This is a genomic window from Cellulosimicrobium sp. 22598 (assembly GCF_052044445.1).
GTDB classification, from domain to species: Bacteria; Actinomycetota; Actinomycetes; order Actinomycetales; family Cellulomonadaceae; genus Cellulosimicrobium; species Cellulosimicrobium cellulans_G.
In genome coordinates this window covers 1-57,187 of record NZ_JBQEMZ010000001.1, presented here as the reverse complement: position 1 = coordinate 57,187, position 57,187 = coordinate 1, and the positions used below count along the sequence as shown (strand labels likewise).

Genomic DNA, 57,187 nt, shown 5'->3' with positions numbered 1-57,187 from the left:
CCGCAGACGCTCGCCGGGTCCACGGGCCCGCTGCTCGAGGTCGTCGACGCCGAGGGGTCCGTGCCTGCGTGGGTGTTCTCGCTCGTGGCCCTGATCGCCGTGGCGAACGGCGCGCTGCTGACGATGATCATGTCGAGCCGGCTCGCCTACGGCATGGCGGAACAGGGCCTGCTCCCGTCGGTCCTCGGCCGGGTGCTCCCGCACCGCCGCACCCCGTGGGTCGCGATCGTCGTGACGACGGCGGTCGCCATGGGGCTCGTCTTCACGGGCGACGTGGCCGGGCTCGCCGAGACCGTCGTGCTGCTCCTGCTGCTCGTCTTCGCCTCGACGAACGTCGCGGTCCTCGTGCTGCGACGCGACCCGGTCGACGCGCCGCACTTCCGCGTCGCGACGGTCGTGCCGGTGCTAGGCGTGGCGTCGTGCGTCCTGCTGCTCACCCAGCAGGACGCCGTGACGTGGCTGCGTGCGGGCATCCTGCTCGCCGTCGGCGCGGTGCTGTACGTCGTCGTGCGCTGGACCCGACGGGCCGCGGACGCGCGCGCGGCATGACGATCCGCACGGAGGGGGAACCGTGGACCCGGTGCGCAGAGAACGGCACCTGGTCCGCGCCGCCTTGCTCCGTGCCGCCCGTGGACCGCTAGCCGCGGGCGCTGCGGTCGTGCTCTTCACTCGCCGCTGGTCGCGACGTGAGGCACGACGGCGGAGAACCCCTCAGCGGTCGGCGGGCCGCGACACCGAGCCCCGCACGACGAGGTGCAGGGGCAGGACGGTGCGGGCGGGCGCCCCGGTCCGACGCTCGCCCGTCATCGACCGCTCGATCGCGTCCATCGCGGCGAGCGCGAGCGCCGCGACGGGCTGCTCGAGCGTCGTGAGCTTGGGGCGCAGCCACTGGCCGACGCGGATGCCGTCGCACCCGACGACCGAGAGGTCGTCGGGGATGGAGATGCCGTGCAGCTCGGCCGCGCCCAGCATCCCGACGGCGACGATGTCGCTGCCGACGAACACGGCCGTCGGCGCGTTCCCGGGCCGCGTGAGGTAGGGGAACGTCGAGGCGCCGAACTGCTCGGTGTACGGGCCGTGGCGCACGAGGTCCGGGTCGACGTCGAGGCCGGCGTCGTGCATCGCGTCGACGTAGCCCCGCAGGCGGTCCTGGGTCGTGGACAGCTCGGCCGGTCCGGCGACGTGCGCGATGCGCCGGTGCCCCTGCTGCACGAGGTAGCTCGTGGCCTGGTAGGCACCGCCGTAGTTGTCGACGGTGATCGTCTCGACGGGCAGGTCGAGGTCGACCTCCTCGTCGATGACGACGACGGGCAGCCCGTCCGCGACGGCGCGCGCGAGCCGGTCGTCGGTGCGCGACATGCCCACGTACACGACGCCGCCGAGCGACCCGTCGCTCGCGAGGAGCTGCCCGAGGCCCGACTCCGCGTCGCCGTGCCGGGTCGACAGCGCGACGACGAGCGGGACCCGGCGGTCGCCCGCGAGGCGTGCGACCTCCTCCGCGAGCGCGGTGAAGAACGGGTTGACGAAGTCGGGCACGACGAGCGCGACGACCCCGGTGCGGCGCTCGTGCTCGCGCGCCGCCGGGCCGGGCGCGGGGACGACGTACCCCACCTCGCGCACCGCGGCGTCGATCCGCGCCGCCGTCTCCGGCTGGACGTTGAGCTGCCCGCGCAGGTAGCGCGACGCCGTCGAGGCCGACACGCCGGCACGTTGCGCAACACGCGTGAGCGTCATGGCTCCCCTCCAACGGCTCGCGTCCGAGAACCCTTGCACCCTACCGGCACCGCGTCGCACAGACGGTGTTGACAGGCCGAGCATCTCCACCCTACGGTCTTGCGCAACGCCACACAACGTTGCGCAACGTCGTCGCCGACGTCGCCGCGCGACCTGATCGCAAGGAGGCCGGGATGAGCCGGGTTCTGCTCGCCGGGGAGTCGTGGATCAACGCGACCACCGACTACAAGGGGTACGACGCGTTCCCCCACGCCCAGCTCGAGGTCGGGTGCGCGCGCCTGCTCGAGGCGCTGGCCGCCGAGGGCCACGAGGTCACGCACCTGCCCTCGCACCTCGTCGCCGAGGACTTCCCCTCCACGCTCGACGAGCTCGACGCCTACGACGTCGTGATCCTGTCCGACATCGGCGCCAACTCGCTCCTGCTCCCGCCGATCGTGTTCTCCCAGGGGCGCCCGTTCCCGAACCGGCTCAAGCTCCTCGCCGAGTGGGTCCGCCGCGGCGGCGGCCTCATGATGGCCGGCGGCTACCTCAGCTTCCAGGGCTTCCAGGCCAAGGCCAACTACCACGGCACCGCCGTCGAGGCCGTCCTGCCCGTCGACATCCTCCCGTACGACGACCGCGAGGAGACCCCCGAGGGCATCGGCGGCACCCTGACCGACGTCGAGCACCCCGTCACCGCGGGCCTCGACCGCGAGTGGCCGATCCTCCTCGGCTACCAGCGCCTCACCGCCAAGGCCGACGCGACCGTCCTGGCCACCATCGAGGGCCGCCCGCTCGTCGCCGTCCGCACCGAGGGCGAGGGGCGCACGCTCGCGTTCGCCTCCGACATCTCCCCGCACTGGGCCCCGCGCGAGTTCATGGACTGGGCCGGCTACGGCCCGCTGTTCGGCCAGGCCGTCACCTGGCTCGCGGGCTGATGACGCCCGAGGTGGTGGTCGTCGGCAGCCTGAACATGGACCTCCGGCTGACCGTCGACCGCCTGCCCCGCTCGGGCGAGACCGTCTCCGCGACGGGCCTCGTCCGCTCCCCCGGCGGCAAGGGCGCCAACCAGGCCGTCGCCGCCGCCCGGCTCGGCCGCCGCGTCGCCATGGTCGGCGCCGTCGGCGACGACGACGACGGCCGCGCGATCCGCCGCCGCCTCGCCGCCGAGGGCCTCGTCCTCGACGGCCTCGCGACGGCGGACCGCCCCACCGGCGTCGCCGTCGTGCTGTGGGAGCAGCCCGAGTCGACGATCGTCATCGAGCCCGGCGCGAACGCCGTCGTCGACGAGGCGTTCGTCGCCGAGCGCGACGACCTCGTCCGCGACGCGGCCGCCGTCCTGTGCCAGTGCGAGACGCCGCTCGGCGCGCTGCGCGCCGTCGCCGCCACCGCGACGGGCACCACGGTCCTCAACCCGGCGCCCGCCGTCCCGCTGCCGGCCGACGTGCGCGCCGCGTTCCGCGTGCTCGTGCCCAACCGGTTCGAGCTTGCGACCCTCGTCGGCGCGACCACCGAGCCGGCCGGCGAGGACGAGGTGCTCGCCATGGTGCGCGCGCTCGACCACCCCGGGGACGTCGTCGTCACCCTCGGGGCCGACGGCGCGCTCGTCGTCCCCGCGGGAGGCGCACCCGTCACCGTCCCGGCGGAGCGCGTCGACGCCGTCGACACGACCGCCGCCGGCGACTCGTTCTGCGCGGCGCTCGCGGACGGCCTCCTCCACGGCGGCGACCTCGTCGAGTCCGCCCGCTGGGCGGCGCACGTCGCCGCCTCCACCACCACCCGCCACGGCGCCGTCGACTCCCTGCCGCGCGCCGCCGACCTGGCCCCCGAGGGCACCAGGATTCCGCTCCACAGCTAAGTCCGACGTACCGTCGGAGGAAGGCACGGTCACGCAATGAAGCACACCACGCCGGCGACCACCGGTTCCCCGTCCGGCACTCAGGGAGGTGCTCTGAACTCGTCAGCCCGCCGCAGCAGGGTCAAGGACACCGCGACCGCCCTGCTCGTCGTCGCGACCGTCCTCGCGGGGGCCCTCGGCCCGATGCAGGCGGCCGTCAACGGCCAGCTCGGCAAGACGATCGGCGACGGGCACGCCGCCGCCCTCATCTCGTTCGGGACCGGCCTGGTCCTCATGTTCGTCGTCGTGTTCGCGCGCCCCGCCACCCGGCGCGAGGCGCTCGCGATCCCCGGCCTGATCCGCTCGCGCACCATCCCGTGGTGGAACTACCTCGCGGGCCTGTGCGGCGCCGTCATCGTCCTCTCCGAGGGCGTCACCGTCGGCGTCCTCGGTGTGGCCACGTTCCAGATCTCGCTCATCTCCGGCCTCGTGATCTCCGGCGTCATCTGCGACCGCCTCGGCGTCACGGCGTCGGTCAAGCAGCCGCTCACCGCGACGCGACTCCTGGGCGCCGCGCTCGCCATCGCGGCGACCGTCGTCGTCATCTCGCCGAGCTTCTCCGTGCCGCACACGATCGTCCTGGCGATCATGCCGTTCGTGGGCGGCCTGCTCGCGGGCTGGCAGCCGGCCGGGAACGCGGCCGTCGCCGACGTCACCGGGTCGATGCTCGTCTCGATCGGCTGGAACTTCCTCGTGGGCTTCACGGCCCTGCTGATCGCCTACCTGGTGCGGGCAGCCACGGGCGGCGTCGACTTCCAGCTCCCGGGCGAGTGGTGGATGTACCTGGGCGGTCCGCTCGGCCTGCTGTCCATCGCGCTCATGGCGCTCCTCGTGCGCGGCCTCGGCCTGCTGCTGCTGGGCCTCGCGTCGGTCGCGGGCCAGCTCGTCGGCTCGCTCGTCCTCGACGCCGCGATCCCGGCGCTCGGGCACACCGTGCACGTCGCGACCGTGATCGGCACGGTCATCGCGCTCGTGGCCGCGGGGATCGGCATGATCCCGTCGGGCAAGGCGGCCCATCCCGACGAGCCGGGCGACGGAGCGCACGAGGACGCCGTGGCCGCGGCGGTCGCGGGCGGCGAGGCGGGCGAGGCGAGCGGGCGATGAGCGTCACGCCCGCCGGCCACGTCCAGACGGTCACCGGCCGCGCCGCGGCCGCCGACCTCGGCCTCACGCTCCCGCACGAGCACCTCTTCAACGACCTGTCGGGCGTGCTCGACCCGCCGAGCTACCGCTTCTCCGCGGCGGTCGTCGAGGCCCCGGTCTCCGCGTCGGTCGCGTGGGCGCTGCGCCAGGACCCGTACTGCTGCGCGGACAACATCGCCGACAAGCCGGTCGCCGCGGTCGCCGCGGAGCTCGAGAGCTTCGCCGCGCTGGGCGGGCGCACGATCGTCGACGCGACGTCGAGCGCCGCGATCGGGCGCAACCCCGAGCGCCTCGCGGAGGTGGCCCGCCGGACGGGCCTGCACGTGGTCGCGGGCTGCGGCGCGTACCTCGAGAAGTTCGAGGGCGACCGCATCGCCGCGGCGGCCGTGGACGCGCAGGCGTCGGCGATCGTCGCGGAGCTCGCCGACGGGATCGGCGGGACCGGCGTGCGGCCCGGCATCATCGGCGAGATCGGCGTCTCGCCGTCGTTCACCGCGGGCGAGGCCGCGTCGCTGCGCGCGGCGGCCCTCGCGCAGCGCGAGCACCCGCACGTGGCGCTCCAGGTGCACCTGCCCGGGTGGCAGCGCCGCGCGCACGAGGTGCTCGACCTCGTGCTCGACGAGGTGGGCGTGCGCCCGGAGAAGGTCGTGCTGTGCCACATGGACCCGTCCGCCGACGACCCGGACTACCAGCGGTCCGTGGCCGAGCGCGGCGTCTGGCTCGAGTTCGACATGGTCGGCATGGACATCACCTTCCCGAAGGAGGGCGTGTCCCCCGACCCGCACACGACCGCGACCGCGGTGCAGCGCCTCGTCGAGGCCGGCCACGCGGGCCAGGTGCTGCTCAGCCACGACGTGTTCCTCAAGCAGATGTGGGTGCAGCACGGCGGCAACGGGTTCGCGTACGTCCCGACCGTCTTCACGGAGATGCTCGCGTCGCGCGGCGTGCCGCGCGACGTGCTCGCCCGGCTCACCCACGACAACCCGGTGGCGATGCTCACCGCGTGACGCGACGCCGTCCGCCACCCGCACGGCCGGGACCCGCACGGGTCCCGGCCGTCGGCGCGCCCGGGACCTCCGGCCCTGGTCAGGGCGTCGCGCTCTGAGAGGATCGGCGCATGAGACGACGTGCCCTCCCGACCCTCGTGGCCGCCGTGGCCGCCACCACCCTCGTGCTCGCCGGCTGCTCCGGCGGGTCCGGCGACTCCCCCGAACCCTCCGCGCTGGACGCGCTGCTCGACCGTCACGACCTCGCCGGGCTCAGCGGCCAGGAGGTCGTCGACCGGCTCGAAGGCCTCGAGACGGCCGACCGGCCGACCGACCTCGTCGCCTCGGTCCGCGCGGCGGAGCTCGTGCTCGCGGACGAGACGTACGAGACCACGGTCCCGCTGCCCGAGGACACGTTCTACCTCTCGGTCGCGCCCTTCGTGGACGAGACGCACGAGTGCTTCTACCACTCGCTGACGACGTGCCAGGGCGAGCTCGCGGACGAGCCCGTGTCCGTCACGGTCGTCGACGCGGCGACCGGCGAGGTCCTCGTCGAGGAGGACACGACGCTCGGCGCGAACGGGTTCGTCGGCCTCTGGCTCCCGCGCGACGTGGACGCCGAGCTGCGCGTGGAGCACGAGGGGCGGGTCGGCACGACGACCGTCTCGACGGGCGCCGACGACCCCACCTGCCTCACGTCGTTGCAGCTCGTCTGACTCAGCCGACGACGGTGAAGCGCGTCGTGACGACGGGGCCGTGCTCCCCGGTCGCGGGGTCGACGACGCGCAGCCCGAGCGAGTGCTCGCCGAGCGAGAGCCCGGTCACCTGCCGGACCAGCGGCGCGTCGGCGAGCGTGTGGAGGTTGCCCGTCGGACGGTCGTCGACGAAGGCCTCGACGACCAGCCCGGGGGTCCCGGCGATCTCGGCGTCGACCGCGTAGCCCGTGGGCTCCCACGGCAGGCCGGAAGGCCGTCCCGTGACCGTCGCCCCGGGGCCGGGCGAGAGCAGCACGGGCACGTCGAAGGCGAACGGCCCCAGCGGCACGGACGGCGCGGACGTGACGCCCTCGACCACCTGCACCACCCGGAGCCGGTGCTCGCCCGCGGCGCCGAGACCGTCGGCGACCGCCTCCCACGCGCCGTCGTGCCCGGCCTCTGCCGTCCCGACGACGGCGCCCGCCGCGTCCAGGACCCGGATCGTCGCGCCGGGGGCGCCGGTGCCGCGCAGCACCGGGAACACCGCGAGCGCACCGGGTGCCGGGGCCGACGCGACGACCGGGGCCGCCGGGGGCTGCGGCGCGGGCTCCTCCGTGCCCGGGTCCGTGCCCGGGTCCGGTTCCGAGGGCTCCGGCGCGGGCGGCGGTGCCGGGGTGGGAGGGATCTCGACGGCCGGGATCGACGGCCCCGTGACGGGGGGCGGCGCCGTCCCGGTGCTGGGTACCGGCCCGGGGTCGAGCGGGCCCGTCGTGGGCACGTCGGCGGGGCCCGGGGCGGCGTCCGGTGCGGCGTCGGGCGCCGTGCCGGGCTCGACGGCCGGCCCGTGCGCCTCGTCCTCGGGCGCGGCGGGGGCGCCCGGCACCTCGTCGGCCTGCACGCCCGGGGAGGCGAGCGCGCCCACGGCCTGCCCTGCTGCCGGCGTCGGTTCGCCGCCGCCCCACCACCCGGCGACGGCGCCGACGCCCACGACCGCCGCGACGGCCGTCGCCGCCACGCCCCCGAGGACGAGGCCCGGGAGCGCGCCGGCTGCGCCGCCCGCGCCGGCGGAGGTCGCGACCGGGGTGGCCGCGGCGTGGGACGTGGCGGCCGGGGCGACCGGGGACGCGGCGGCCGTGGCGGCCGTGGGTGCGATGACCGTGCCCGCGGCCCCGAGGGCGGCCGGCACGCCGAGGACGAGCGGCAGCAGCACGAGGCGCAGGCGCGAGGCGACGTCGTCCACCTCCTCGGCGAGGATCGAGCACGCGAGGCACCCCGTCAGGTGGTCCTCGACGCGGTCGCGGGCGCTCGGCGAGAGCGTGCCGCGCGCATGGTCGCCCAGACGCTCGGCCGTCCAGCGGCACTCCGGCGCGACGGCGTCGGTCTCGACGTGGGCCTGCAGCCACTCCCGGCGCAGCCCCTCGCGCGCCCGGTACGCGAGCGCGGCCGTGGCGGGCGCGGACAGGCCCAGGAGCGGCCCCGCCTCGCGCGGCTCCATCCCCTCGACCTCCGTGTACCAGAGCACGGACTGCCAGCGCTCGGGCAGGCGTCGGAACGCCCGCACCGTGACCGACCGCTCGAGCACCTCGGTCGTGGCGTCCCGCGCGTCGGCGACCTCGGGGACCTCGTCGACGGGGAACGGGGCGGGCGTGCGCGACCACGACGCGGCGACCGCGCGCAGCGTCGTGTAGAGGTAGGGGCGGAACGGGCCCGTCGGGCCGGCCCCCGCCTGGAGGGCGTGCAGGATGCGCGCGAACGCCTCCTGGAGGAGGTCGTCGGGGTCGTAGGTCGCGGTGAGACGCCGCGCCGCGGCCCTCCCGGCCCCGGCGTGGCGCCCCCAGAGCTCCGCGTAGGCGTCGACGTCCCCCGCGCGCACGGCGTCGGCGAGCTCGACGTCGTCCCGCGCGGGAGCGGGCTCGACGTCGTGCTCGTCGTGCGGGACCGCGCCGGCCCGGGTGCCGACGGCTGCGGTCTGGTGGTGCGCGTGCATGGTCGCCTCTCGTCCGGGGCAGCGCGGTCGGCGCGACCCCTCTGGTGGAGAGACCGCCCCGGCGCACGATCATGACGCCGGGACGGCCTCGCGGTGACGAACGTCACCCCGCCCAGGTCCCTCAGGCCCGGGCGCGGCGCCGCGCGACGACGACCACCACCCCGGTCGCGACGAGCAGTGCCGCGACGAGGGCCGCGACACCGAGGGTCGTGCCGGTGACCGCCAGGGCCCCGTTCGGGGCCGGCGTGCTGGGCTGCGTCCCGGGTGCCGGGGGCTCGGCGGTCTCCGCGGGGCCGCCGGGCTCGGCGGGCACGTCCGGGACGTCGGCCTCGTTCGTCAGGACGACCTCCGCCGTCGTGCCGTCGCCGACCACGACGCGCGCCGCACCGTCCGCGAGCACCTCGACCCCCTCGCCGGAGAACGACGGCGCCCGCCACGCCACCCCGTCGAGCGCCGCGGGAGCGGCCTCGGCGAGCGTGACGACCGTGCCCGCGGGCAGGTCCGCGAGCGACGCCGTGGACCCGTCGGTGACGACCAGCTCCCCGGTCACCTCGCCCTCGGGACCCTCGTACGCGTAGGCGACGACGAACGTGGTCCCCTCGGCCACGGCGTCGGCGGCGGCCCCCGTCACGCGCTTGGTCACGGCGATCCCCCCGACGTGCGCGTCGAAGGTGTTCGTCGCGACGACGTCGATCGTCGCGGGCGAGGCCGCCGTGACCTCGATCGGGCCGGCGGGGGCGAAGGTCACGCGGTCGGCTCCGCCGTCGTCCGTCTCGGTCAGCCCGCACACGGCACCCACCGGCACGCCCGCGAAGGTCGTCGTGCCCCCGGCGGAGAGCGTGGCGGCACGGGGGAACCCGGCCAGCGTCTCCCCGTCCGCGTCGGTGCAGACCAGCTCGAACCCGAACGGACCGGTCACGCCCTCCGCGGCGTCGCCGTCGAGCTGCTTGGTGAGCCGGATCGAGCGCACGCCCTCGCCCCCGCCGGTCCCGCCGGCGCCCGCGTACTCCGCGGACGCCTCGACGTCGCCGACCGCGAGGCCGGTCACCGTGTTCTCGTACCGGTCGCCGTCGCGCGCGTCGTCGGGGACCGCGGTCGCGTACGTGAGCACGTAGACGTAGTCGGCTCCGTGGGCGTCGGGCACGCTGAACCGGAACTGGTTCGCGGCCGGTCCCGTCTCGACGACGTAGTCCGCAGGATCCATCCAGAAGCCCGCGTCCCAGAAGTCGCCGTCGTCCCAGCGGTCGACGGGCACCGCGAGCGCCCCGACGCTGCCCTCGACCAGGGTGAGGCGCGGGTCGAACGTGTCCGTGAGCACGACCGGGTCGCCGTCCGGGCCCGTGAGGTACTGGCCGGGCACGTACACGTCCCAGCGCACGACGTCGGCCGAGCGGTCGTACCACCCGCCCTTGACGGGGTAGGTGGGCGGCTGCCAGCCTCCGCCGCCCTCGCCCTCGCCGATGCCGCCGGGGACGTCGACGCGGATCTCGACGCCGCCGCCCGTGGTGAACACGAGCACGTCGGCGTCGGTCGTCTCGGTGACCTGGGCCCAGAAGAACAGCGTCCCCGCGACCCCCGTGTGCGTCGCGACGTAGTCGCCGAGCGTGCAGACGAACTGCGACTCGTCCACGGTGCACGATCCGACCACCGCCCCCGAAGGGTCGGCGAGGTCGAACGTGTCGGTGAACCCGACGATGCGGGGGCTCGTGGGGAGCGCGAGGCGGAACGTGTCGCCCGGGCGCGCGCCGTCGGGCACGGCCCAGGTGGCGTCGAGGCGGATCGAGTCCCACTGGTGGATCTCCCCGGTGGGTCGGGTGATCTCGACGCCGGTGATCGCGTCGAGCTCGGTGGCGCTCGCGGCCGTGGGGACGGCGGCGAGGCCCAGCAGGGCGAGCAGCAGCGCGACCGCGCCGGCGAGGGCGCGGCGCGCGGGCGAGGTGCTCGCGCGCGGGGGGCGGGCGGTGGGGGGCACGGCGGTTCTCCTTCACTTCTGGACGGTCGTCCAGGAGTGAGGACGCGACGCGAGGCGGATCATCACGCGACGTGTCGGACGTCACACCGGCTCGACGGCGGAGCGGTGGTCCGTGCAGCCCGGCCCGGGGCGCCGCGACCGTGCCGGGACGCGCGACGGCGCCCGTCGCACGCAGGTGCGACGGGCGCCGTCGGGTGCGCGGAGCGACGCGTCAGGCCGTGCCGGCGTAGGCGAGCACGATCTCCTCGGTGACGGTCTCGCCGTCGCGCTCGACGGTGGCCGTGACGGTCACCTCTCCGGCCGGGGCCTCGACGAGCCGGGTCGCGAACGCCTGGTAGGCGTTCTTCCCGGGCGCCACGTCGGCGTACTCCTTGCTGCCGTACGGCGTCGCGAGGGTGATGTCGACGGGGGCGTCGTCCTCGTTGAGCACGCGCACGGCGACGTACTGCTTGCCGCCCATGGTCCGCAGCTCGGCCTCGGCCGCGAGGTCGATCGCCGGGCCGTCGTCGACGAGCCCGGTCTGCCAGTCGACGAGGTCGTCGATCTTGGACGCGAGCAGGTCCCGGTCTCCCGCGGCCGCGGACAGGTGGTCGACGAGCGACCGCGCGCCGCCGAGCACCTGGACCGCGGTCGCGGGGTCGCCCGCCTCGGCCGCGGCGCGCGCGCTGCCGAGCAGCGAGGTGATCGCGCCCGCGATCACGCTGTCGCCCACCGCGGAGGTGTCCAGGCCGGCCACGACGCCGTCGACCTCGGGGAACGTCACGCAGTTGCCGCCGCCCTCGACGACGCCCGCGGTCCACTCGACGCCCTTGAGCACGTGCTCGCGGAAGAGCGGGTCCGTCCAGGACTCGTCGGTGTGCCCGGCGCCCTCGTACCAGGAGCGGCCGCCCTCGAAGTTCTGGCACCACGAGAGCGGGTGGTCCTCGCCCATCGCGCCGTTGCCGGGCGAGTACGTCGACTCGTCGAGCGTGACGAGCACGTGCACGTCCGCGCGAGGGTTGACCGAGTAGTTGTACCACTCGTCGAACCGCTCCCAGACGGCCGGCAGGTGCGCGGTCGAGGGGTGCGACGGGCTCTCGACGCGCATCGTCGCCGTCTGCTGCTGCGGGTGGCTGACGAACCGCGCGCCGCCGCCCGTCAGCTCGCTGTACCAGGGGACGGTGTGCATCGTGTCCGTCGCGGCGTGCAGCCCGACGAACCCGCCGCCGTCGTGGATGTAGCCCTGGAGCGCCGCGAGCTCGGTGTCGTCGAGCAGGCGCGGCGCCGCCGGGTCGAGCGAGTTGGTGTTGTCGACCGGCGAGACGAAGACCAGGGTCGCGTACTGCGACAGGTCCTCCGCGCTCGTGAACGGCGTCGAGTCGAGCGTGAGGTCGGGCTGGCCCGGCGAGCCGCTCCCCCACCAGCCCGCGGAGTCGTTCGGCGGGTCCCACACGTCGACCGTGAAACCGTTGTCCTCACCGAGCTCGATCAGCGCGCGCGTCGTGTCGTCGATGTGCGAGTGCCGGAACCCGAGCGTCTTGCCGACGACGAGGATCTTGTAGTCCTCCTCGTCGGCGGGCGCCGGCCCCGCGGCCACGAGCGTCGCCCCTCCCGCGAGGGGCAGCGCGACCGCGGCCGCCACCGCCCGCCTGACCGTCGTACCGCTGAACAAATCCATGCGTGCTTCTCCCTCGTCGTCGAGAGCGCTGGCCGGCGCCGGCCCCCGGCCGACCGCCGGTCGATCTCCAGGGGACATCTCCAGGCCCGGCGGCGCGCACTCCTGCGTGCGTGGACGTCGGCTGCTGCCGATGCCGCGAGTTTTGACGGCGACCGATCAAAAGTCAAGGATTCAACGACCGTGGCGCACCGATCTCACCCGCTCCCACCGCATGGACGCGCAGCACCATCCGGGCACAGCGCGCGCCCCCAGGATCTCCACAGGCACGACTACGCCGCTGGACCTTGGAGCCATGGCCGACGGCGCCGACCCCACGGGTGCACCTTCGTCGTCCGCCTCCCCGCGGCACAACGGAAGTGTGGGTGGCTGCTGGAACGATGCGACCCTATGTTCTGGGATGCACGGCGACCCGAGATCGCCTACATCGTGGGTCTGCTTCAGACCGACGGTAGCCATCACGGCGACCCGAACCACAGAGGACGGATCACGCTGGAGCTCTCCGCACGAGACCGCGGCGTGCTGGACGAGATCTCGTCGTTGCTCCCGTGCTACTCGTCCGTCCGGCTCAGGCAACGCACGACGAACTTCAGCGCGGACTACGCCACGGCAGTTCTAGGGATCTTCGACCAGACAGCCCGACAGCAGCTGGCCTCGTTCGGTGTCACACCAGGACGAAAGAGCTCCACCGTCGGTCCGCCATCGGCACCCTTCTCAGCGCCGGACTATGTCCGTGGCGTGCTCGACGGTGACGGGTCTGTGGGGTTCACAGCGACCGGCGTACCCTTCGTCAGCCTGGTCACCGCGAGTCCGTCGCTCGCCACGTACTTCTGCTCGGTGATCGCGGACGTCTGCGGCGTGCGAAGGAGCGCAAAGCCGAACACACGTGACGGTGTCATGAACATCATGGTCGCGAACCTCGCCGCCGCCACCCTCGCTCGATGGGCATGGCATTCGCCTGACGCTCTCGGAATCGACCGTAAGCAACGACTCGCGGAGGCCGTCGCGGCGTGGCGACCGGAACCGGGTCGCGAGAGTCGGTACGGAATCGTGCGCAAACGCTGGACACCAGCCGAGGACGCGATCGTCCTCAAGCTTCCGCAGGACGAAGCCGCCGAAGCGCTCGGACGAACAGTCCAGAGCATCTCGATGCGGCGTTGGCGGCTGCACAAGGCAGAGGCCGCCATCACTCCCAACAGTCCATGACGATGGATCGTCGCGGTCTGGTGCGCGCGGGAGGACTCGAACCCCCGCCGCCCGGCTCCGGAAGCCGGCGCTCTGTCCGCTGAGCTACGCGCGCTGGTGCTCCTTAACGTCGAGCAGACGGGACGCGAGGCGTCCAGGTGCCCTCGGAGGGAGTCGAACCCCCGTCTCCGCTTCCGTAGAGCGGCGTCGTGTCCGTTGGACCACGAAGGCAGCGCTCTTCTCCACCGGCGCACGACAAATGCGCACCGGCGGCGAAAAGATCCGAATGACAGCACGAGAAATGCGCCCCGGCCGGGGCGCGTTCATGCACAAGAAAAAAGCCGTCCCGGCGATGTCCGGGACGGCCTGTCGTGCGACGCTGGGTCAGACGACAGGACCGCCGGAGTCGCCGGCGAGGAACGAGGACACGCCGAGATACACCGCGGGCAGCACGACGCGCGGCTGCTCGCAGGGCAGCACGGGACGTCGCCGGTCCTGCTGGACGGGTTCGCGCACGGCACTGCTCCTCTCGGTCATGTCGGGTGGCCCACGCACCGGAATGTCGTCGACCGAGGAAGACCGTACGCGCCTTTTCGGTTCGACACAACCTCATTTCCAGAATTCATCGGAAATGCGCTGCGAGCTCCGCCGTCCGGGGCCGGTCCGGCGGACACCTCCAGAGCCCGTCGGCGCTTGGCACACTTTTCTCCCGACCGGGACATCCGCGCCCTGACGGCCCTCCGGCGCTGTCGGCGGCACCCGGTAGGGTTCCGGACGTTCCGGACAACACCTCCCGACGCCGACGAACCACCCGGCCGGGGCCGACGACAGGAGACCCACCGCCATGATGGGCGCCCACCACGCCGCGACCGGAGCCGCCGCCTGGGTGGCGGTGACGTCCACCGCGCCGTTCGCGCTCGGGTGGCACCCCGTGTCGTCGGTCGGCGTCATGACGGGCGCCGTCGTGTGCGCCGGGGCCGCCCTCCTCCCGGACGCGGACCACCACAACGGCACGTTCGCGCACTCGCTCCCGCCCGTGAGCGAGTGGGTGTCCGACGCCGTCGAGACGGTCTCCGGCGGCCACCGGCAGGGCACGCACTCGTTCCTCGGCATCGCGGTGTTCACGGCGCTCGCGTGGCTCGTCGGGCTGGTCACGGTCGAGACGGAGAGCTTCGGCACGGTCTACGTGGGCGGCGGCCTCCTCGCGGTCCTGCTCGTCGCCCTCGCGCTCAAGGCGCTCAAGCTCACGCGGCGCGGCAAGCTCATGCCGTGGGTCACGTCGCTCACCGTCGCGGTGCTCGTCGCGCTCTTCTCCCCCGAGGAGTGGAACTGGCTCCCGGTCGCCGTCGGGATCGGCGTGACCGTGCACATCCTGGGCGACGTGCTCACGACCAACGGCGCGCCGCTGCTGTGGCCGGTGAAGATCCGCTCCCCACGCTGGGTGCGTCGGTCCCTCGTCGTCGACGACGTGTGGCGCCCCAGCGGCAGCTTCGCCCTGCCCCTGCTCGGCGACACCGGCTCCGTGCGCGAGTGGATCCTCGCGACGGCCGTCGGCCTCTACGCGACGGTCGGGTTCGTGTGGTCCGCGCTCGACCAGATGGGCTACGACACCTACGGGACGTACGAGCGCGTCGCATCGGCGATCCAGGCGCTGGCCACCGGCGCCGCGTGAGCCGCCCCGCCCGACGACCGACGACCGACGACCGACGGTAATTCGCTTGCCCCGGGCCGCGCCCGGGTGGGACGGTCACGAGACGTCGCCCGCGCCGTCGGGCACCGGAGGAAGGAGGAACGCCATGAGCTGGACGACCCACGCTCGCGTGTCCACCACCCCCGGGAGCACCGACCGCCGCTAGACGGTCCAGGGCCCGTCCCGTGAGACGGCCCGCGCCCGCCGCTCGCCCCCGAGGCGACGGCAGCGCCGTGCGCTCCCCGCCCGAAGGAGCCCACCCGTGCCCGAGCACGACCTGCTGTACCCCGACCCGTACCTCCCGCCGACGTTCGCGGGAGACCCCCGCACTCCCCCTCCCCGCCGCCTGCGGCGCCATGACGACGCCGCCGACCTCGACGACGCCGGTGCCGCCACGGGCGTCCTCGACGCCGCGCTCGGCGACGACCAGCGCTGGTCCACGTGGTCCGCCGTCGAGAAGGGGCAGCGCGGACCCGAGCCGCGCCCCGACTGGGTGGTCACCGCCGACGCGGCCGTCGACACCGAGCTGGGCGTGCTCAAGACCGGCAAGGAGGCGGACGTGTTCCTCGTCGAGCGCGCCGTCCCCGACGACGCCGCCCAGCGCTCGCTGCTCGCCGCCAAGCGCTACCGGGACCTCGACCACCGCGCGTTCCGGCGCGACACCGTCTACACCGAGGACCGCCGCGTGCGCCGCACGCGCGACCGGCGCGCGCTCGATCGCAAGTCTCGCTACGGCCGCCAGGTCGCGGCCGGGCAGTGGGCGGCGGCGGAGTTCGCCGCGCTCGGCGAGCTGTGGTCGGCCGGCGCCCCCGTGCCCTACCCGGTGCAGATCGACGGCAACGAGATCCTCATGGAGTTCGTCGGCACGTCGGACGGCGTCGCGCACGAGGCCGCGCCACGGCTCGCGCGCACGCGGCCCGACCCGGACCTCCTCGCGTCGTGGTGGGACCAGCTCCGCGACGGGATGGCGGTGCTGGCACGCCTCGGCTTCGCGCACGGCGACCTCTCCCCGTACAACGTCCTCGCGGACGGCGACCGGCTCGTCATCATCGACCTGCCGCAGGTGGTCGACCTCGTGGCCAACCCGTTCGGCACCGAGCTCCTGCTGCGCGACTGCCGCACGATGTCCGCGTGGTTCGCCGCGCGCGGTCTGGAGACCGACGCCGACGAGCTCTTCGCGCTCCTCCTCGCCGAGGCGTGGTGACCGCACCGCACCCTCCGCGCCGCGACCGCGCCGACGCCGGACGGACGCGGTAGAACGGGAGCATGGAACCCACCACCGAGTCCTTCGACGCCGACGACGTCCAGACGTTCCTCACGACCTACGGGGTCGCGCTCTCGACGGGTGACCTCGACACGATCGGCGAGAGCTACGCGTTCCCCGCGCTCGTCGTCGGGGCGACCGGGTCGGTGCTCCTCGCCGACCCGGAGGCCGTCCGGGAGTCGACGGCCGAGCTCGCCCGCGGGTTCCGCGAGCGCGGGCTCGTGGGCGTCGTGGCCCACCTCGTCGGCGTCGAGGAGGTGGGCGACGCGCTCGTGTGGGCGCACGCGCGCTGGAGCTACCGCGACGAGTACGCCAACGAGCAGGAGGCGCAGGAGGTCCGCTACCTGCTGCGCCGCGCGCGCGACACGTTCGAGGTCTGCGTCACCGCGCCGGTCGCTCCGTAGCGTCGACCGGTCAGCGCGTCACGGGCCCAGGGATCCGTGGCGCGCCGACAGGTCGCCGGTCAGGACAGCCGGTTGTCGCGGTCCTCCCACGGGGTCGGGGTCGCCTCCTTGCGCGGGGAGTCGTCGGGCTGCAGCGCCCGGACCAGGAACGAGCCGGCGGCCAGCACGATGCCGCCGGTGAACACGACGTGCAGCAGCACGGAGGCGGCCTCGAGGACGCCCAGCGGCACGGGCACGCTGAACATCACGCGCGGGAGGAGGACGCTGCGGAACAGCTCGCCGACGACCGCGAGCGCCAGCCCGGTCCAGAGCATCGTGCGGGGAGTCAGACGGGGTGGCATCGCAGGGTCCTCTCGTCGGTGAGCCGGTGCGCGGGTGCCGACCCGTCGTCGCGCGCGGCGACGGGGCCTGCGTCCGGTCCGTTCCTACCACGGGACCGCGCTCCGGAGCGCAAGGACCCCGAGGTTCCGGAGCCGGGGCGTCGGACCGCACGCCCGGGCGCGGCGTCAGTGGAAGTCGCGCGACGTCGTCGCGACCTGGAGGGAGAGCGGGGCGAGGTGCTCCGCGACGAGGTTCGTGGCGCCGTCGGCCCGTTCGAGCCGCCCGCGCACGACGAGCGCCGCGGACCCGCGCGCGACCTTCCGGAACCGCTGCCACAGCCCCGGCGAGCACACGACGTTGAGGATCCCCGTCTCGTCCTCGAGCGACAGGAACGTCACGCCCCCGGCCGTCCCGGGTCGCTGACGGTGCGTGACGACGCCACCCACCGCGACGCGCGACGACGGGTGGGGGCGCGTCCCGGGCACCTCGCCCGCGGCGCGCTCGGCCTCGTCGACGCGTTCGATCTCGCGCGACACCGCCACGGCGCCGACGACGGTGAGCACCCCGGCCGCGGTGAGGCCGTCGCGCACGTACTGCGTCGGGTAGGAGTCGGCGGACACGCCCGTGGCCCACACGTCGGCGACGGCGGTCTCGACGTCGGTCATGCCGGGCAGCGCCGGCGCCTCGACGCCGACGCTCACGCCCGGCAGCGTCCCCGGACCCTCCTGTGCGAGAGCGCCGGCCGCCCACAGCGCCTCGCGCCGGGTCACGCCGAGGCAGTCCGTCGCACCGGCGGTCGCGAGCCCCTCGAGCTGGGCGGTCGTGAGGTCGACGCGCCGCACGAGGTCGCGCAGGTCGCTGAACGGCCGCCCCTCCCCCGGCGTCCCGCGCGCCGCGACGACGCGCTCGGCCGCGTCCTTGCCGAGCCCGCGCACGCTCGCGAGACCGAGCCGCACCGCGAGCCCGAGGTCGGGCTCCGGCCCGAACGCGGTGTCGACCCGCACCTCCCCGCCGAGCAGGCGGCTGTCGCCCGTCCGGGCGCCAGGACGGTCGGTACCGTCGGCGGGCGCAACCGCACGGTCGGCGGGCAGCCGCTCGACCGTCGCCTCGACGTCGGACGCGTTGACGTCGGGGCGCAGCACGGTGACGCCGTGGCGGCGCGCGTCCGCCACGAGAGACTGCGGCGAGTAGAACCCCATGGGCTGCGCCGCGAGCAGTCCCGCGTAGAACGCGGCGGGGTGGTGCACCTTGAGCCACGAGCTCGCGTAGACGAGGAACGCGAACGAGTACGCGTGCGACTCGGGGAACCCGAAGTCGGCGAACGCCTTGAGCTTGTCGTAGATCTCCTCGCGCACGGCCGGGTCCGTGACGCCCTTCTTCCGCATCCCGTCCATGAGCCGCCCTCGCAGCTCCTCCATGCGCTCGACGGACCGCTTGGACCCCATCGCGCGCCGGAGCTGGTCGGACTCCTTCGGGGAGAAGCCCGCGACGTCGATCGCCATCTGCATGAGCTGCTCCTGGAACAGCGGCACGCCGAGCGTCTTGCCGAGCGACGGTCGCAGGAGGTCGTGCAGGAACGTCACCTCCTCCCGCCCCCGCGCGCGGTTGATGTACGGGTGCACGGACCCGCCCTGGATGGGCCCGGGGCGGATGAGCGCGACCTCGATGACGATGTCGTAGAACTTTCGGGGACGCAGCCGCGGCAGCGTCGCCATCTGCGCGCGCGACTCGACCTGGAACACGCCGACGGTGTCGGCCGCGCACAGCAGGTCGTACACCGCCGGGTCGTCCTCCGGCAGCGTGTGCAGCGCGAGGCGCGGGCCGCCCTCGTGCCGCTCGACCAGGTCGAACCCGATGCGCAGCGCCGTGAGCATCCCGAGTCCCAGGAGATCGAACTTCACGAGCCCCGCGTCCGCGCAGTCCTCCTTGTCCCACTGCAGGACGGTGCGGCCCTCCATGCGCGCCCACTCGACGGGGCACACCTCGATGACGGGGCGGTCGCACATGACCATGCCGCCCGAGTGGATGCCCAGGTGCCGCGGGAGGCGCAGCATCCGGTCGGCGAGGTCGAGCACCGCGTCCGGGATCTCGCCCTCCTGCGCGGCCGACGGCGGCCGGTACGCGGGCACGACGTCGTGCGTGTCGTCCGCGCGCAGGACGTCGCCCTCGTCCACCGCGAGCGGGTCGACGACGCGCGGTCGCCGCGCGCCCCGGGCGCTCAGGTCGGGCGACCAGTCGCCACGACGCCCGGTGTGCGGACGTTCGTCGCGAGAGGCGGCGGCGCGGGAGGTGCCGGTGCGCGACGACCACCCCACCTCCCTCCCCGCCGAACCCACGTCGCGCGATCCCCACAGGCGAGCCTTCTCGGCGTCCTTCTCGGCGGTCTTGGTCGCGATGGCGACCTCCTTGGCCTTGCGGTCGGCCGCGGGCGACGACGGGTCGGGGCCGCGCAGCGACCCCCAGCGCTCGATCGACTTGCTCCACGCGTCGGCCTGCCCGACGTCGTACCCCAGCGCCCGGGCCGCGTCGCGCACCGCCGACTTCGGCCGGTAGGAGATGACGTTCGCGACCTGCGCGGCGTGCGTGCGGCCGAACGTCGCGTAGACGTGCTGGATGACCTCCTCGCGCCGCGCCGACTCGATGTCGATGTCGATGTCCGGCGGGCCGTCGCGCTCGGGCGCGAGGAAGCGCTCGAACAGCAGGCCGTGCTTCACCGCGTCGACGGCCGTGATGCCGAGCGCGTAGCAGACCGCGGAGTTCGCGGCCGAGCCGCGCCCCTGGGCGAGGATCCCGTTCCTGCGGCAGAACTCGACGAGGTCGTAGACCACGAGGAAGTACCCCGGGAAGTGCAGGTCCTCGATGACGCGCAGCTCGTGGTCGATCTGCGCCCACGCGCCCGTGATCTTCTCCTGGCCGCGCGGCCCGTACCGGTCCTCGCCGCCGCGCCGCACGAGCTCGCGCAGCCAGGTCGCCTCGGTGTGCCCGTCCGGCACCGGGTAGGGCGGCAGGTCGGGTGCGACGAGGTGCAGGTCGAACGCGCACTCGTCCCCCAGCGCGGCCGCGGTCGCGACGGCCTGCGGGTGCCGGGGGTGGCGCACGAGCATCTCCGCCGCGGAGCGCAGGTGGGTCGTCGGGGCACCGGGCAGCCACCCGTCGAGGTCGTCGAGCGACGAGCGCGCGCGCACCGCGGCGAGCGCCCCCGCGAGGTCGGCGTCGCGCGGGTGGGCGTAGTGCGCGGCGGTCGTCGCGACGAGCGGCAGCCGGGCGTCCGCGGCGAGGTCGGCGAGCGCCGCGTGCAGGTCGGCGTCGCGCGGGTCGTCGGTCGTGGTGATCTCGACGGCCACGTTGTCGGCGCCGAAGACGGCGACGAGCCGGTCGAGCTCGCGACGCGCCGCGGCACGTCCGGACGTGACGAGCGCGCGGCGCACCGAACCCTTGCGGCAGCCGGTGAGCACGAGCCACTGGCCCGCGGCCTCCTCGCCGAGCTGGTCCAGGCGGTAGTCGGCGGCCCCCTTGGTCCCGGTCGCGAGGTGCGCGGTCGCGATGGCACGCGACAGGTTCCGGTAGCCCTGCGTGCCGCGCGCGAGCACGAGCAGGTGGGTCGAGCGCGGGTCGGGCACGCCGGTGGGCGGGTCGAGCACGGGCGCACCCGTGGCCGTGGGCGCCGGAAGGTGCAGCTCGGCCCCGAAGACCGTGGGAAGCCCGACCTTGCGCGCGGCCTCGGCGAAGCGCACGACACCGTACAGGCCGTCGTGGTCGGTGATCGCGAGCGCCGACAGCCCGAGCCGCGCGCCCTCGGCGGCGAGCTCCTCGGGGTGGGACGCGCCGTCGAGGAAGCTGAACGCGGAGTGCGCGTGCAGCTCGGCGTAGCGGGGGCCGGTGGTCCGGTCAGTCATACAGGCCCTCCACGGTCCACCGCCCGCGCGCGCTCGCGAGGAGCAGGCCGCGGCCGTCGTCGAGCAGGACCTGGACGTGCACGCGGCGCCGGGGCACGGGCGTCCACCAGCGCTCGGCGAGCGGCCACGGCCCGGCCCAGTCCACGACGGCGCGCGCGGACCCGGGCCCGGGCAGCGCCGTCTCGTCCCGGGGTGCCGCCGCACGGCGCGGGCCCTCCTCCTGCGCGGGGGCCGGCCACCGCACGGTCGCGGGCTCGCCGCTCATCGCGAGGCGCGCGTCGACGACGACGGGCCGCCCGGCGTCGTCGAGCACGACGACGTCCTGCGGCTCGACGGGCACGAGCGCGGGAGCGGGGCTCGGCAGCGCGCCGGGCCACGGCAGGGCCGGGTCGCGCGGGCGCACGACGTCCTCCCCGAACGGCACGAGGTGCACGCGGTCGGTCGCGTCGCGGCCGCCCTGGACCTGGACGCGCAGGACGGCGTCGCCGCCGAGGATGCCCTGCACGCGCCCGAGCGCGCGGTGGGCGCGCGCGTCCTCGCCGCTCGACGCGCCCCACAGGCGCGGCTGCTCCGCCCCCGCGGGCACGACCTCCTCCGCCGTGAGGGACAGACGGGCCAGCGGCGCGACCCCCGGGACGACGTCGGCCCCGCCGGGCGAGCCGTGCTCGCCGCCACGACGCCCGGCCCGGGCCGCGCGCCCGGCGCGGACGGACGTGGTGGTGAGCCAGCCCTCGAGCTGCCACCGGACCTTGTCCGTGAGGCGCGCCGGGCTCATCGCGCCCGGCCCGTCGAGCCGCCAGGTGCGCTCGAGGTCGTCGCCCTCGACGGTCCGCGCCGTGATGCGCAGGCGCCCGGCGACGAGCGAGCGTGCGACGAGCTGGTCGTGCAGGTCCTCGGAGAGCCGCCGCGCGGCGAAGGTCGCGACGTCGACGCGCTCGGCGGGCGGGTCGAGCTCGGCGCTCACCGCGACGTCGGGCTCGACGCGGCGCCGCGCGGGCGGGCGCAGGTCCTCGCCGCGCGCGAGCCGGTGCGCCCACGCGCCGAGATCGCCGAAGCGCCCCTCGACGGTCGCGGGCGGCAGGGCCGCGAGCGCCCCGAGGGTGCGCACGCCGAGCCGGCCCAGGAGGTCCACGAGCTCGTCGACCGCGACGGCGGCGTCCGGCCGGGCGGTGACGTGCACGAGGTCGCGCGCCGGCCGCGGCGCGAGGAACGCGGCGGAGCGGCCGGGCGGGACGACGGCGGCGTCCCGCGCGGCGAGCACGGCGGCGAGGATGCCGTCGGCGACGCCCACCTGGCTCTCGTGGCCGGTGCGCTCGGCGACGCGCGCGACGAGCGCCTCCGCGAGCGCGGCGTCCGACCCGTGGTACCGGCTCGCCCCGGCGGCGGGCAGGAGCAGCAGGCCGGGCCGGGTGATCTCCAGCCCCGCGACGACGGTCTCGGCCGCGAGCGCGACGGGCTCGAACTCGCGGGCGTCGCGCGCGTCGTCGACGTCGAGCAGCTCGAGCTCGGGGCAGCACTCGCGGGCCCGGCGGCGGCGCATGCCCCGGCGCACGCCCTGGGCGCGCGCGGTCGCGGAGACGGCGACGACGCGGCGGCCGTCGTGCGTCGCGGCGGGGACGTGCGCGGGGACGTCGCGCACCGCCATCGCCGCGAGCACCGGCCAGTCCGGCACCCACAGGGCCGCCGTGCGGGTCGGGCTCGTGGTCATCCGACGAGCCGGAGCCGGGAGGGCCGGTCGGGGTCGTCGGCCCGGACGGGGCCGGCGGCGGTCCCGTGAGCGGCCTCGTGGGCGGTCGCAGCGGTCTCGGCCACGGTGGCCCCGGCCCCGGCCGCGGGCCGGGTGCCGCGGACATCCTCGGCGAGGAACGCGGGCCAGTCCTCGTGGACGAGCGGGAGCTCGACCTCGAGCCGCGCGGGGCGCGCGGCTCCCCCGCGGCCCGCGCGCTCGACGACGAGGGTGCGACGGCGCAGCCAGCCCGCCCCGCGGTCCGCCCCGGACCAGCCGCCGCCCGTCACGGTGAGCGCGACGTGCGCGCCCGGCCACGTCCCCGCGGCGACGAGCAGCGCCCCGCGCTCGCGCGCCCGCGCGGCCAGGCGCCGTCGGTCGGGGTCGGTGAGGGCGGCGTCGGGCCCGACGACCACGACGTCCAGGCCGTCGACGAGCGCCGAGATCGCGAGCGCCGCGTCCGGTCCAGGTCGCGGGACGAGCACGACGCGGTCGAGGTCCGCGCCGGCGTCGGCGGCCGCGAGCAGCCCGACGGCGGGGAACCCGACGGCGGCGGTCCACGCCCCGGCCCGCGACGGCCGCGCGACGAGCGCGAGCAGGAGGCTCGTCGAGCCGCGCACCGCCAGCACGGTGCCGCGCTGCAGGGCGCCGAGCGGGAGGAGCGGCGCGAGCGCGTCGTGCACCGGCCACACCCGCTCGTCCGGGATCGCGTCCCGGTTCGTGTCCCGCATCGCGACGCGGCGGTCGCGGGAGCGCGCCGGAGGGTTGGGCAGCGCGGGGGCGGGTCGCACGACCGGCGACACGGCGGCGTCCGCGAGCGGGGCGACCTCGGCGAGGAGAGCAGTCCCGGCGCGCGGGACGACGGCCGGTGCGGCGGAGGCGGTGCGCGGTTCCGGGGCTGCGGGGGCGACGACGGGACGGTGTCGGCGGACGCCCGTACGCTCCTCCGCACGGCGCAGGACGGCGCGGGCGCGCTCGGCCTTGTCGACGGCCGCAGCCGTCGGGCCTGGTGCCCCCGCCCGTTCGGCGGGGTCGGCGAGAAGGGTCATCTCGCCTCCCGGGATGCTGCTCGGACGGGACGCGCACCGCGCGTCGACTGCTGGGGGCGTCGTTCTGCACCCACCCTTCGTTCGAACAGACGTTCGAACACTTCCAGTGAACGACCGACGCTGCGGGGTGTCAACTCCGCAGGTGAGAGCCGTCGGCTTCGTCCCGGATGCCCGGGCAAACCCTCGACCTCTCCTCGAAGGTTCGCCCCGACCTTCGACCTCTACCTGAACCTGATCCGGCGGGCGTGCCACGGTGCGGCCGGTTCGGCACGATGGGTCCATGGCCGACGTGAACCTCGACTCCCGACCCCAGGTCCCCGACCCCTACTCCCTCCTGCCCGCCGTGCCGTCCTTCGCGCTGACGAGCACCGACCTCTCCGACGGCGAGCCGCTCCCCCGGGCGTTCGCCGCCGAGGGCGAGAACCGGTCCCCGGCTCTCGCGTGGTCGGGCTTCCCGGAGAGCACGCGCTCGTTCGTCGTGAGCTGCTTCGACCCCGACGCCCCGACGCCCGCGGGGTTCTGGCACTGGACCGTCGCCGACGTCCCCTCGTCCGTGACGTCGCTGCCCGCGGGCGCCGGGGCGGCGGACGGCTCCGGGCTGCCCGCCGGCGCGTTCCACGTCCGGCACGACGGCGGCGCCCCCGGCTACACGGGCGCCGCACCGCCCGCCGGGGACCGCCCGCACCGGTACGTGTTCGCCGTGCACGCGCTCGACGTCGGCTCCCTCGCCGACGCCGCCGGTCTCGGCCCGGACGCGACGCCGACCGCCGTCGCCTTCAACGCCTTGTTCCGCACGCTGGCCCGTGCGACGCTCACGGTCACGTACCGCGCCGTGGACTGACCCGGACCACCCGCTCGCCACCCGCCCGACAGCCGAAGGACCCATGGACGCCCCGACGACCCTGCCCACGCTCGGCTCTCTCACCTGGGAGCCGGCCCTCGACCACCTCGACCTCGTCGCCCCCGTGACCGCCGACGCGCTGCGCCGGTGGGCCGACGCCGACCCGGACGTCGCGACGCTCGTCGCCGTGACGGAGATCGACCCCGACCTCGCCGACACCGCGACGCTCAACGCCGCGTTCGACCTGCCCGTCGAGGCGTCGGCGAACTGCGTCGTCGTCGGCGGCGCGCGGGCGGGCGACGAGCGCGTCGCCGCCGCCGTGGTGCGCGCGCACACGCGCGCCGACGTCAACACGCGCATCCGGAAGCTGCTCGACGTGCGCAAGGCGTCGTTCCTGCCGACCGACCGCGCGACGGCCGAGTCCGGCATGGAGTACGGCGGCATCACGCCCGTCGGGCTGCCCGCCGGGTGGCGCGTGCTCGTCGACTCGCGCGTCGTGACCGACGGGGCGCTCGCCCTGGTCGGCAGCGGCGTGCGGCGCTCGAAGCTGCTGCTCCCCGGCGACCTGCTGGGCCGCCTGCCCGGCGTCGAGGTCGTCGAGGACCTGGCCGTCCCGGTCGCCTGACCCACCCAACCCGCCGAGCACGACATGGAGGTCGCCATCGGCTCCTTGGCGACCTCCATGTCGTGTTCGGCGGGAGATCGTCAGCGATCCAGGACGACGAGCCGCTGCGTCGCGCGCGTCATCGCGACATAGCGGTCGACCGCGCCCTCGACGCCGTCGCCGAACGCCTGCGGGTCCACGAGGACGACGAGGTCGAACTCGAGGCCCTTCGCCGTCTCGGGCGTGAGCACCCGCACGCGCGACGCCCCGTCCTCGCCGAGCCGCGCCGCGACCGACTCGGTCGACGCCGCGACGGACCCCGCGCCGCCGATCACGCAGGCCGTGCCCTCGGCGTGCTCGGCGAGCCAGCCGTCGAGGATCCTGTCGAGGTCCGCGACCGCCCCGTGGGCGACCGGCACGCCCGTGCTGCGCACCGACGTCGGGACGTTGGCGTCCGGGAGCGCCGCCCGGATGACGGGCTCCGCCGCCGCCATGACCTCCTGCGGCGTGCGGTAGTTGACGCTCAGCGACGCCTCCGCGACCCGGTCGAACCCGACGCGCCCGAGCCGCTCGCGCCAGCCCTCCGCGAACCCGTGGCGGGCCTGCGCCCGGTCCCCGACCACTGTGACGCTGCGCGACGGGCAGCGGCTGAGCACCATCTGCCACTCGGCGTCGGTGAGCTCCTGCGCCTCGTCGACGACGACGTGCGCGAACGGACCGGCGAGCCGGTCGGGCGTGGCCGTGACCATCGCCCCCTCGTCGACGAGCGCGTCGCGCAGGTCCTGACCCTTGAGCATCGTCATGACCAGGAGCTCGCTGTCGTCGGACGCGACGAGGTGGTCGACGACGTCGTCCATGCGGGCCCGCTCCGCCGCCGCGGCGGCCTCGTTGCGGCGACGGCGCCGCGACGCCTCCGGGTCGCCCAGGCGCTGCCGCGCGGCGTCGAGCAGCGGCAGGTCCGCCGTCGTCCAGGCGTGCGCGTCCGCGCGCTGGAGCGCGCGCACCTCCTCGGGCGTGAGCGACGGCGCGCACAGCCGCAGGTAGGCGGGCACCGACCACAGGTCGGCCACGAGGTCGGTGGCCTCGACGAGCGGCCACGCGCGGTCGAACGCGGCGCCGAGCCCGCGATGGCCCCGCAGCGCGCGGCGCACGTCGTCGGCGTCGAGGTCCGGGACCTCGCCCACCGCCTTGTCGACGAGGATCTCCACGAGCGCGCCCCAGACGTCGTCGCGCGCCTCGTTGTGCGGGGTGCCGGGGTCCGAGGACTCGAACGCCTCCGCCCAGTCGGCGGTGGAGAGCCAGACGTCGGCCCACGGCGTCTCGACCTCCATGCCCTCGGTGGGCGGCCGCTCGGAGAAGCGCACGGCCGGCTCGATCGCCGCGACGAGCGCGGCGGACGCCTTGAGCCGGGCCACCTCGGGGTCGGTCTCCTCGCGCGCCGTCGCGCCCTCGGGGACGAGGTCGCGCAGCGTGCACGTCTGGACGCCCTCCTCGCCGAGGCCGGGCAGCACGTCGGCGACGTAGGAGAGGTACGGGCGGCTCGGCCCGACGACGAGCACGCCCCCGTGCCCGCCGCCCACCTGGGGGTCGGCGTAGAGCAGGTAGGCGGCGCGGTGCAGCGCCACGACCGTCTTGCCCGTGCCGGGGCCGCCGTCGACGACGAGCGCTCCCCGCGACCCCGCGCGCACGATCGCGTCCTGGTCGGCCTGGATCGTGCCGAGCACGTCGCGCATGCGCGGCGAGCGGCTCGCGCCGAGGCTCGCGACGAACGCCGACTGGTCGTCGAGCGCCGCGCCCGACCCCGCGCCGTCGGGCACGAGCTCCTCGTCCCAGTAGTCCGTCACGCGACCGCGCGTCCACCGGTAGCGGCGCCGCGCCGCGAGGCCGAGCGGGTGCGCGGGCGTCGCGGCGAAGTACGGCTCCGCGGCGGGCGAGCGCCAGTCCACGAGCAGCCGCTCCCCCGCCGGGTCCGTGAGGCCCACGCGCCCGACGTAGACCGGGGCGGAGCCGTCGGCGAACGTCATGCGGCCCAGGCACAGGTCGACGCCGTAGCGCTGGAGCAGCCGGAGCCGGCCGCTGAGGCGGTGGATCTCCTGGTCGCGTTCGAGCGCCTCGGTCCCGCTCCCGCCGGGCGCGCGGCGCGCCGTGTCGAGGCGCTGCGCGAGGTCTGCGACGGCGTGCTCGAGGCTCGCCGCGATCGCGGCGAAGTGCCGCTCGTCGGCGGCGACGAGCGCGGGGTCGGCCTTCGCGGCGAGCCGCTCGGGGAGATCGAAGGTCTGGGCGGCGCCCGGGGTCGGACGTGCGGTCGGGTCGGTCGTGCGGTCGGCGGTCACGGGGGCGTCGGGCAACGTCATCAGCTCCGGTCCGAGGTCGAGCGGGACGGCGCGGACCGACGACGACCCACGCACGAACGGAGATTCTGCGCCCCCAGGGGGCCCTTGCCGCAAGACCCCCCGTGCGCTATACCTTGGAAAGGGAGGCCGCTGGGCCTCCTTTTCCGTTCCCGCCGTCGACGGGCGGTGGCCCGGCCCGTGCGGCCACGACCACCGGCCGAGATGTGAGAAGTGGCCCCTCACCGCGCTCGGTGAGGGGCCACTTCTCGCGTCTCGTGGAGCGCGTCAGCTCTCGGCGCGGCCCTCGCGCCAGTAGCCCATGAACGCGACGGCGCGGCGGTCGACGCCGAGGTCGGTCACGAGGTGGCGGCGCAGGGTCTTGATCGCGCTCGCCTCGCCCGCGAGCCACGCGTACAGGACCGTGTCCTCCTCGAGCAGGCCGGGGACCTCCCAGAGGATCGACGCGTCGACGTCGACGTCCTCGAGGTCCTCGGCGGTGCGGCACTGGGCGGGCGGGTCGGTGCCGAGGACCCCCGCGCCGAGGATGCGCGCGGCGGCCTCCTGGACGGCGGGCACGAGGCGCGCGCCGTGCGCGTCGTGCGGACCGCCGGGGACGTCGTCGCGCGCGAGGAACGTCACGCGCACCCCGGGCGGGGTGATGAGGTCGCGCGCGTCGCCCCCGTGCGGCACCTCGACGTAGACCTCGCCCCACGCGTCGGCGGGCAGGTCCTCGCAGATCGCGGCGATCGCGGGCAGCGCGGTCTCGTCGCCCGCGAGCAGGAGCGCGTGGGGGCGCGTCGGCGGGCGGAACTCGATGCCGCCGGCGGGGCCGTCGAACGTCGCGTCCGGGCCGAGCAGGACGAGCGGCGTGCCGACCTCCGCGGCGAGCGCCCAGCGCGAGGCGGGACCGGCGTCGCCGTGCAGCACGACGTCGACGTCGACCTCGCGCGCCTCGGGGCGCACCGCGACGGTCGTGTAGGTGCGCAGCGGGTTGCGGCGCTCCTCGGGCTGGTCGCGCCACGCGGCGTACCAGGACTCGGCGTCGCGCACGAGGTGCTCGTAGCCGCCGTCGGGCGCGGGAAGGACGAACTTGATCCGCACGTCGAGGCCAGGATCGCCGAAGAGGTCGAGCTCCGGGCCGGTGAACGTGAACCGGCGGAAGCTGGGCGAGACCTGCTCGACGCGTGCCACCTCGACGTCGAAGAAGCGCCACGGCGCGGTCGCCCGGGCGACGGGGCGACGGGCTCGGGTGCGGGGTGCGACGACGGTCTGGCTCACACAGGTGAGGCTAACCTACGCACCCTCGCCGGGGTCAACCCGTCCGAGCCTCGGATCCCGCCCCTGCAGGGTGAGACGCGTCACGCTCCCCGGCCGCGGCTGCGCCACAGCAGGTAGACGAAGTACGGCGCGCCCAGGAGCGCCGTCCCGAGGCCCGCGGGGATCTGCTCGGGGGCGATGACGACGCGCCCGAGCGTGTCCGCGACGGACACGAGGAGCGCGCCGAGCAGCATCGCGACGGGGACGACCCGACCGTGCCGCGCACCGACCAGCGCCCGCGCGGCGTGCGGCGCGACGAGGCCCACGAACGCGAGCGCCCCGATGGCGCACACCGCGGCGGCCGTGAGCAGCGCGGCGGCCGCGAGGAGGAGCAGGCGCGTGCGGTCGAGCGCGACGCCGAGGACGCGCGGGGTGTCGTCGTCGAGCGCCAGGACGTCGAGGTCGCGGCGGTAGACCGCCGTGAGCGGCGTGAGCACGAGCAGCGCGAGCGCGACCGGGATGAGCTGCTCGAGCGTGCGCCCGTACGTGGAGCCGGAGAGCCACGTGAGCGCGAGGTTCACGTCCCACGGCGCGACGACGACCACGAGCAGCGTGATGAGCGCCATGACCCCGGCCTGGGCGCCGATGCCGATGAGCACGAGCCGGTCCGAGCTGAGCCCGCCGCGGTAGGACAGCCCGTAGACGAGGCCGAACACCGCGAACGCCCCGATCGCCGCGGCGGCGGACATGGGCCAGATCCCGACGCCGGGGACGAGGAGGATCATCGTCACGGCACCGAGCCCGGCGCCCGACGTGACGCCGAGCAGGCTCGGCTCGGCGAGCGGGTTGCGGCACACGGCCTGCACGATCGTGCCGGCGAGCGCGAGCGCCGCACCGGCCAGGAGCGCGGCGAGGACGCGCGGGAAGCGCTGGTCGAGGACGAACGTCACGTGGCGCCCGGAGAGGCCGTCCCACCAGTTCGCCACGTCGCCCAGCAGCACCACCCGGTCCCCGAGCAGCATGCCTGCGACGGCGGCCGCGGCGACGGCGAGCGCCAGCACGGCGACGACCACGAGCACGGCCCGCCGCGAGCGCGGGCGGCTCAGCGCGCCGTGCGCGCCGCGCGACGACGCCGGCCCGGAGTCGCGCAGGCGCCGCGCGAGCCAGATGAGCAGGACCGCGCCGAGGACGGTCGTCACGATGCCGGTCGGCACGGCGATGGACAGCATGCCCGGCAGCAGCAGGCGGAGCAGGACGTCGGCGCCGAGGACCACGATCACGCCGACGATCGCCGCGAACGGCAGGAGCAGCACGTGCCGGCCGAGCCCCGCCACGCGACGCGCGACGAGCCGCGCGACGACGGGCGCCGCGAGACCGACGAAGCCGACCGGCCCGGCGACGGTGACCGCGATCGAGGCGAGGAGCACCGCGACGAGGACGGACAGGACGCGTGTGCGGCGCACGTCGACGCCGAGCACGGTCGCGGCGTCGTCCCCGAGCCCGAGGAGGTCGAGACGGCGCGAGAGGAGCAGGGCGGCGAGCACGCCCACCACGACGACGGGCGTCGCCAGCGAGACGGTGCGCGTGCCCGACTGGACGATGGACCCGCTCCCCCACGCGAACAGGCCCATCGTCTCCTGCTCGAACAGCACGAGGAGGACCATCGTCAGCGAGTGCAGCGCGAGCATGATCGCCGACCCGGCGAGCACGAGGCGCGTCGGGCCGTCGGCGCCGCCGCGCGCGAGGACGAGCACGAGCCCGGCCGCGGCGAGCCCACCGAGGAACGCGAGGCCGCCCTGGAGGTAGAACGGGATCGAGATGCCGAACGCGGCGACGACCACGACCGTCAGGTACGCGCCCGCGTTGACCGCGAGCGTGTCGGGCGACGCGAGCGGGTTGCGCGCGACCGACTGGAGCACCGCACCGGCGACGCCGAGCGCGACGCCCAGCAGGAGGCCCGCGAGCAGCCGGGGCACGCGCGAGGCGACGAGGACGGCGACCGTCTGGTCGACGCCGTCGCCCCCGGTCGCCAGGCGCAGCAGGTCCAACGGGCCGACGTCGGCCGTGCCCTGGGTGAGGTGCACGGCGGCGAGCACCGCCGCGACCACGACCGCTGCGACGAACACCCCCACGATCCCGAGGCGCGACGTCCGCACGCGGGGCGCGGTCACCGTCGGGCCCGCGGGCGCGCCGTCCCCCGCGCCCGCGTCGCCGGTGCCGTCCGGCCCGGGGACGACGGCCGGAGCCGGGTCCTCCAGGAGGAGGGTGTCCGGCTCCGCCGTCGTGCGCTGCTCCGGCCGCGTCACGATGTCCTCGTCAGCACTGTGGTTCTCGTCAGCCTTCTCGTCGTCCCGGGCGCGCCCGCGCCCGGTGGTGGTGCGGACCGGTGTCAGGCCGCGGTGAGCGCCTCGACGACCGCGTCGGCGTAGGCCGCCGCGGACAGCGGGCCGCCGAACATCCAGATGCCGTCGGGCAGGCGGTGCACGTTCCCGGCCGTGACGAACGGGAGCTGCTCCCACACCGCGTTGCCGGCGAGGCCGTCCGTGAACGGGTCGGCCTCGGAGTCGCTCGCGACGTAGAGGAACTGCACGTCGCCGAGCTGGGTCAGGCCCTCGACGTCGGTCTGGGCGAGCCCGTAGTCGGGGTCCCCGCCCTCGGTCCACGCGTTGACGAGCCCGATCTCCTCGCCGATCGCGCCGAAGAACGAGCCCGGCGTGTACATGCGGACGGAGACGGCACCGTTGGTGACCCAGCCGTCCGCCATCGTGAAGTCGGCGCCGGCGAGCCCGGCCTCGTCGAGCGCCGCCGTGGCGTCGGCGATCTTCGCGTCGTAGGTCTCGAGCGCGGCGGCCGCCTCGTCCTCGCGACCGGTCACGGTGCCGAGCGTCTCCACCGTGGAGCGCATGTAGCCGATCGGGTCCTCGCCGTCGGAGCCGCGCAGCGCGAGCACCGGCGCGACCTCCTCGATCTGCGCGATGACGTTCTCCGGCAGGTCGGTCGTCGTCACGACGAGGTCCGGCTCGAGCGCGGAGATCGCGTCGAGGCTGGGCTCGCCGCGCGTGCCGACGTCGGGCGTGCTCGCGTCGATCGGCGCGACGGTGTCCCACGTGTTGTAGCCCTCGACGTCCGCCTGCCCGACGGGCTCGATGCCGAGCGCGACGAGGTTCTCCGTGAGACCCCACTCGAGCGAGACGATGTCGGTCGCCGGGGCGTCGAGCGTGACCTCGCCGCGCTCGTCGGTGACGGTGACGGGGCCGGACGCGGCGTCCGTCGTCGCGTCGGCGTCGCCGTCGGCGGCCGCGGGGTCCTCGGTCGTGCCGCACGCGGTGAGCGCGAGCGCCGTGGCGAGCGCGAGGGCGCCCGCGGCGAGGGAACGGGTGGTCGAGCGCATGGGTGCCCTTCGGGGTCGGTCGGTGCCCGGTCCGTGCTCCGTCGGGCGGGCCGGTGGGCGCGCGTCGGGGCCGGGCGGTGGGTCGGTGCGGGGTTCGTCGTGGGGTGGTACGTCGGGGTGGTGCGGAGGTCAGACGAGGACGGCCGCGTCGAGCCGCGCGGCGTGCCGCCCGAGCGGCTCGCAGCACGTGCGCCCCGTGAGGGGGTGCGTGTAGACGTCGACGTGGATGCCGTAGACCTCGGTGAGGAGCTCGGACGTGAGGACCTCGTCGGCAGGCCCGGTGGCGCGCACGACGCCCGAGTGGAGCAGGACGACGCGGTCGGCGACCGCGGCCGCCTGGTTGAGGTCGTGCAGCACGACGCCGACGGCCACGCCGTGCTCGGTCGCGAGGTCGCGCACGAGGTCGAGCAGCTCGACCTGGTAGCGCAGGTCGAGGTACGTCGTCGGCTCGTCGAGCAGGAGCACCCGCGTGTCCTGCGCGAGGCACGTCGCGAGCCACACGCGCTGCAGCTCGCCGCCGGAGAGCTCGTCGACGCCGCGGTCGGCCATCGTCGTGATGCCCGTGACGTCCATGGCGTGCGCGATCGCGCGCGGGCCGTCGGGGTCGTTGGCGCGGAACCGGCCGCGGTAGGGGTGGCGCCCGTACGCGACGACGTCGCGCACGCTCACGCCCGACGGCGTGGGCCGGCTCTGGGACAGGAGCGTCACCCGCCGCGCGAAGTCCTTGGGGTGCAGCGCGAGCGCGTCGGGCGCGTCGTCGAGCGCGACCGTCCCGGCGTCGGGGCGGTGCAGGCGCGCGAGCGAGCGCAGGAGCGTCGACTTGCCCGAGCCGTTGGGACCGATCAGCGCCGTGACGGCTCCGGGCGCGAGCTCGAGCGCGGCGCCGTGGACGACCGTGCGCGCGTCGTAGGACAGCCGCAGGTCGTGCCCGGCAAGGGCCGGGGCGCCGGGCGCTCCGGCCGGGCTCGGGACAACTGAGGTTCCACTCACATAGGTGAGGCTAATCTATGCCGCCGGGTCCGAACCAGACCCTGCCGCCCGTGTGACGCGGTTCACGAGGGACCGCGCGTCAGCCCTCGGCCGTCGGTGCGGCGCGGCGGTACCGGTCCCCCGCACCCGCCGTCGGGGGCGCATGGTCCTCGTCCGCCGCGTGCGATCTCGTCGGGGAGGCGTGGTGCTCCCCGCCCAGAGCCACGGGGACGACCAGCGCACGGTGGTCGGACAGGCCCGTGTCGACCGCCACCGCGGGCTCCGTCGCGCGGACCGCCCCGTGGGCGAGCACGTGGTCGAGCTGACGCGCGGGCTCGCCGACCGGGAACGTCGCGGCCGACGCCAGCGGGCGCCACCCGCTCGTCCGGGCCGCCTGGGGCGCGTCGACGTTGAGGTCGCCGAGCAGCACGACCGGTTCGCCGTCGGGGGCCTCAGCGACGAGCGACCGGGTCAGCCGCACGAGCTGGGTCAGGTTGCGCCCGGGGACGAAGGTCAGGTGCGTGCACGCGACGGTCAGGGGACCGCCGGGGGCCTCGACCCGTGCCACGAGCGCCGCGCGCGGCTCGTCGCGCACGAGCGTCGGCAGCCGGCTCCCGGGGAACCGGACCGGGACGCGCGTGCGAGGAGCGGGCAGGAGGACGGTGCGCCAGCCGGTGACGGGGTACCTGCTCACGACGGCGATCCCGTAGGCGGCCCGGCCCGGCTGGTGCTCGCCGGTCGGCGCGGTCCACACGCCCGGCTCGCCGACCAGCGTCGCGACGAACCGGTGCTCGACGGCGCCCGCCGCCTCCGCCGCGACCGCCGTGAGGTCCGCGCGGTGCGAGCGCGGCTGGTCCCGGTCCACCTCCTGGAGCGCGAGGACGTCCGCGTCGAGGTCGCGGACGGCGCCGGCGAAGCGGTCGACGTCGACCCGGTCGTCGACGAGCGACCGTCCGTGCAGGATGTTGAACGTCGCGAGGCGCACCCTCCCGATTCTGGGTACGCCTGCTCCGGGTCGCACGCGCACCGGCGCCCCTCGCCCGACCGGGCACGCGCGGTGACGTGCCAGCGCACCGGGGGTGGTGTAGACCCTGGGCATGGTGGACGACAGGGACGCGCTGCACGACGGCCTCCGCATGACCGCCGCGGCGCTCGCCGAGGCCGACATCCCCCACGCCCTCGTCGGCGGGTACGCCGCGTGGGCGCGCGGCGCGCCGGAGCCGAGCCACGACGCCGACTTCGCGATCCGCGAGGTCGATGTCGACCGCGCGCGCGAGGTGCTGCGGGCCGCAGGGCTCGAGATCACGGAGCCGACGGAGAACTGGCTCTTCAAGGCCCACCACGGCGGGGAGCTCATCGACGTCCTCTACCGGATGGTCGGCGAGCCGATCGACGACGACCTCCTCGCGCGCACCGATGAGATCGAGGTGCTCGCGGTCCGCATGCCCGTGCTGTCCGCGACCGAGATCATGACGTCGAAGCTGCGCGTCGTGGGCGAGCACTACTGCGACTTCTCGCGCCTCCTGCCGGTCGCGCGCGCGATGCGCGAGCAGATCGACTGGCCGGAGGTCCGCGCACGGGTCGACGACAACCCGTACGCGCGCGCGTTCCTCTTCCTCCTCGACGAGCTCGGCGTCGTGGAGGCGGAGCAGATGCAGGACGACGCGCTCGGGTCGCGGGCCGCGCCGGCCGAGCCCGCGTCGGGCGACCCGTCGAGCCCGCTCGAGTGACCCTCCCGGCGAGCGATCCCGCGCGCGACCCCGGCCGGGCCCGCATGCTGGTGCGATGACCGCGCGCGCCTCGTCCCGGACGACGCCCGACGCCGCCGAGGTGCGCTTCGTGGTCGGCGGCCTGGGGGCGACGGCGCACGTGTCGGGCGAGCCCGCTCCGACGCTCGCCGTGGTGCTCGTCCACGGCGTCGGGTCGTCCGCGCGAGCGTTCGACCCCGTGCGACGCGCGCTCCTGCGTCCCGGGCCAGGGCCGGGCGTCGCCGTGCACGCGATCGACCTGCCGGGCTTCGGCGCCGCCCCGCGCGCGCGACGCGACGTGCCGATCGAGGAGCACGCGGCCCTCGTCGCGGGCTACGTGCGCCGGTTCGTCCTCGACGCCCCGGCCGGTCCGCCGTCCGCCGTCGTGCTCGTCGGCCACTCGATGGGCGCCCAGGTCGTGGGCCAGGCGATGGCCGACCACCCGCTCGAGGCGCCCGCCGGGGTGCTGATCGGCCCGACGGCGGACCGGCGGGCTCGGACCGTGCCACGCCAGGCGCTGCGGCTCGCCCGCGACGCGGTCGGCGAGCGTCCGCGCGCGCTCGCGACGCTCGCGGTCGACTACGTGCTGCGCTGCTCGCTGCCGTACTACGCGCGGCAGGTGCGGAGCATGCTGCGGCACCGCCTCGAGGAGGTCCTCCCGCAGGTGCCGGGTCGGGTCGTCGTGCTGCGCGGCGCGCACGACCCGGTCGCCCCCCGCGCGTGGGTCCGCGAGCTCGCGGCCGCCGCGCCGCACGGCACGTCTGGCGAGGTCCGCGGGCGGCACCACGCGATGGACGCCGACCCGGAAGCGGTCGTCGCGGCCGTCCTCGACGCCGGCGGTCTCGCGTGAGCACGCCGCGGCGGGCAGGGAGGCTGCGGCTGCGTGACCGCGCGGCGGACTACGCGTACGTCGCGGCGCGCCAGGTCGCGGGCGCCCTGCGGCCACGGCGCCCCGTCCCGGACGGCCCGGGCGGGCGCGATCCCGTCGTGCTGCTGCCCGGCGTCTACGAGACGTGGCAGCTCCTCGCGCCCGTCGCGACGGCGCTGGTGCGGGCCGGGCACCCGGTGCACGCCGTGCCGGGGCTCGGGTACAACCGGCGCCCCTTCGCCGACGCCGCCGACCGCACCGCGGCGTTCCTCGCGGAGGCCGACCTGCACGGCGTCGTCCTCGTCGCGCACAGCAAGGGCGGGCTCGTGGGCAAGAGCGTCATGCTGTCCCCCGCCGGCTCGCGCGTCGTCGGCATGGTGGCGGTCGCGACGCCGTTCAACGGCTCGACGTACGCGCGCTACCTCCTGGGCCGCACGCTGCGGGCCTTCTCGCCGCGGGACGCGGCGCTGCTCGCGCTCGCCGCGGAGCGCCGCGTGGACGCGCGGATCACCGCCGTCTACCCGCGCTTCGACCCGCACATCCCCGAGACGGGGCGGCTCGAGGGCGGGCGCAACGTCGAGCTGCCCCTCGCGGGCCACTTCCTCCCGCTCGGCGACCCGACGCTCGTCGACGTCGTGGTGCGGGAGGTCGACCGGCTCGCCCGGCCGACCTCCCCCACCTGAGGCGGGAGCGTCAGCCGGTCCCGGACGGCGCGCCCACGCTGACGCGCGCGAGCTCCTGCGTGCACCGGGTCATCGCGACGTACAGGCCGTTCCTGCCGCGCGGCTCGGCGGCGATGCCGTCGGGGTCGACGACGACGACCGCGTCCCACTCGAGCCCCTTCGCCTCCGAGGTGCTGAGGACGGGAACCCCGCTCACGGCGGCGCCCAGGCGGCAGAGCCGGTCGCGCGGCGCCACGACGCCGACGGAGCCACCGTCGTACCGCTCCGCGAGACGCGCGACCTCGGCCGCGACCGCCGCGCCCAGCGTCGCGTCCGACGCGTCGGCGGGCACGACGACGTCGCGCGGCGCGACCCCCGCGTCGCGCACCGCACGGGGCGGCGCGTTGCGGCTGCCCGCCGCGCGCAGCACGGGCCCGACGAGCTCGATGACCTCGCGGGGCGTGCGGTAGCAGATCGTCAGGTCCGCGCGGTGCCAGCGCTCCCCGAAGACCGGGCCGACGACGTCCGCCCAGTCCGTGTGACGGTGCGGCGCCTCGGTCTGGTCGACGTCCCCGACGGCGGTCACCGAACGCGTCGGGCAGCGGCGCAGTACCATGTGCCACTGCATGGGCGAGAGCTCCTGCGCCTCGTCGACCACGACGTGCCCGTAGACCCAGTCGCGGCGCGTCGTCGCGCGCTGCGCGAGGAACTCGCCCTGCTCGCCGGGCGCGTCCGGGGTGCCCAGCGCGTCGGCGAGCGCGTCGAGGAGCGGGACGTCGCTCGGTGCGAGACCGACGGGCTCGCCCACCACGAGGCCGACCTCCGCGGCCGAGAGCGCGGGCGCGTGCCGCGCGAGCAGCGCGGCGTCACCCAGCAGGTCCGCGAGCGCCGTGCGCGCGTCCGTGACGGGCCACCAGGCGTCGACGGCGGTCGTGAACCCGGGCTCGCCCGCGAGGTCGTCGCGCAGCCGGTCCAGGTCGTCGTCCGTGAGCTCGCCGTCGACGTCGCCGCCGCGCGCGCCGGTGGTCGGGGCGCGGTCGTCGCGCGCGGCGAGCCCGGCGTCGAGCTTCCCGAGCACGTCCTCGAACCCCTCCTCGACGCGTTCGAGCAGCTCGGCGTGCCGTGCCGCGGCCTCGTCGACGAGCGCGTCGAGCAGGAGGTCGACGGCCCGGCGGCGCGCGGCCAGCACGCTGCGGCCGCCCGCGCGGGCCGCGCGCAGGACCTGTCCGACCCGCGCCGCGTCGAGCGTCAGCGGCTCGCCGTCGAGCCGCACCGTGAGCGCTCGCGCGTCCGGGACCAGGGAGTCGGCGTAGCGCGCCACGACGTCCTGCCACAGCGCGCGGCCCTTGAGCTCGGCGATCTCCCGCGACTCGTCGCGCTCGGGCGCGACGCCGGGCACGAGCGTGTCGCACGTGGCGGACACGACCGCCGTCTCCCCCAGCGCGGGCAGCACCTGGGCCACGTACTCGAGGAACCGCGACGACGGGCCGAGCAGGAGGACGCCGCGCTCCGCGAGGTGCGGGTGCGTGAACAGCAGGTACGCCACGCGGTGCAGCGCGACGACCGTCTTGCCCGTCCCCGGTCCGCCCTGCACGACGAGCGTCTGCTCGGCCGGGGCGCGCACGATCGCGTCCTGCTCGGCCTGGAGGGTCGCGACCGCGGTGCCCATGCGGCCGGTCCTCCGCTCGGAGAGCGCGGTGAGCAGCGCGCCCTCGCCGACGAGGCCGTCCTCGTCGTCCGGCCCGGTCGCCGAGCCGTCGAGCGGCTCGTCGTCCACGCCGGTGACGCGGTCGCCCGCGGTCCGCACGTGCCGGCGCCGCGCGAGGCCCTGCGGCTCGCGCGCGGTCGCGGTGTAGAAGGCGCGGGCGCCGTCGGCGCGCCAGTCGAGCACGAGCGGGTCGGCGTCGTCGTCGGGCGCGGCGATCCCGACCCGCCCGACGTGGCGCGTCACGCCCTCGACGGTGTCGACGCGGCCGAACACGAGCCCGCTCTCCGCTCGCTCGAGCTCGGTGCGCCGACGGTGCAGCCCCGCGCGCCGCGAGCGCTCGACGACGTCCTCGGCGCCGGGCCGGTCCGGGTCGACCGGCACGGCGAGCTGGGCGTCCAGCTCGGCGAGGAGCTGGGTGCGGCGCGCGAGCGCGGCGTCGAGGTGCTGCTGCTCCTCCGCGACGGCGTGCGTGGCGGGATCGCGGTGGTCGCGGTGGTCGCGGTGGGTGGTGGCAGACGGGGACGGGGAGGGCTGGACCGGCACGGAACCTCTTCTCGTACGACGTACGGACACGGGCCCAACGCGCCGTCCCGCCCGATTGTTCCCGGAGGCCGGGCGCTGCCTCCGGGGCAGCGCGCGCCGAGGTCAGGGCACGCGGGTCGCCCAGAACGCGACCGCCGACGCCGCGGCGACGTTGAGCGAGTCCACTCCCCCGGCCATGGGGATCGTGACGACCCGGTCCGCCGCCGCGATCGCGCCGCGCGACAGCCCGTCGCCCTCCGTGCCGAGCACGAGCGCGAGCCGCTCGGGCGGGTCCGCGACGACGTCGTCGAGGCTCACCGCGTCGTCGGCCAGAGCGAGCGCGGCGACGGTGAAGCCCTCCTCCCGCAGCAGGTCGAGCCCGCCCGGCCAGGTCTCGAAGCGCGTCCACGGGACCTGGAACACCGTGCCCATGCTCACGCGTACCGAGCGGCGGTAGAGCGGGTCCGCGCACCGCGGCGAGACGAGCACGGCGTCCACGCCCAGCGCGGCGGCGGAGCGGAAGATCGCGCCGACGTTCGTGTGGTCGACGATGTCCTCCAGCACGGCGACGCGCCGGGCCCCCGTGTCGCCCCGGGCCTTCGAGAGCAGGTCGGGGACGGACTCCAGCGGCGGGCGGTGCATCGCCGCGAGCGCCCCGCGGTGCAGGTGGAACCCGGTGATCGCCTCGAGGACGTCGGGCGCGCCCACGTACACCGGGACCGGCTCGCCCGTGCCCCCGGGCGCGTCGTCGACCGGCAGGGCGGCGATGTCGTCGGCCAGGTCGTCGAGCCAGCGCTCGGCCATGAGGAACGACCGCGGCCGGTGGCCCGCGGCGAGCGCACGCCGGATGACGGTCGAGCTCTCCGCGATGTAGAGGCCCTTCTCCGGCTCGTGCTTGGACCGCAGCGCGACGTCGGTCAGGCGGTTGTAGTCCGCGAGGCGGTCGTCGGCGGGGTCGGTGACGTGCACGACCCGCAGGTCGGCCCGGGTGCTGGTGTCGCTCACGCGTCGATTCTCCCAGGCGCACCACGCGCGCCGACTCCGGGGTCGCTCCCCACGATCCGACCGTCCTGAGGAACGATCCCGGGTTCGGCACGCCTCGTGTCCGACCGACCACGAGGGCGTGGCGCGGCTCACGGTCCTTCGTCTCTCGCGCGATCCGGGCATCGGGGGTCGAATAGGCACATGGGATCCGCGCCGGACGCTGCACCGACCCCCGCCACCACGGTCTCGTCGACCTCCGCGGGCGCCGCCGAGCCCCCGCTCGCCGCGCCGTGGTCGCGCCCGCCCGACGAGGTCCTGGCCGAGCTCGGCACGGACGCGGGCGGCCTCTCGAACGCCGACGCCGCGGCGCGGCTCGCGGAGGTGGGGCCCAACCGGCTGCCCCCGCCGCAGCGCGACCCGCTGTGGAAGCGGATCCTCGTCCACTTCGACGACGTCCTCATCTACATCCTGCTCGTCTCCGCGGTGCTCAAGGCGATCCTCGGCGACTGGGTCGACTTCACGGTCATCCTCGCCGTCGCGGTCATCAACGCGGCGATCGGGTTCATCCAGGAGGGGCGCGCGGAGAGCGCGCTGGAGGGCATCCGCAACATGCTGTCGGTCCACGCGGAGGTCCGGCGCGACGGCGCGTGGGCGCGCGTGGACGCGGACGACGTCGTGCCGGGCGACGTCGTGCGCGTGCGCTCGGGCGACCGCGTGCCCGCGGACGTCCGGCTGATCCAGGCGACGAACCTGCGCGTCGAGGAGTCGGCGCTCACGGGCGAGTCCGTCGCGGCGGCCAAGACGGTCGACGCCGTCGGTGCGGACGCGGGAGTGGGCGACCGGTCGAGCATGCTCTTCTCGAGCACGCTCGTGGCCGCGGGCCAGGGCGTCGGGGTCGTCACCGCGACAGGGACGGCGACCGAGATCGGCCGGATCCAGACCATGATCTCCGAGGTCCGCAGCCTCGCGACGCCGCTCACGCGCCAGCTCGACCGGTTCGGCAAGCTCCTCGCGGTCCTCATCCTCGCGATGGCCGTCGTCATGGTCGTCGTCGGCCGGGTCGTGCACGACTTCTCGGTCCCGGAGCTGATCTCGGCGTCGATCGGCTTCGCGGTCGCCGCGGTGCCGGAGGGCCTGCCCGCGCTCGTGACGATCACGCTCGCGCTCGGCGTGCAGCAGATGGCCCGCCGCCGCGCGATCACGCGCAAGCTGCCCGCGGTCGAGACCCTCGGGTCGGTCACGACGATCTGCTCGGACAAGACCGGGACGCTCACCAAGAACGAGATGACGGCGCGCACGGTCCGCACGAGCGGGCGGACGTTCACGGTCGCGGGCGCGGGGTACGCGCCCGTCGGGGACGTGACCGTGCCCGACGACGCGCCCCGCCCCGGGCCGACCGGCGCACCCGGCGCGGCCGGAGACCCGGGCGACGGACCGGCGTCGGGCACGCGGCACGCGGACCTCACGGACGACCGGGACCTCGCGGCCCTGGCGACCGTCATGATGCTCTGCAACGACGCACGGATCGTGCCCGACGCGTCGGACGCCGACGGCTGGCGGCTCGTGGGCGAGCCGACCGAGGGAGCGCTGCGCACGCTGGGCATGAAGGCCGGCGTCGACCCCACGGGGTGGCGGCGCGTCGCCGTCGTCCCGTTCGAGTCCGAGAACAAGTTCATGGCGACGCTCGACGCCGACCCCGACGGCGGGCTGCACGTGCACGTCAAGGGCGCGCCGGACCGCGTGCTCGACCGCTGCGCGACCCAGGTCGGCACGGACGGCACGACCGAGCCGCTCGACCGCGCGTCCTGGGACGCGCAGATCGACGTGCTCGGCGGGCGCGGCCTGCGCGTGCTCGCGGCAGCGCGGCGGACCGCCGCGGCGGACACGGCGGACCTCGACGTCGCCGACGTCGCCGACGGGCTCGAGCTGTGCGGGCTCGTCGGCATCGTCGACCCGCCGCGGCCGGAGGCGATCGAGGCCATCGCCGAGTGCCGCGACGCGGGCATCCGCGTGAAGATGATCACGGGCGACCACGCGGGCACGGCCCTCGCGATCGGCCGCGAGATGGGCATCGTGGACCCTCACGACGGGACCGGCGAGAACGTCGCGCCCGCCGTGCTCACCGGCCCCGAGCTCGAGGAGATGAGCACGGAGAAGCTGCGCCAGGTGGTGCGCGACGTCGACGTGTACGCGCGCACGAGCCCCGAGCACAAGATCCGGATCGTCTCCGCGCTCCAGTCGCACGGCGAGGTCGTCGCCATGACGGGCGACGGCGTGAACGACGCCCCCGCGCTCACCCAGGCGGACGTCGGCGTCGCGATGGGCATCAAGGGCACGGAGGCGACCAAGGAGGCCGCGGAGGTCGTGCTCGCCGACGACAACTTCGCGACCATCGAACGGGCCGTGAAGGAGGGGCGGCGGATCTACGACAACATCCGCAAGTCCGTGCTCTTCCTCCTGCCGACCAATGGCGCGCAGTCGCTCGTCATCCTCGTCGCGGTCCTGTTCGGCCTCACGCTGCCGCTCCAGCCGGTCCAGGTCCTGTGGATCAACATGATCACCGCGGTCACGCTGTCGCTCGCGCTCGCGTACGAGAAGGCGGAGCCCGACGTCATGCGCCGGGCCCCGCGCGACCCCAAGGCGTCGATCCTCGACGGCGCGTACGTGCGGCGCATCCTGCTCGTCTCGCTCCTCATCGGCGGCGCGACGATCCTGCTGTTCTACGTCGAGCGGGCCCAGGGCGTCCCGATCGCCGAGGCCCAGACGACCGCCGTGACGATGCTCGCGCTCGGCCAGCTCGCGTACCTGTTCAACTGCCGGTTCCTCGACCGGTCGAGCCTCACGCTCGACGTGCTGCGCGGCAACCGGGTGATCTGGGTCTCGGCCGTGACGCTCCTCGCCCTCCAGGCCGTGTTCGTCTACGCGCCGTTCATGCACTCCTGGTTCGACTCGGCCCCCATCGACGTCGTCGAGTGGGGCAAGACGCTCGGGCTCGCGCTCGTCGTCTTCCTGCTCGTCGAGGTGATCAAGTGGGTCGGCCGACGCTGGACCGCGCGCGACCACGTGCCCGCTCTCGTCGAGCGCCACGACGCCGGTGAGCGCGCCGTCCAGGGGTGAGGCGAGCGAACACGACCCTCCGCTGCACCTCGTAGCTCGTCGCGAAGAGGGCCGCGTCGGTGCCGGCCTTCGCCGCGAGGAGCGGCACGCCGAGCCCGGTCAGCAGCGCGAGCAGCCCGTAGCTCGCCGCGAGCAGCACGACCGCGAGCGCCCCGTACCGCACGACGGCGGCGCGCAGCGGGACGTCACGCCCGCCCGCGAACACGAGGCGACGGTTGACGGCGAAGTTCACGCCCGCGCTGAGCAGGCGCGCGCCCACCACGGCCGCGAGGAGCGACCCGGTGAGCGCGTGCAGCACGAGCAGCGCGACGACGTCGACCGCGGCCGACCCCAGCGACGACGCGGCGAACCGCAGCAGCGGTGCCCACACGCGCAGCGAGTCGGCGACGGGCCGGAAGTGGGAGGACGCGTTGTCGTCGAGGTAGACCGTCGCGACGTCCACCTCGACGATCCGGCGGCCCGCGCGGGTCGCGTCGAGGAGCGCGCGCAACTCGTACTCGTACCGGTCGCCGCGCACGGCGAGCAGGTCGTCGAGCAGGCCCGGCCCGTAGGCGCGCAGCCCGGTCTGGGTGTCGCGCACGCGGGTCCCCGTCGCGGCCGTGAACGCCCAGCGCGTCGCGGCGTTGCCCACGCGGCTGCGCAGCGGGACGTCCCCTGCGAAGCGTCGTGCGCCGAGCACGACGGCGTCGGGCTCGCTCTGCGACCGTGCCGCCACGCGGAGCACGTCGAGGACCGTGTGCTGCCCGTCCGCGTCGGCGCACACGACGCCGTGCCCGGGCAACCGGTCACGCACCCACCGGATCCCAGCGCGCAGGGCGTGGCCCTTCCCGCGGTTCACCGGCACCGCGAGCACGACGGCGCCCAGCGCCCTCACCGCGCGGAACACTCCCCCGCACCGCCGGTCGCTGCCGTCGTCGACCACCACGACCGGCAGCCCGGGGACCGCGGCGCGCAGCGCGTCGACGAGGGCGACGAGGCGCGCGTCCGGCTGGTACGCGGGGACGACGACGGCGGTCCGCGCGGCGTCGGCGCCGAGCGCGGTCGCCGTCGCGTGTGTGGTCGCTGCGGCCATCACGCACCGTCCGCGACGTAGAGCACGTCGGACGTGCCGCGCTCGCGACCCTGCGACGGGCTGTTGACGACCTCGCCGTCGAAGTACAGGGTCGAGGAACCGCCGCCGTCGATGTTGTACGCGGTCGTCGCGCCGAGGCCCTGCAGGATCCCGGCGAGCTCCGTCATGGTCACGCCGCGGGAGTAGCCCGCCTGACGGCCGTCCACGACGACGAGGACGAGGTGGTTCGCGTCGACCACCCCGACGGCCGTGCGCGGCTGCTCGCCCTGGATCGAGTGGTTCCCGACGTTCGTGTCGACCTCGACGTCGTCGATCCCGGCCACGACCTCGCCGTCCTCCACGAGCGCGGGCCCGAACGACAGCGTGTTCCAGACCCCGGCGTCGACGAGGCTGTGCGCGTCGGTCGTCGTCTCGTCGTAGACCTCGACGTGGCCGTCGCGGTAGAGCGCGAGGCCCTCGCGCGCGCCCTCGTCCCGGTACACGACGCCGTTGCGGATGACGATGCCGGTGTCGCGGAACCCGTAGTAGTCGCCGTTGATCGCGAGGACGGCGTCGTGGTCGGCCGCGATGTCGGACGTCGTCTCCGTGATGTTCGTGCCGAACGCGTCCTGCGCGAACGCGGAGCGCAGGTCCGTCATGTCGGAGAGCACGACGTCCGCCACGTAGTACGTCACGGTGTCGTCGCCCGAGCCGGTGGTCACCCGGGAGACCGTGATGCTCGTGCCGTCGGACGTGTAGGTGTCGCCGTCGACGGTCGCAGCGCCCGTGGTGGTCTCGGCCGAGGCGCCCGCGCTGTCGTCCGCCGTGGTGCCGTGGTCCGACGTCCCGTCCGCGTCGGCGCTCTGCGACGCCTCGTACGCCGTCACGTCGGCGATCTCGACGTGCTCGACGACGAACCGGTCCAGCGCCCATGCCGTGGCGCCTCCCAGCGGGAGCAGCACGGCGAGCGTCGCGACGAGCGCGGCACGCCATCGTCGTCGGCGCGGGCGCCGGACGGCGGACGGGTCGTGCGGGGTCGGTGCCGGGTCCTGGGTGCTCATGGTCCGTGTCTACGGAGCGGGCGTGTGCCGCCCAGGTGGCGCGGCTGTTCGTCGGCTGTGAGGGGTCCGCCCACCGACCGGGCACGTCCCGTGACGGACCTCTCAGCCCGTCGGCTTGCGGCGATCGATACCCCCGGGGGTATTGTCGAGCCATGATCCCCTCGACTCCCGGCTCGACGAACCACCCGTCCGACACCGACGGCCCGCGCCGCATCGTCGTCGTCGGGGGCGTCGCGGGCGGCATGAGCGCCGCCGCGCGCGCCCGTCGCCTCGACGAGCACGCGTCGATCGTGGTGCTCGAGCAGTCCGACCACGTCTCGTTCGCGGGCTGCGGCCTCCCGTACCAGGTGGCGGGCGAGATCGCCGAGCGCGACGCCCTCCTGCTGCACACGCCCGTCTCGCTCCGCGCGAGCCTCGACCTCGACGTGCGGACGCGTCACCGCGTCACCGCGGTCGACCGCGCGGCGCGCACGGTCACCGTCGCCGCCGAGGGCGGGACGTACGAGCTCGACTACGACGCGCTCCTCCTCGCGCCGGGCGCGACCACCGTGCTCCCGCCGGTCGACGGTCTCGACCACCCGGCCGTGCACACGCTGCGGACGATCGGAGACCTCGACGCGCTCGCCGAGCGGCTCACGGGCCTCGAGGCCGAGGTCGCCGCGGGGCGCACGGCCCCGGTGCGGGCCGTCGTCGTGGGCGCGGGGTTCATCGGCCTGGAGGCCGTGGAGGCGCTCGTCGCCCGCGGGCTCGCGGTCGACGTCGTCGAGCGCGCCGACCAGGTGCTGCCGCCGCTCGAGCCGGACCTCGCCCCGCTGCTCGCGGACGAGCTGCGCGACCACGGCGTCGGGCTGCACCTCGGCACCTCCGCGACGGCCGTCGTGCCGCAGCCGACCGGCGCGACCCACGCCGTCGCGATCGAGCTCGCGGACGGCACGACGCTCGACGCGGACGTCGTGCTCGTGAGCGTCGGCGTCCGGCCCGCGAGCGACCTCGCCGCGGCCGCCGGTCTGGCGCTCGGCGAGCGCGGCGCGATCCGCGTCGACGCCGACCAGCGCACGTCCGACCCGCACGTGTGGGCCGTGGGCGACGCGGTCGAGGTCGTGCACGCCGTGACCGGCGCGACGGGCCCGGTCCCGCTCGCCGGACCGGCCAACCGCCAGGGCCGACGCGCCGCGGACTCGATGCTCGGCCACCGCACCACACCACAGGCGCCCGTGCTCGGCACCGCGATCGTGCGGGTGTTCGGCCTCACCGCCGCGGTCACCGGGCCGAGCCACGCGACGCTGACGTCCGCCGGCGTCGCGCACGAGCAGGTCCGCGTCCACGCGGCCCACCACGCGGGCTGGTTCCCCGGGGCGGAGCCCGTGCACCTGACGGCGAGCTTCGCGCCCGACGGCCGCCTGCTCGGCGCCCAGGCCCTGGGCCGTGCCGGGGTGGACAAGCGCATCGACGTCCTCGCGACGGCGCTGCGCGCCGGGCTCGCCGCCGACGACCTCGCCGAGCTCGAGCTCGCGTACGCGCCGCCGTTCGGCGCGGCCAAGGACGTCGTGAACATGCTCGGCTTCGTCGCGCAGAACGTGCTCGACGGCACCATGCCGCAGTGGCACGCGTCCGACCTCAACGAGGTCGTCGCGACGTCGCTCGTGCTCGACGTCCGGTCACGCGCCGAGCACGCCGGCGGACACCTCGACGGAGCCCTCAACGTGCCGCACACCGAGCTGCGCGAGCGGCTCGACGAGGTGCGCGCCGCCGCGGCCGGGCGGCCCGTCGCCGTGCACTGCGCGAGCGGCGTGCGCTCCTACCTCGCCACCCGCGTCCTGCTCGCCGCCGGGCTCGACGCGCGCAACCTCTCCGGCGGCTGGCTCACCCTGACCACCACGCCGCGCGCCGCGCGCCCCCTCGAAGGAGTCCCCGCATGATCGACCGCCTCCGCCGCCTCTTCTCCCGCGCGACCGACGACGGCGCCCTGCGGCCGACCGTCGACGCCACCACGGCGGTGCAGCTCGTCCGGGACGGCGCGACGCTCCTGGACGTGCGCGAGCGCGACGAGTGGCGCGCCGGGCACGCACCCCAGGCCGTGCACGTGCCGCTCGCCGACCTCCCGTCCGCCGCGCCCCGTCGCCTCACGGACGGCGCGACCGTCGTCGTCGTGTGCGCGTCCGGGATGCGCTCGCGCACCGCGGCCCGGCAGCTCCGCTCGCTCGGCTACACCGCGACGAGCCTGTCCGGCGGGCTCGGCGCGTGGCAGGCCGCGGGCGGAGCCGTGCGACGCTGAACCTGCACCACCCGACCGCCCCGCCTCGAGCGAACCCCCGAACCCCCGAACCCCCGAACCGAGGAGAACACCATGTGCAGTCCCGCCCTGTGCCGCACCTGCGGCAAGACCACCTGGACCGGCTGCGGCATGCACGCCGACGAGGTCATGGCCGAGGTGCCGCCCGAGCAGCGCTGCACCTGCGCCTGACGGCGGCCCTGCCCGGAGCCCGGCAGACCGGGCACCGCGGCAGGCGGCTGCCGAACCTCCCCAGACGAACCACCCCGACGAACGCAGGAGAACGACCGTGGAGCTCGACCGCACCGACATGGACAAGGTCGTCAACCGGCTCAAGCGCGCCCAGGGCCAGCTCGCCGCCGTCGTGCGCATGATCGACGAGGGACGGGAGTGCGAGGACGTCGTCACGCAGCTCTCGGCCGTGTCGCGCGCGCTCGACCGCGCGGGCTTCGCGATCATCGCGTCCGGCATGCGCCAGTGCCTCACCGAGCCGGCCGAGGACGGCGAGGACCCGACGCTCGACGTCGCGAAGCTCGAGAAGCTGTTCCTCTCGCTCGCCTGAGGGCCCGGGCGGATCACCACCCGGGCGCCGGCCCTCGTCGTCCTCGCAAACCGGCCCGCGCCGGTCCACCCGAGGGTGGCCGGCGCGGGCCGAGCCATGTCAGGCGCCGGCCGGCCGCCCCGCGGGGGCCGCGGCGGCGTCCACCGCGTCGTCCTGCGCCTCGGCGCCGACCGGCGCCGCGAACTGGCTCTCGTACAGTCGCGCGTACGCACCGCCCGCCGCGAGCAGCTCGTCGTGCGAGCCCTGCTCGACGATCGAGCCGTGCTCCATGACGAGGATGGTGTCGGCGTCGCGGATCGTCGACAGACGGTGCGCGATGACGAACGACGTGCGGCCCTCGCGCAGCGCGTTCATCGCCTGCTGCACGAGCACCTCCGTGCGCGTGTCGACCGAGCTCGTCGCCTCGTCGAGGACGAGGATCGCCGGGTCGGCGAGGAAGGCGCGCGCGATCGTGAGGAGCTGCTTCTCCCCCGCGCTCACGCTCGACCCCTCGTCGTCGATCACCGTCGCGTAGCCGTCGGGCAGCGTGCGCACGAACGGGTCGACGTGCGTCGCGCGCGTCGCCGCGAGGAACTCCTCGTCGCTCACCTCGCGCCCGTCGCGCACGCCGTACCGCAGGTTCTCCTCGATCGTGCCCTGGAACAGCCACGTGTCCTGGAGCACCATCCCGATGTCGGAGCGCAGGTCGTCGCGCGTCATGTCGCGCGTGTCCACGCCGTCGAGCGTGATCCGGCCCGAGTCCACGTCGTAGAACCGCATGAGCAGGTTGACGAGCGTGGTCTTGCCGGCGCCGGTCGGCCCGACGATCGCGATCGTCTGGCCCGGCTCCACGACGAGGTCGAGGTGCTCGATGAGCGGGGTGTCCGGGCTGTAGGAGAACGACACGTCGTCGAACGCGACGCGACCGCGCACCGGGTCGACCGTCTGCGCCGGCGACGGGTCCGGCGTCTGCTCCTCGGCGTCGAGCAGGTCGTAGACCCGCTCGGCCGACGCGACGCCCGACTGGAGCAGGTTCATCATCGACGCGATCTGCGTGATGGGCTGCGTGAACTGGCGCGAGTACTGGATGAACGCCTGCACGTCGCCGAGCGTCATGGTGCCCGACGCGACGCGCAGACCGCCGACCACGGCGACGATCACGTAGTTGAGGTTCGCGATGAAGCCCATCGCCGGCTGGATGGTGCCGGAGATGAACTGCGCCTTGAAGCTCGCGTCGTACAGGTCGCCGTTCTCGCGCTCGAAGTCGTCGATCGCGGCCTGCTGGTGGCCGTAGACCTTGACCAGCGTGTGCCCGGTGTACATCTCCTCGATGTGGGCGTTGAGGCGCCCCGTGGCAGCCCACTGCTGGATGAACTGCGGCTGCGAGCGCTTGGCGATCTGGGCCGTGACGATCACGGACAGCGGCACCGTCACGAGCGCGACGACCGCGAGCAGCGGCGAGATCCAGAACATCACGCCGAGCACGCCGACCACGGTGAGGACCGACGTCACGAGCTGCGAGAGCGTCTGCGTGAGCGTCTGGGAGATGTTGTCGATGTCGTTCGTGACGCGCGAGAGGATCTCGCCGCGCGCGTTGCGGTCGAAGTACGACAGCGGGAGGCGCCCGAGCTTGGCCTGCACCTCCCCGCGCAGCCGGTAGACGGTGCGCTGCACGACGATCGCCGTGATGCGCCCCTGCAGCCAGCCGAACAGGAACGAGCCGACGTAGACCGCGAGCACCCACGCGAGCACGGTCGCGAGCGCCGTGAAGTCGATGCCCTCGCCCGGGACGAGCCCGGGGACGCCCGAGACGAGGTCCGCGATCTGGTCCTGCCCCTGGGCGCGCAGCGCGTCGACGGCCTGCGCCTGCGTCACGCCCGCGGGGAGCTGGGACCCGACGACGCCCGCGAAGATGATGTTCGTCGCGTTCCCGAGGAGCTTGGGGCCGGCGACCGCGAGCGCCACCGAGACGACGCCGAGGACCACGACGGCGACGATCGGCACGCGCTCGGGCCGCAGCGACGCCGCGAACCGGCGCAGCGAGCCCTTGAAGTCGAGCGCCTTCTCTCCGGGCACGCCCATGCCGCCCATGGGGCCGTGCCCACCGCCGCCGCGGGGACGCCCGGCGAGCCGGGTCCGGGCGACGTCGCCGCCCTTAGCGGGAGCGTCGGAACCGGGCGCGGGGGTGTCCCTGCCCGACGGCGCGGGCGTGCGCGAGGCGTCCTGCTCGCCGCTCATGCTGCCTCCTCGATCGAGAGCTGGGAGTAGACGATCTCCTGGTACGTCTCGTTGGACTCGAGGAGCTCGGCGTGCGTGCCGCGGCCGACGATGCGGCCGTGGTCGAGCACGAGGATCTGGTCGGCGCCGCGGATCGTCGCGACGCGCTGCGCGACGACGATCACCGTGGACCGGCGGGTGCGGGGCGCGAGGGCCGCGCGCAGGCGCGCGTCGGTCGCGTAGTCGAGCGCGGAGAACGAGTCGTCGAACAGGTAGACCGCGGGGTCGCGCACGATCGCGCGGGCGATCGCCAGCCGCTGACGCTGTCCGCCCGAGAAGTTCGTCCCGCCCTGTGCGACGGGCGCCTCGAGCCCGCCGTCCAGCGCCTCGACGAACTCGCGGGCCTGGGCGACGTCGAGCGCCTCCCACATCTGCTCCTCCGTCGCGTCGGGGCGGCCGTACCGGAGGTTGTCCGCGACGGTGCCGGAGAACAGGTACGCCTTCTGCGGCACGAGGCCGAGGAGCGACCCGAGGTCCGCGCCCGTGAGGTCGCGCACGTCGGTCCCGTCGATGCGCACCGACCCGCCCGTGACGTCGAACAGCCGCGGCACGAGGTTGAGCAGCGTCGTCTTTCCGGCGCCGGTCGAGCCGATGATCGCGGTCGTCTGCCCGGGCTCGGCCACGAACGAGACGTCGTGCAGCACCGGGTCCTCCGCTCCCGGGTAGCGGAACTCGACGCCGTCGAGCTCGACGCGCCCGGTCCGCGACGTGAGCGCCACGGGCCGCTCCGGCTCGACGACCGTGGCCGTCGTGCGCAGGACGTCGGTGATGCGCTCGGCGGAGACCGCGGCGCGCGGCACCATCATGAACATCATCGTCGACATCATCACGGCCATGAGGATGTACATGAGGTAGGACAGGAACGCGGTGAGCGCACCGACCTCCATGTCGCCCGCGTCGATCTGGCGCCCGCCGAACCACAGCACCGCGATGCTCGACGCGTTCATGACGAGCATGACGGTCGGGAACATGAGCGCCATGAGCTTGCCCGCCTTGAGCGAGACGTCGAACAGCGCGTCGTTCGCGACGTCGAACCGCTCGGCCTCGTGCCGCTCGCGCACGAACGCGCGGATCACGCGGATGCCCGTGATCTGCTCGCGCAGGACGGCGTTGATGCCGTCGATCTTCTTCTGCATCTGCCGGAAGTACGGGACCATCCGCCAGATGATGAGCCCCACGCTCACGCCGAGCACCGGCACGATGACGAGGAGCAGGCCGGAGAGCTCGACGTTCTCCTGCAGGGCCATGACCACACCGCCGACGAGCATGATCGGCGCCATGACCATGATCGTCAGGGACAGCAGCACGAGCATCTGCACCTGCTGCACGTCGTTCGTCGTGCGCGTGATGAGGGACGGCGCGCCGAACTGGCCCATCTCCTGGGCGGAGAAGCGCTGCACGTTGGTGAACAGGCCGGCGCGCACGTCGCGGCCGAACGACATCGCGACCCGAGCACCGAAGTACACGGCCCCGACCGCGCACACGACCTGCCCGAGGCTCACGAGGAGCATCAGGCCGCCGGTGCGCATGATGTAGGCGGTGTCGCCCTGCGTGACGCCCTGGTCGATGATGTCGGCGTTGAGGCTCGGGAGGTACAGCGACGCGAGCGTCGCCACGAGCTGGAGCCCGAGGAGGATGAGGATGGGTGTCAGGTAGGGACGCAACCGCGTCTTCAAGAGGCTGACGAGCATGGGTTTCCTGTCCGGGTGGGGGCTACGGGACGGAGGGTCGGGCCGGTGGACGCTCCCGGGCGCACCGGGGGGCTCGAACCGTGCGGCGGGCCGGGCGAGGGCCGCCGCAGGGCGCAGGCGGCGCGCCCCTCAGGGCGAGGGGTCGGTGGTGACGTCCGCTCCGATGCCGCCCAGGATCAGGTCGGCGAGCTGCACGGCGTCGAGCCTGTCACCGCCGGACAGGTGCGGCAAGGCGTTTCCGAAGACGAGGGAGAAGACGGCGCGCGCCGCGAGCCCCGGGTCCACGCGCAGCTCCGCGCGGTGGGCGACGAGCGTGCGCTCGATCGCCCCGACGATCTCGCGCGCGGAGCGTTCGCGCGCGTCGAACCCCGCCCGTCGCGCGTCCGGGCCGTGCCCGGCATGCATCCGCCGCACGGTGTCGGCCCGGTCCTGCCGCTCGGTCCGCGGGTCGCCGGCCCCGGCCCCGTGCGCGCCGCCACGGTGGGGGTCGAGCACCTGGTGGGCCGCGGCGAAGATCCGCATCCCGACGCGCTGCGCCTCGAGCAGGAACTCGACGATGCTCACCACGAGCGGGCGCAGACCGTCGTCGTCGGGGAGCCCGGTGATCGCGGCGACCGCGGGCGCCGGGTCGAGCGAGCGTACGACGGCGGCGTGCAGGATCTCGTCCTTGTCGGCGAACGCGCGGAACAGCGTCCCCTCGGCCACCCCAGCGGCGTCCGCGATCTGCCGGGTCGTGACGGCGGCGCCGTGCTGGACGAGGAGCGGGATCGTCGCGGCCGCGATCGCGTCGCGCCGCTCCTCGCGCGAGAGCGGGCGGGCGCGCGTGCGCTCGGGAGCGGACGCGTCGGGCGACGTGCCGGGCGGCGCGTCCGACGGGGAAGGGAGCGGTGTCACGAGGGCGACGCTAACTGAGTGAGCACTCACTCGCAATGTCGTCCGCTCACGGCGGAACTCTGTACCGCCGACGACACGCCTGCTGCGACGTGCGAGAGCCCCGCACCGGGAAGGTGCGGGGCTCTGCGGTACGGACCCAGCGTCCGTCGGGGGTCACCCGCAGGGTGCCGACGACGCGGGCGTCAGCGTCGCGGTGCCGTCGGCGTCGGCGTCGGCGTCGGCGTCACCGTGCGACGTCGACCCCGGAGGTCAGCGGTGCGGCGGGAACGACGGCGGCTGCTCGCCGGACGGCGGCTCGTCCGCCCCGGGCGCGTCCTCCACGGGCGGCGGCGGGGGTGGCGCGTACTGCGCGGGGCCCCCGAGCGGGCGCGGCGTCGCGGCACCCGGCTCCGGCGGGCCCGCGCGGTGCTCGCCGGCGCCGCCCGGGTGCTGGCCGCGCTCGGTCTGCGGGTCGAACGGGAGACCGGAGCGCGTGCCCGCGCTCGTGGCGTCCGCGGTGGCCGCCTCGGCCTGACGACGCGCCTCGGCCAGCGCCTCCGACGGGTCGGTGAGGGACGGCACGCCGAACTTCACACGGTCGCGCTCGCGCTCGCGGCGCGCCTCGGCGCTCGCCTCGGCCGCCTCCGCGTCCTCGGCGGGCGTCGCGCTCGGCACTCCCCCGCCGTCGATCCCGGGCACGCCGCCGAAGCCCTTGGCGATGGACCCGAGCGCGGCCGTGAACTCCGTCGGCACGACCCACAGCTTGCTGGCGCTGCCGTTCGCGATCTGCGGGAGCATCTGGAGGTACTGGTACGCGAGCAGCTTGGGGTCGGCGTCGCCCTCGTGGATGGCGTCGAACACCTGGAGGATCGCGCGCGCCTCGCCCTCGGCCGTGAGGATCTTCGACTGCGCGTCACCCTCGGCCCGGAGGATCGCCGCCTGCTTCTCGCCCTCGGCCGTGAGGATCTGCGACTGCTTGACACCCTCCGCGGTGAGGATCGCCGCACGACGGTCACGCTCGGCGCGCATCTGCTGCTCCATCGAGCCCTGCACGCTCGGCGGCGGGTCGATCGACTTGAGCTCGACGCGGTTGACGCGGATGCCCCAACGCCCGGTGGCCTCGTCGAGCACGCCGCGGAGCTGGCCGTTGATCTGGTCGCGGCTCGTGAGCGTCTGCTCGAGGTCCATCGAACCGATGACGTTGCGCAGGGTCGTCACGGTGAGCTGCTCGATCGCCGTGATGTAGTTCGCGATCTCGTAGACCGCCGACTTGGGCTCCGTGACCTGGAAGTAGATCACCGTGTCGATGCTGACCACGAGGTTGTCCGAGGTGATCACGGGCTGCGGCGGGAACGAGACGACCTGCTCGCGCAGGTCGACCGAGGCGCGCACGCGGTCGATGAACGGCACCAGCAGGTGCAGGCCCGGCTCGAGCGTGCGCGAGTACCGGCCCAGGCGCTCGACGATGATCGCGACCGCCTGCGGCACGATGCGCACCGCCTTGACGAGCGCGACGACCACGAAGATCAGGATCAGCGCGAGGACGACGTACGCGAGGATCGTTCCGGGACTGGGGTCGTTCATCGACTACCTCCTGGTCGGCGGCGCGACCGGTCGCCCGGCGGCGCGGTGCGGGTCGTGCCGGTCGGTCACGACCCGGTCGGGTGCTGGGCGGGCAGCGGCGCGACGACGGCCGTCGCGCCGTCGATCCGGACGACGCGCACCTCCGTCCCCACCGGGATCTGAGGGGCGTCAGGCTCGGTCCGCGCGGTCCAGACCTCGCCGACGAGCTTCACGCGGCCGCCGAACTCGCTCACGCGGTCGACGGCGAGCGCAGTGCGGCCGACGTGGGCGGCGACGTTCGTCTCCGTGAGCGGGACCCGCGAGCGCAGGTGGCGCAGGAGCCACGGCCGCAGGGTGAGCAGCAGGACGGCGCTCACGACCGCGAACGCCACGATCTGCAGCCACAACGGCCCGCCGGCAGCGTTGACGCCGGCCGCGGCGAGCGAGCCGCCGGCCAGCATGATGAGCACCAGGTCGAGCGAGATGATCTCCACGAGAGCGAGGAGAAGCGCCGCTCCGACCCACCACAGCCAGTCCATCTCGACCCCCGTTCCCACGTGCGCGCTTTACGTGTACTTTACCGAACTTCCGCCCGCCGTGCACGCGTCCCCGCGCAGGTGCGCGACGCGTGCGTCACACCCGTGCGGCGCGCGCCATCCAGCGCCCACCCCCGTGCGCGACAAGGAGCGGCAGGCCGAACGCGTCGCTGAGGTTCTCGGCCGTGAGGACCTCCTCGACCGGGCCGGCCGTGTGCACGACACCGTCCTTGAGCAGCAGCAGGTGCGTGAACCCGGGCGGGATCTCCTCGACGTGGTGCGTGACGAGCACGAGCACGGGAGACGCCGGGTCGCCCGCGAGCTCGGACAGCGCGCCGACCAGCTCCTCGCGCCCGCCGAGGTCGAGCCCGGCGGCCGGCTCGTCGAGGAGCAGGAGCTCGGGGTCGGTCATGAGCGACCGCGCGATCTGGGTGCGCTTGCGCTCGCCCTCCGAGAGGGTGCCGAACAGGCGGTCCGCCAGGTGGTCGACGCCGAACGCCGCGAGCAGGTCGCTCGCGCGCTCCGCGTCGAACTCCTCGTACTCCTCGCGCCAGCGGCCGGTGACGCCGTACGCGGCCGTCAGGACGACGTCACGCACCGTCTCGTCGCCCGGGATCCGCTCGGCCAGCGCCGCGGAGGCGAGGCCGATGCGCGGGCGCAGCTCGAAGACGTCGACGCGGCCGAGCCGCTCGCCGAGGATGTCCGCCGTGCCCGCGGTGGGGTGCATGCGCGCGGACGCGATCTGCAGCAGGGTCGTCTTGCCGGCGCCGTTGCGGCCCAGCACGACCCACCGCTCGCCCTCGTTCACCTGCCAGTCCACCGCGTCGAGGATGGTCTTGGTGTCACGGCGGACCGTGACGCCCTTCAGGTCGAGAACCGCGCTCATGGTCACCGACCCTATAGGTTGGCCGACGTGGTCTCACACTCGTCCGAGGGCCCGCACGACACGACCGGCCCGGGTTCCGGTCCCGGCTCCGCGTCCAGCGCGGGCGCCCTCCCTCGCAGCGCGCTCCTCGCGCTCTGGCTGCGCGCGGCGCGCCTGGGCGACGACGACGGGCTGGCCCGCCTGCTCCGCGCCGTGCAGCGCGACGACGAGCCGCACGTCGTGTCCGGGGCGCTGGGCGACCTCCGCCTGGAGGACCTGGCCGGGGCGTGGGCCGGCGACGCGCGCGAGGTCGTCGCGCTGGCTCCGGTCCCCGGCGACGTCGGCGGCGTGCCGCCGGAGGCCGCCGCGCGCGCGACCGACGCCGGAGAGTGCGTCGTGGTCACCACGTCGTCCGGCTCGTGGGCGCTCGTCCCGGAGGTCACCGAGTTCGGCAGCGACCTCGAGCCGGGCCACCTCGTGACGTGGCACGTGACGTCGGTGGGACCGTGGAGCACGCACGCCCTCGGCGCGCTCGGCTCGCTCGCGGAGGCCGAGCGCGACCTGCGCACCGCGCTGCTCCTCGCGACCCGCGCCCTCGACGAGCTCGACGTCGCGCGCTGGCGCGACGACGCCGCCGGCGCCCTCGCGGACCTGCGCGCGGGCGGCGTCCCCGCCTGGCAGCTCCCCGCGTCCGTCCCGCCGCGCGCCGTCCAGGTGCTCACCCAGGCCGCCCGACTTCGCGCCATCGTCGACCTGGCCACCGCCGACGACGGCGGGTCCGTCAACCTCTGGCAGGCCGACCAGCGCTCCACCGCCCTGCGCGAAGTCGACCGCGCCTCCCGCCACGCTCTCGGCGCCGCCACCCTCTGGATCGCCGCCTCCTGACGCTCCGCGAGATCGACCCCCCGTGCGTCGTGAGATCGACCCCCAGAGGGTCGATCTCGAACGTTGGGGTCGATCTCACGAGGGTGCGGCGCCCGGGCACGCAGGCCCAGGGTGCGTTGATCGATGTGGTGCTGCGGGGCTGAAAGTCGTTGCGGTCCATCCCGATAGAGTTGAGGGCGTGCGCGAGGAGCATCTGTTCGGTATCCACCTCTACCCGGCGACGGTGAGAACGGACGTCGTTTCCGGGGCTCGCGAGATCGGCAGTGTCCACGACGGGGAGTTTCTGGTCATGGAGGACAGCGACGGGACGACATCGGTGTGCGATGTCGCGACAGGCGAGTGTTCCCCGCTCAACCGCGACCGAAGGGCCACCGAGGGCTTCCTGGAGGCCTTCGCGGAGTATCTCGGCTCCGGGCCGCCTGCCCCGACACCGGTGACGATGACGGCCGAACAGGCCGCGGAGCGTCTTCGCGCATTCCAGGAGGGGCAGGTTCCTCCTCGCGTCCTCCCAGCACGCAACGGCCTCTCTCACCGCACACGGCTGAGGAAGCTCCGAAAGCGGCTGCACGCGATCGATCGCACCGCGACCGGGCCGGACTCATGGTGGAGCGGCCCCATCGAAGAGGCGGAGAACGACCTGCTCTGAGGTGCGTCACGGTGAGATGGTGCGTCGCCAGGTCGAGGTGGCGGCGAGGACGATCGCGGCGCGGCGGTTGCGGGCGGGCCCGTCGGTTCGCATCGCATGCCGGGCCACCGCTTGAGCTCGTTGACGTAGCGCTCGACGACGTTCCGGTCGCGGTAGCGGACCTGCTGCTGGCGCCGACGTCGATCGGCCGTCCGGGCCTCTGCGGTGGGGCCGCGGGTGGGTGGCCGCGTCAGTCGGGCAGGTTGTCGGTGACGAGGCGGGAGCGGGCCTCGTAGACGCGCAGCGGGTCGGCGGTGCTGGTGGTGGTCGCGGTGCCGGTGACGTCGGTCCAGGTGGTGGT

46 protein-coding genes and 2 tRNA genes (1 of these 48 cut by a window edge) are annotated in these 57,187 nt (G+C 75.1%); 21 read left to right on the top strand and 27 right to left on the bottom strand.

Annotated features, from left to right (window positions below; translation table 11 throughout):
- Positions 1-549 carry the 3' end of an APC family permease gene (locus ACTJIY_RS00240; protein ID WP_440673172.1) on the top strand. It extends 792 nt beyond the left edge of the window, so only the last 549 of its 1,341 coding nucleotides appear in the window; the start codon falls outside the window, past its left edge; it ends in the stop codon at positions 547-549.
- Positions 550-711: 162 nt separating this feature from the next.
- On the opposite strand, the gene ACTJIY_RS00235 is transcribed toward ACTJIY_RS00240, so the two are convergent.
- Positions 712-1,734: a LacI family DNA-binding transcriptional regulator gene (locus ACTJIY_RS00235; protein ID WP_290444590.1), complete on the bottom strand. Its 1,023-nt coding sequence runs from the start codon at positions 1,732-1,734 to the stop codon at positions 712-714.
- A gap of 173 nt (positions 1,735-1,907) precedes the next feature.
- Between ACTJIY_RS00235 and ACTJIY_RS00230 the strand changes: the two genes are divergently transcribed.
- The 5 genes from ACTJIY_RS00230 to ACTJIY_RS00210 all read left to right on the top strand — a co-directional run bounded on the left by ACTJIY_RS00230 (position 1,908) and on the right by ACTJIY_RS00210 (position 6,455).
- Positions 1,908-2,651: a glutamine amidotransferase gene (locus ACTJIY_RS00230; protein ID WP_440673174.1), complete on the top strand. Its 744-nt coding sequence runs from the start codon at positions 1,908-1,910 to the stop codon at positions 2,649-2,651.
- Positions 2,651-3,571, top strand: coding sequence for a ribokinase (locus tag ACTJIY_RS00225; protein ID WP_440673175.1), 921 nt, complete (start codon positions 2,651-2,653; stop codon positions 3,569-3,571). The genes ACTJIY_RS00230 and ACTJIY_RS00225 overlap by 1 nt, the downstream gene beginning before the upstream one ends.
- A 36-nt stretch (positions 3,572-3,607) precedes the next feature.
- Entirely contained in the window at positions 3,608-4,714 is a 1,107-nt protein-coding gene (locus ACTJIY_RS00220) for a DMT family transporter (protein WP_440673176.1), read from the top strand.
- The gene (locus tag ACTJIY_RS00215; protein WP_439157587.1) at positions 4,711-5,760 is read left to right on the top strand and encodes a phosphotriesterase family protein; all 1,050 of its coding nucleotides are present in this window, start codon (positions 4,711-4,713) and stop codon (positions 5,758-5,760) included. The genes ACTJIY_RS00220 and ACTJIY_RS00215 overlap by 4 nt, the downstream gene beginning before the upstream one ends.
- A 110-nt stretch (positions 5,761-5,870) precedes the next feature.
- A complete protein-coding gene (locus ACTJIY_RS00210) occupies positions 5,871-6,455 on the top strand; it encodes a CueP family metal-binding protein (RefSeq protein WP_440673177.1) in 585 nt (194 codons plus the stop codon).
- A 1-nt stretch (position 6,456) separates the two neighbouring features.
- On the opposite strand, the gene ACTJIY_RS00205 is transcribed toward ACTJIY_RS00210, so the two are convergent.
- From ACTJIY_RS00205 to ACTJIY_RS00195, 3 genes are all read right to left on the bottom strand, one after another.
- Positions 6,457-8,421 carry a zf-HC2 domain-containing protein gene (locus tag ACTJIY_RS00205; RefSeq protein ID WP_440673178.1) on the bottom strand — a complete coding sequence of 655 codons (1,965 nt, stop codon included), beginning with the start codon at positions 8,419-8,421 and terminating at the stop codon, positions 6,457-6,459.
- 121 nt (positions 8,422-8,542) lie between these two features.
- Positions 8,543-10,393 carry a DUF5979 domain-containing protein gene (locus ACTJIY_RS00200; protein WP_440673179.1) on the bottom strand — a complete coding sequence of 617 codons (1,851 nt, stop codon included), beginning with the start codon at positions 10,391-10,393 and terminating at the stop codon, positions 8,543-8,545.
- A gap of 211 nt (positions 10,394-10,604) precedes the next feature.
- The gene (locus ACTJIY_RS00195; RefSeq protein WP_440673180.1) at positions 10,605-12,050 is read right to left on the bottom strand and encodes a ThuA domain-containing protein; all 1,446 of its coding nucleotides are present in this window, start codon (positions 12,048-12,050) and stop codon (positions 10,605-10,607) included.
- 387 nt (positions 12,051-12,437) lie between these two features.
- Between ACTJIY_RS00195 and ACTJIY_RS00190 the strand changes: the two genes are divergently transcribed.
- Entirely contained in the window at positions 12,438-13,253 is an 816-nt protein-coding gene (locus tag ACTJIY_RS00190) for a hypothetical protein (RefSeq protein ID WP_440673181.1), read from the top strand.
- 18 nt (positions 13,254-13,271) lie between these two features.
- Here the strand turns inward: ACTJIY_RS00190 and ACTJIY_RS00185 are convergent.
- The 3 genes from ACTJIY_RS00185 to ACTJIY_RS00175 all read right to left on the bottom strand — a co-directional run bounded on the left by ACTJIY_RS00185 (position 13,272) and on the right by ACTJIY_RS00175 (position 13,748).
- Positions 13,272-13,347, bottom strand: a tRNA-Arg gene (locus ACTJIY_RS00185).
- 44 nt (positions 13,348-13,391) lie between these two features.
- A tRNA-Arg gene (locus ACTJIY_RS00180) sits at positions 13,392-13,463 on the bottom strand.
- Positions 13,464-13,616: 153 nt separating this feature from the next.
- Positions 13,617-13,748 carry a hypothetical protein gene (locus tag ACTJIY_RS00175; protein ID WP_290444594.1) on the bottom strand — a complete coding sequence of 44 codons (132 nt, stop codon included), beginning with the start codon at positions 13,746-13,748 and terminating at the stop codon, positions 13,617-13,619.
- A gap of 328 nt (positions 13,749-14,076) precedes the next feature.
- Here ACTJIY_RS00175 and ACTJIY_RS00170 point away from each other — a divergent pair, with 328 nt between their 5' ends.
- The 3 genes from ACTJIY_RS00170 to ACTJIY_RS00160 all read left to right on the top strand — a co-directional run bounded on the left by ACTJIY_RS00170 (position 14,077) and on the right by ACTJIY_RS00160 (position 16,590).
- Complete coding sequence (locus ACTJIY_RS00170; RefSeq protein ID WP_253049881.1) at positions 14,077-14,904, top strand: metal-dependent hydrolase; 828 nt, start codon at positions 14,077-14,079, stop codon at positions 14,902-14,904.
- 280 nt (positions 14,905-15,184) lie between these two features.
- Complete coding sequence (locus ACTJIY_RS00165; RefSeq protein WP_253049883.1) at positions 15,185-16,126, top strand: serine protein kinase RIO; 942 nt, start codon at positions 15,185-15,187, stop codon at positions 16,124-16,126.
- 62 nt (positions 16,127-16,188) lie between these two features.
- Positions 16,189-16,590 (top strand): hypothetical protein, encoded by a 402-nt coding sequence (locus ACTJIY_RS00160; protein ID WP_353709121.1) that lies wholly within the window; start codon positions 16,189-16,191, stop codon positions 16,588-16,590.
- A 59-nt stretch (positions 16,591-16,649) separates the two neighbouring features.
- Here the strand turns inward: ACTJIY_RS00160 and ACTJIY_RS00155 are convergent, their stop codons facing one another.
- The 4 genes from ACTJIY_RS00155 to ACTJIY_RS00140 all read right to left on the bottom strand — a co-directional run bounded on the left by ACTJIY_RS00155 (position 16,650) and on the right by ACTJIY_RS00140 (position 23,582).
- The gene (locus ACTJIY_RS00155; protein ID WP_253049887.1) at positions 16,650-16,931 is read right to left on the bottom strand and encodes an NDUFA4 family protein; all 282 of its coding nucleotides are present in this window, start codon (positions 16,929-16,931) and stop codon (positions 16,650-16,652) included.
- Between the two features lie 165 nt (positions 16,932-17,096).
- On the bottom strand, positions 17,097-20,807 hold the full coding sequence (locus tag ACTJIY_RS00150) for an error-prone DNA polymerase (RefSeq protein WP_440673182.1): 3,711 nt from the start codon (positions 20,805-20,807) through the stop codon (positions 17,097-17,099).
- Positions 20,800-22,515, bottom strand: a complete 1,716-nt coding sequence (locus tag ACTJIY_RS00145; protein WP_440673183.1) for a DNA polymerase Y family protein — start codon at positions 22,513-22,515, stop codon at positions 20,800-20,802. Before ACTJIY_RS00145 ends, ACTJIY_RS00150 begins: the two co-directional genes overlap by 8 nt.
- Positions 22,512-23,582, bottom strand: a complete 1,071-nt coding sequence (locus tag ACTJIY_RS00140; RefSeq protein ID WP_440673184.1) for a hypothetical protein — start codon at positions 23,580-23,582, stop codon at positions 22,512-22,514. Before ACTJIY_RS00140 ends, ACTJIY_RS00145 begins: the two co-directional genes overlap by 4 nt.
- Positions 23,583-23,862: 280 nt before the next feature.
- On the opposite strand from ACTJIY_RS00140, the gene ACTJIY_RS00135 reads away from it, so the two are divergent.
- Both ACTJIY_RS00135 and ACTJIY_RS00130 read left to right on the top strand, forming a co-directional pair.
- The gene (locus ACTJIY_RS00135; RefSeq protein ID WP_440673185.1) at positions 23,863-24,423 is read left to right on the top strand and encodes a YbhB/YbcL family Raf kinase inhibitor-like protein; all 561 of its coding nucleotides are present in this window, start codon (positions 23,863-23,865) and stop codon (positions 24,421-24,423) included.
- A gap of 43 nt (positions 24,424-24,466) precedes the next feature.
- Entirely contained in the window at positions 24,467-25,048 is a 582-nt protein-coding gene (locus tag ACTJIY_RS00130; RefSeq protein WP_439157576.1) for a YbaK/EbsC family protein, read from the top strand.
- Positions 25,049-25,128: 80 nt separating this feature from the next.
- Here the strand turns inward: ACTJIY_RS00130 and helR are convergent, their stop codons facing one another.
- The 6 genes from helR to ACTJIY_RS00100 all read right to left on the bottom strand — a co-directional run bounded on the left by helR (position 25,129) and on the right by ACTJIY_RS00100 (position 33,962).
- The gene (gene helR / locus ACTJIY_RS00125; RefSeq protein ID WP_440673214.1) at positions 25,129-27,381 is read right to left on the bottom strand and encodes an RNA polymerase recycling motor ATPase HelR; all 2,253 of its coding nucleotides are present in this window, start codon (positions 27,379-27,381) and stop codon (positions 25,129-25,131) included.
- Between the two features lie 264 nt (positions 27,382-27,645).
- A complete protein-coding gene (locus ACTJIY_RS00120; RefSeq protein WP_440673186.1) occupies positions 27,646-28,638 on the bottom strand; it encodes a siderophore-interacting protein in 993 nt (330 codons plus the stop codon).
- Positions 28,639-28,718: 80 nt separating this feature from the next.
- A complete protein-coding gene (locus ACTJIY_RS00115) occupies positions 28,719-30,923 on the bottom strand; it encodes an iron ABC transporter permease (RefSeq protein WP_440673187.1) in 2,205 nt (734 codons plus the stop codon).
- An 83-nt stretch (positions 30,924-31,006) separates the two neighbouring features.
- Positions 31,007-32,008, bottom strand: a complete 1,002-nt coding sequence (locus ACTJIY_RS00110; protein WP_253049906.1) for an ABC transporter substrate-binding protein — start codon at positions 32,006-32,008, stop codon at positions 31,007-31,009.
- Between the two features lie 129 nt (positions 32,009-32,137).
- Complete coding sequence (locus tag ACTJIY_RS00105; protein ID WP_308202249.1) at positions 32,138-32,998, bottom strand: ABC transporter ATP-binding protein; 861 nt, start codon at positions 32,996-32,998, stop codon at positions 32,138-32,140.
- A 79-nt stretch (positions 32,999-33,077) separates the two neighbouring features.
- Positions 33,078-33,962, bottom strand: a complete 885-nt coding sequence (locus ACTJIY_RS00100; protein WP_440673188.1) for an endonuclease/exonuclease/phosphatase family protein — start codon at positions 33,960-33,962, stop codon at positions 33,078-33,080.
- Positions 33,963-34,074: 112 nt separating this feature from the next.
- Here ACTJIY_RS00100 and ACTJIY_RS00095 point away from each other — a divergent pair, with 112 nt between their 5' ends.
- The 3 genes from ACTJIY_RS00095 to ACTJIY_RS00085 are packed head-to-tail and all read left to right on the top strand — an operon-like array spanning position 34,075 to position 36,276.
- A complete protein-coding gene (locus ACTJIY_RS00095; RefSeq protein ID WP_253049910.1) occupies positions 34,075-34,707 on the top strand; it encodes a nucleotidyltransferase family protein in 633 nt (210 codons plus the stop codon).
- A gap of 55 nt (positions 34,708-34,762) precedes the next feature.
- The gene (locus tag ACTJIY_RS00090; RefSeq protein ID WP_440673189.1) at positions 34,763-35,575 is read left to right on the top strand and encodes an alpha/beta fold hydrolase; all 813 of its coding nucleotides are present in this window, start codon (positions 34,763-34,765) and stop codon (positions 35,573-35,575) included.
- On the top strand, positions 35,572-36,276 hold the full coding sequence (locus ACTJIY_RS00085) for an esterase/lipase family protein (RefSeq protein ID WP_440673190.1): 705 nt from the start codon (positions 35,572-35,574) through the stop codon (positions 36,274-36,276). The genes ACTJIY_RS00090 and ACTJIY_RS00085 overlap by 4 nt, the downstream gene beginning before the upstream one ends.
- Before the next feature lie 10 nt (positions 36,277-36,286).
- On the opposite strand, the gene ACTJIY_RS00080 is transcribed toward ACTJIY_RS00085, so the two are convergent.
- Both ACTJIY_RS00080 and ACTJIY_RS00075 read right to left on the bottom strand, forming a co-directional pair.
- Positions 36,287-38,506, bottom strand: coding sequence for a HelD family protein (locus tag ACTJIY_RS00080; protein WP_440673191.1), 2,220 nt, complete (start codon positions 38,504-38,506; stop codon positions 36,287-36,289).
- A 102-nt stretch (positions 38,507-38,608) separates the two neighbouring features.
- A complete protein-coding gene (locus ACTJIY_RS00075; protein ID WP_440673192.1) occupies positions 38,609-39,490 on the bottom strand; it encodes a TrmH family RNA methyltransferase in 882 nt (293 codons plus the stop codon).
- Between the two features lie 180 nt (positions 39,491-39,670).
- Here ACTJIY_RS00075 and ACTJIY_RS00070 point away from each other — a divergent pair, with 180 nt between their 5' ends.
- On the top strand, positions 39,671-42,586 hold the full coding sequence (locus tag ACTJIY_RS00070) for a cation-translocating P-type ATPase (protein ID WP_440673193.1): 2,916 nt from the start codon (positions 39,671-39,673) through the stop codon (positions 42,584-42,586).
- On the opposite strand, the gene ACTJIY_RS00065 is transcribed toward ACTJIY_RS00070, so the two are convergent.
- Together ACTJIY_RS00065 and ACTJIY_RS00060 are read right to left on the bottom strand one after the other, a co-directional pair.
- A complete protein-coding gene (locus tag ACTJIY_RS00065) occupies positions 42,495-43,658 on the bottom strand; it encodes a glycosyltransferase (protein WP_440673194.1) in 1,164 nt (387 codons plus the stop codon). The genes ACTJIY_RS00070 and ACTJIY_RS00065 overlap by 92 nt on opposite strands.
- Positions 43,658-44,698 carry a phosphodiester glycosidase family protein gene (locus ACTJIY_RS00060; RefSeq protein ID WP_440673195.1) on the bottom strand — a complete coding sequence of 347 codons (1,041 nt, stop codon included), beginning with the start codon at positions 44,696-44,698 and terminating at the stop codon, positions 43,658-43,660. The genes ACTJIY_RS00065 and ACTJIY_RS00060 overlap by 1 nt, the downstream gene beginning before the upstream one ends.
- 152 nt (positions 44,699-44,850) lie before the next feature.
- Here ACTJIY_RS00060 and ACTJIY_RS00055 point away from each other — a divergent pair, with 152 nt between their 5' ends.
- The 3 genes from ACTJIY_RS00055 (at position 44,851) to ACTJIY_RS00045 (ending at position 47,532) form a co-directional block, all read left to right on the top strand.
- A complete protein-coding gene (locus tag ACTJIY_RS00055; protein WP_440673196.1) occupies positions 44,851-46,617 on the top strand; it encodes an FAD-dependent oxidoreductase in 1,767 nt (588 codons plus the stop codon).
- Positions 46,614-46,973 (top strand): rhodanese-like domain-containing protein, encoded by a 360-nt coding sequence (locus tag ACTJIY_RS00050; protein WP_440673197.1) that lies wholly within the window; start codon positions 46,614-46,616, stop codon positions 46,971-46,973. The genes ACTJIY_RS00055 and ACTJIY_RS00050 overlap by 4 nt, the downstream gene beginning before the upstream one ends.
- 286 nt (positions 46,974-47,259) lie before the next feature.
- Entirely contained in the window at positions 47,260-47,532 is a 273-nt protein-coding gene (locus tag ACTJIY_RS00045; RefSeq protein ID WP_253049936.1) for a metal-sensitive transcriptional regulator, read from the top strand.
- 99 nt (positions 47,533-47,631) lie between these two features.
- Here ACTJIY_RS00045 and ACTJIY_RS00040 read toward each other — a convergent pair whose 3' ends face one another.
- From ACTJIY_RS00040 to ACTJIY_RS00015, 6 genes are all read right to left on the bottom strand, one after another.
- Complete coding sequence (locus tag ACTJIY_RS00040) at positions 47,632-49,749, bottom strand: ABC transporter ATP-binding protein (RefSeq protein ID WP_440673198.1); 2,118 nt, start codon at positions 49,747-49,749, stop codon at positions 47,632-47,634.
- Complete coding sequence (locus ACTJIY_RS00035; RefSeq protein WP_253049940.1) at positions 49,746-51,479, bottom strand: ABC transporter ATP-binding protein; 1,734 nt, start codon at positions 51,477-51,479, stop codon at positions 49,746-49,748. Before ACTJIY_RS00035 ends, ACTJIY_RS00040 begins: the two co-directional genes overlap by 4 nt.
- A gap of 129 nt (positions 51,480-51,608) precedes the next feature.
- Positions 51,609-52,373: a TetR/AcrR family transcriptional regulator gene (locus tag ACTJIY_RS00030; protein WP_440673199.1), complete on the bottom strand. Its 765-nt coding sequence runs from the start codon at positions 52,371-52,373 to the stop codon at positions 51,609-51,611.
- Between the two features lie 249 nt (positions 52,374-52,622).
- On the bottom strand, positions 52,623-53,936 hold the full coding sequence (locus tag ACTJIY_RS00025) for an SPFH domain-containing protein (RefSeq protein WP_253049944.1): 1,314 nt from the start codon (positions 53,934-53,936) through the stop codon (positions 52,623-52,625).
- A 65-nt stretch (positions 53,937-54,001) separates the two neighbouring features.
- The gene (locus ACTJIY_RS00020; RefSeq protein ID WP_308202250.1) at positions 54,002-54,472 is read right to left on the bottom strand and encodes an NfeD family protein; all 471 of its coding nucleotides are present in this window, start codon (positions 54,470-54,472) and stop codon (positions 54,002-54,004) included.
- A 76-nt stretch (positions 54,473-54,548) separates the two neighbouring features.
- Positions 54,549-55,337, bottom strand: coding sequence for an ABC transporter ATP-binding protein (locus ACTJIY_RS00015; protein WP_253049946.1), 789 nt, complete (start codon positions 55,335-55,337; stop codon positions 54,549-54,551).
- 27 nt (positions 55,338-55,364) lie between these two features.
- Between ACTJIY_RS00015 and ACTJIY_RS00010 the strand changes: the two genes are divergently transcribed.
- Together ACTJIY_RS00010 and ACTJIY_RS00005 are read left to right on the top strand one after the other, a co-directional pair.
- Positions 55,365-56,201, top strand: coding sequence for a hypothetical protein (locus ACTJIY_RS00010; protein WP_440673200.1), 837 nt, complete (start codon positions 55,365-55,367; stop codon positions 56,199-56,201).
- 178 nt (positions 56,202-56,379) lie between these two features.
- Positions 56,380-56,847 carry a hypothetical protein gene (locus ACTJIY_RS00005; RefSeq protein ID WP_253049950.1) on the top strand — a complete coding sequence of 156 codons (468 nt, stop codon included), beginning with the start codon at positions 56,380-56,382 and terminating at the stop codon, positions 56,845-56,847.
- The last annotated feature ends 340 nt before the right edge of the window (positions 56,848-57,187 follow it).

Excerpts from the sequence above, each read along its gene's own strand:
- ACTJIY_RS00235 (WP_290444590.1), bottom strand. The coding sequence starts at position 1,734 with ATGACGCTCACGCGTGTTGCGCAACGTGCCGGCGTGTCGGCCTCGACG.
- ACTJIY_RS00230 (WP_440673174.1), top strand. The coding sequence starts at position 1,908 with ATGAGCCGGGTTCTGCTCGCCGGGGAGTCGTGGATCAACGCGACCACC.
- ACTJIY_RS00225 (WP_440673175.1), top strand. The coding sequence starts at position 2,651 with ATGACGCCCGAGGTGGTGGTCGTCGGCAGCCTGAACATGGACCTCCGG.
- ACTJIY_RS00220 (WP_440673176.1), top strand. The coding sequence starts at position 3,608 with ATGAAGCACACCACGCCGGCGACCACCGGTTCCCCGTCCGGCACTCAG.
- ACTJIY_RS00215 (WP_439157587.1), top strand. The coding sequence starts at position 4,711 with ATGAGCGTCACGCCCGCCGGCCACGTCCAGACGGTCACCGGCCGCGCC.
- ACTJIY_RS00210 (WP_440673177.1), top strand. The coding sequence starts at position 5,871 with ATGAGACGACGTGCCCTCCCGACCCTCGTGGCCGCCGTGGCCGCCACC.
- ACTJIY_RS00205 (WP_440673178.1), bottom strand. The coding sequence starts at position 8,421 with ATGCACGCGCACCACCAGACCGCAGCCGTCGGCACCCGGGCCGGCGCG.
- ACTJIY_RS00195 (WP_440673180.1), bottom strand. The coding sequence starts at position 12,050 with ATGGATTTGTTCAGCGGTACGACGGTCAGGCGGGCGGTGGCGGCCGCG.
- ACTJIY_RS00190 (WP_440673181.1), top strand. The coding sequence starts at position 12,438 with ATGTTCTGGGATGCACGGCGACCCGAGATCGCCTACATCGTGGGTCTG.
- ACTJIY_RS00170 (WP_253049881.1), top strand. The coding sequence starts at position 14,077 with ATGATGGGCGCCCACCACGCCGCGACCGGAGCCGCCGCCTGGGTGGCG.
- ACTJIY_RS00160 (WP_353709121.1), top strand. The coding sequence starts at position 16,189 with ATGGAACCCACCACCGAGTCCTTCGACGCCGACGACGTCCAGACGTTC.
- ACTJIY_RS00155 (WP_253049887.1), bottom strand. The coding sequence starts at position 16,931 with ATGCCACCCCGTCTGACTCCCCGCACGATGCTCTGGACCGGGCTGGCG.
- ACTJIY_RS00150 (WP_440673182.1), bottom strand. The coding sequence starts at position 20,807 with ATGACTGACCGGACCACCGGCCCCCGCTACGCCGAGCTGCACGCGCAC.
- ACTJIY_RS00145 (WP_440673183.1), bottom strand. The coding sequence starts at position 22,515 with ATGACCACGAGCCCGACCCGCACGGCGGCCCTGTGGGTGCCGGACTGG.
- ACTJIY_RS00140 (WP_440673184.1), bottom strand. The coding sequence starts at position 23,582 with ATGACCCTTCTCGCCGACCCCGCCGAACGGGCGGGGGCACCAGGCCCG.
- ACTJIY_RS00135 (WP_440673185.1), top strand. The coding sequence starts at position 23,863 with ATGGCCGACGTGAACCTCGACTCCCGACCCCAGGTCCCCGACCCCTAC.
- ACTJIY_RS00130 (WP_439157576.1), top strand. The coding sequence starts at position 24,467 with ATGGACGCCCCGACGACCCTGCCCACGCTCGGCTCTCTCACCTGGGAG.
- helR (WP_440673214.1), bottom strand. The coding sequence starts at position 27,381 with ATGACGTTGCCCGACGCCCCCGTGACCGCCGACCGCACGACCGACCCG.
- ACTJIY_RS00110 (WP_253049906.1), bottom strand. The coding sequence starts at position 32,008 with ATGCGCTCGACCACCCGTTCCCTCGCCGCGGGCGCCCTCGCGCTCGCC.
- ACTJIY_RS00095 (WP_253049910.1), top strand. The coding sequence starts at position 34,075 with ATGGTGGACGACAGGGACGCGCTGCACGACGGCCTCCGCATGACCGCC.
- ACTJIY_RS00090 (WP_440673189.1), top strand. The coding sequence starts at position 34,763 with ATGACCGCGCGCGCCTCGTCCCGGACGACGCCCGACGCCGCCGAGGTG.
- ACTJIY_RS00070 (WP_440673193.1), top strand. The coding sequence starts at position 39,671 with ATGGGATCCGCGCCGGACGCTGCACCGACCCCCGCCACCACGGTCTCG.
- ACTJIY_RS00065 (WP_440673194.1), bottom strand. The coding sequence starts at position 43,658 with ATGGCCGCAGCGACCACACACGCGACGGCGACCGCGCTCGGCGCCGAC.
- ACTJIY_RS00060 (WP_440673195.1), bottom strand. The coding sequence starts at position 44,698 with ATGAGCACCCAGGACCCGGCACCGACCCCGCACGACCCGTCCGCCGTC.
- ACTJIY_RS00055 (WP_440673196.1), top strand. The coding sequence starts at position 44,851 with ATGATCCCCTCGACTCCCGGCTCGACGAACCACCCGTCCGACACCGAC.
- ACTJIY_RS00050 (WP_440673197.1), top strand. The coding sequence starts at position 46,614 with ATGATCGACCGCCTCCGCCGCCTCTTCTCCCGCGCGACCGACGACGGC.
- ACTJIY_RS00040 (WP_440673198.1), bottom strand. The coding sequence starts at position 49,749 with ATGAGCGGCGAGCAGGACGCCTCGCGCACGCCCGCGCCGTCGGGCAGG.
- ACTJIY_RS00035 (WP_253049940.1), bottom strand. The coding sequence starts at position 51,479 with ATGCTCGTCAGCCTCTTGAAGACGCGGTTGCGTCCCTACCTGACACCC.
- ACTJIY_RS00025 (WP_253049944.1), bottom strand. The coding sequence starts at position 53,936 with ATGAACGACCCCAGTCCCGGAACGATCCTCGCGTACGTCGTCCTCGCG.
- ACTJIY_RS00015 (WP_253049946.1), bottom strand. The coding sequence starts at position 55,337 with ATGAGCGCGGTTCTCGACCTGAAGGGCGTCACGGTCCGCCGTGACACC.